The 45,945-nt window shown below is 64.8% G+C and carries 39 protein-coding genes (1 of these 39 cut by a window edge); 23 read left to right on the plus strand and 16 right to left on the minus strand.

What is annotated here, in order from left to right:
• The 5 genes from CXY73_RS11295 to CXY73_RS11315 form a co-directional block, all read left to right on the plus strand.
• Positions 1 to 605: the 3' portion of an ATP-binding cassette domain-containing protein gene (locus CXY73_RS11295; RefSeq protein WP_104135795.1), read on the plus strand. 166 nt of this gene lie to the left of the window's left edge; the window shows 605 of its 771 coding nt (coding positions 167-771); the start codon falls outside the window, past its left edge; it ends in the stop codon at positions 603 to 605.
• A gap of 106 nt (positions 606 to 711) precedes the next feature.
• Positions 712 to 1,731: a sugar phosphate isomerase/epimerase gene (locus tag CXY73_RS11300; protein ID WP_104177787.1), complete on the plus strand. Its 1,020-nt coding sequence runs from the start codon at positions 712 to 714 to the stop codon at positions 1,729 to 1,731.
• Between the two features lie 141 nt (positions 1,732 to 1,872).
• Positions 1,873 to 2,832 (plus strand): sugar ABC transporter substrate-binding protein, encoded by a 960-nt coding sequence (locus CXY73_RS11305; protein ID WP_104135793.1) that lies wholly within the window; start codon positions 1,873 to 1,875, stop codon positions 2,830 to 2,832.
• Complete coding sequence (locus CXY73_RS11310; protein ID WP_104177760.1) at positions 2,829 to 3,869, plus strand: ABC transporter permease; 1,041 nt, start codon at positions 2,829 to 2,831, stop codon at positions 3,867 to 3,869. Before CXY73_RS11305 ends, CXY73_RS11310 begins: the two co-directional genes overlap by 4 nt.
• Positions 3,866 to 4,663, plus strand: coding sequence for an ATP-binding cassette domain-containing protein (locus CXY73_RS11315; RefSeq protein WP_104177761.1), 798 nt, complete (start codon positions 3,866 to 3,868; stop codon positions 4,661 to 4,663). The genes CXY73_RS11310 and CXY73_RS11315 overlap by 4 nt, the downstream gene beginning before the upstream one ends.
• 5 nt (positions 4,664 to 4,668) lie before the next feature.
• Here the strand turns inward: CXY73_RS11315 and CXY73_RS11320 are convergent, their stop codons facing one another.
• The 9 genes from CXY73_RS11320 to CXY73_RS11360 all read right to left on the minus strand — a co-directional run bounded on the left by CXY73_RS11320 (position 4,669) and on the right by CXY73_RS11360 (position 15,946).
• The gene (locus CXY73_RS11320) at positions 4,669 to 5,403 is read right to left on the minus strand and encodes a GntR family transcriptional regulator (RefSeq protein ID WP_104135790.1); all 735 of its coding nucleotides are present in this window, start codon (positions 5,401 to 5,403) and stop codon (positions 4,669 to 4,671) included.
• A gap of 147 nt (positions 5,404 to 5,550) precedes the next feature.
• Positions 5,551 to 7,329, minus strand: coding sequence for an HNH endonuclease signature motif containing protein (locus CXY73_RS11325; RefSeq protein WP_104177762.1), 1,779 nt, complete (start codon positions 7,327 to 7,329; stop codon positions 5,551 to 5,553).
• A 159-nt stretch (positions 7,330 to 7,488) separates the two neighbouring features.
• Complete coding sequence (locus CXY73_RS11330) at positions 7,489 to 8,631, minus strand: cysteine desulfurase family protein (protein ID WP_104177763.1); 1,143 nt, start codon at positions 8,629 to 8,631, stop codon at positions 7,489 to 7,491.
• A 4-nt stretch (positions 8,632 to 8,635) separates the two neighbouring features.
• On the minus strand, positions 8,636 to 9,514 hold the full coding sequence (gene nadC, locus CXY73_RS11335; protein ID WP_104177764.1) for a carboxylating nicotinate-nucleotide diphosphorylase: 879 nt from the start codon (positions 9,512 to 9,514) through the stop codon (positions 8,636 to 8,638).
• Positions 9,508 to 11,223, minus strand: a complete 1,716-nt coding sequence (gene nadB / locus CXY73_RS11340; RefSeq protein ID WP_104177765.1) for an L-aspartate oxidase — start codon at positions 11,221 to 11,223, stop codon at positions 9,508 to 9,510. The genes nadC and nadB overlap by 7 nt, the downstream gene beginning before the upstream one ends.
• A gap of 1 nt (position 11,224) precedes the next feature.
• Positions 11,225 to 12,571, minus strand: a complete 1,347-nt coding sequence (gene nadA, locus CXY73_RS11345) for a quinolinate synthase NadA (protein WP_104177766.1) — start codon at positions 12,569 to 12,571, stop codon at positions 11,225 to 11,227.
• 48 nt (positions 12,572 to 12,619) lie between these two features.
• Complete coding sequence (locus CXY73_RS11350; RefSeq protein WP_233198280.1) at positions 12,620 to 13,279, minus strand: NUDIX domain-containing protein; 660 nt, start codon at positions 13,277 to 13,279, stop codon at positions 12,620 to 12,622.
• A 326-nt stretch (positions 13,280 to 13,605) separates the two neighbouring features.
• Complete coding sequence (locus CXY73_RS11355) at positions 13,606 to 14,373, minus strand: polyprenol monophosphomannose synthase (protein WP_104177767.1); 768 nt, start codon at positions 14,371 to 14,373, stop codon at positions 13,606 to 13,608.
• 4 nt (positions 14,374 to 14,377) lie between these two features.
• On the minus strand, positions 14,378 to 15,946 hold the full coding sequence (locus tag CXY73_RS11360) for a glycosyltransferase family 39 protein (RefSeq protein ID WP_146071734.1): 1,569 nt from the start codon (positions 15,944 to 15,946) through the stop codon (positions 14,378 to 14,380).
• Between the two features lie 116 nt (positions 15,947 to 16,062).
• On the opposite strand from CXY73_RS11360, the gene CXY73_RS11365 reads away from it, so the two are divergent.
• Positions 16,063 to 16,974 (plus strand): carbon-nitrogen hydrolase family protein, encoded by a 912-nt coding sequence (locus tag CXY73_RS11365; protein ID WP_104177769.1) that lies wholly within the window; start codon positions 16,063 to 16,065, stop codon positions 16,972 to 16,974.
• Here CXY73_RS11365 and CXY73_RS11370 read toward each other — a convergent pair.
• Complete coding sequence (locus CXY73_RS11370) at positions 16,961 to 17,353, minus strand: ATP-dependent DNA ligase (RefSeq protein WP_233198276.1); 393 nt, start codon at positions 17,351 to 17,353, stop codon at positions 16,961 to 16,963. The genes CXY73_RS11365 and CXY73_RS11370 overlap by 14 nt on opposite strands.
• A 154-nt stretch (positions 17,354 to 17,507) precedes the next feature.
• A complete protein-coding gene (locus CXY73_RS11375) occupies positions 17,508 to 18,554 on the minus strand; it encodes an alpha/beta fold hydrolase (RefSeq protein ID WP_158254109.1) in 1,047 nt (348 codons plus the stop codon).
• Between the two features lie 308 nt (positions 18,555 to 18,862).
• On the opposite strand from CXY73_RS11375, the gene CXY73_RS11380 reads away from it, so the two are divergent.
• Positions 18,863 to 19,966, plus strand: a complete 1,104-nt coding sequence (locus CXY73_RS11380; protein WP_369831239.1) for an alkene reductase — start codon at positions 18,863 to 18,865, stop codon at positions 19,964 to 19,966.
• Positions 19,967 to 20,149: 183 nt separating this feature from the next.
• On the opposite strand, the gene CXY73_RS11385 is transcribed toward CXY73_RS11380, so the two are convergent.
• Positions 20,150 to 21,379, minus strand: coding sequence for an aminotransferase class I/II-fold pyridoxal phosphate-dependent enzyme (locus CXY73_RS11385; RefSeq protein WP_104177771.1), 1,230 nt, complete (start codon positions 21,377 to 21,379; stop codon positions 20,150 to 20,152).
• A 117-nt stretch (positions 21,380 to 21,496) separates the two neighbouring features.
• Between CXY73_RS11385 and CXY73_RS11390 the strand changes: the two genes are divergently transcribed.
• The 5 genes from CXY73_RS11390 to CXY73_RS11410 all read left to right on the plus strand — a co-directional run bounded on the left by CXY73_RS11390 (position 21,497) and on the right by CXY73_RS11410 (position 27,327).
• A complete protein-coding gene (locus CXY73_RS11390; RefSeq protein WP_104177772.1) occupies positions 21,497 to 23,122 on the plus strand; it encodes a S1C family serine protease in 1,626 nt (541 codons plus the stop codon).
• Positions 23,123 to 23,292: 170 nt separating this feature from the next.
• Positions 23,293 to 24,321, plus strand: a complete 1,029-nt coding sequence (locus CXY73_RS11395) for a glycosyltransferase family 2 protein (RefSeq protein WP_104177773.1) — start codon at positions 23,293 to 23,295, stop codon at positions 24,319 to 24,321.
• Positions 24,322 to 24,325: 4 nt separating this feature from the next.
• Complete coding sequence (locus CXY73_RS11400; RefSeq protein ID WP_104177774.1) at positions 24,326 to 25,150, plus strand: CDP-alcohol phosphatidyltransferase family protein; 825 nt, start codon at positions 24,326 to 24,328, stop codon at positions 25,148 to 25,150.
• Positions 25,137 to 26,030 (plus strand): glycosyltransferase family 2 protein, encoded by an 894-nt coding sequence (locus CXY73_RS11405; RefSeq protein WP_104135776.1) that lies wholly within the window; start codon positions 25,137 to 25,139, stop codon positions 26,028 to 26,030. Before CXY73_RS11400 ends, CXY73_RS11405 begins: the two co-directional genes overlap by 14 nt.
• 19 nt (positions 26,031 to 26,049) lie before the next feature.
• Entirely contained in the window at positions 26,050 to 27,327 is a 1,278-nt protein-coding gene (locus CXY73_RS11410; protein WP_104177775.1) for a CDP-glycerol glycerophosphotransferase family protein, read from the plus strand.
• Between the two features lie 160 nt (positions 27,328 to 27,487).
• Here the strand turns inward: CXY73_RS11410 and CXY73_RS11415 are convergent, their stop codons facing one another.
• A complete protein-coding gene (locus CXY73_RS11415; RefSeq protein ID WP_369831238.1) occupies positions 27,488 to 28,363 on the minus strand; it encodes a hypothetical protein in 876 nt (291 codons plus the stop codon).
• Between the two features lie 153 nt (positions 28,364 to 28,516).
• On the opposite strand from CXY73_RS11415, the gene CXY73_RS11420 reads away from it, so the two are divergent.
• The gene (locus CXY73_RS11420) at positions 28,517 to 28,795 is read left to right on the plus strand and encodes a helix-turn-helix domain-containing protein (RefSeq protein WP_104135774.1); all 279 of its coding nucleotides are present in this window, start codon (positions 28,517 to 28,519) and stop codon (positions 28,793 to 28,795) included.
• A gap of 12 nt (positions 28,796 to 28,807) precedes the next feature.
• Here the strand turns inward: CXY73_RS11420 and CXY73_RS11425 are convergent, their stop codons facing one another.
• Positions 28,808 to 29,566: an ABC transporter ATP-binding protein gene (locus tag CXY73_RS11425; RefSeq protein ID WP_199185350.1), complete on the minus strand. Its 759-nt coding sequence runs from the start codon at positions 29,564 to 29,566 to the stop codon at positions 28,808 to 28,810.
• 14 nt (positions 29,567 to 29,580) lie between these two features.
• Positions 29,581 to 30,381: an ABC transporter permease gene (locus CXY73_RS11430; RefSeq protein ID WP_233198277.1), complete on the minus strand. Its 801-nt coding sequence runs from the start codon at positions 30,379 to 30,381 to the stop codon at positions 29,581 to 29,583.
• Between the two features lie 175 nt (positions 30,382 to 30,556).
• Here CXY73_RS11430 and CXY73_RS11435 point away from each other — a divergent pair, with 175 nt between their 5' ends.
• Positions 30,557 to 32,545: an aconitate hydratase gene (locus CXY73_RS11435; protein WP_104177776.1), complete on the plus strand. Its 1,989-nt coding sequence runs from the start codon at positions 30,557 to 30,559 to the stop codon at positions 32,543 to 32,545.
• Positions 32,546 to 32,587: 42 nt separating this feature from the next.
• Here CXY73_RS11435 and CXY73_RS11440 read toward each other — a convergent pair whose 3' ends face one another.
• The gene (locus CXY73_RS11440) at positions 32,588 to 34,060 is read right to left on the minus strand and encodes a hydroxymethylglutaryl-CoA synthase (protein ID WP_104135772.1); all 1,473 of its coding nucleotides are present in this window, start codon (positions 34,058 to 34,060) and stop codon (positions 32,588 to 32,590) included.
• Between the two features lie 150 nt (positions 34,061 to 34,210).
• Here CXY73_RS11440 and mvaD point away from each other — a divergent pair, with 150 nt between their 5' ends.
• From mvaD to CXY73_RS11485, 9 genes are all read left to right on the plus strand, one after another.
• Positions 34,211 to 35,203 carry a diphosphomevalonate decarboxylase gene (gene mvaD, locus CXY73_RS11445; RefSeq protein WP_104177777.1) on the plus strand — a complete coding sequence of 331 codons (993 nt, stop codon included), beginning with the start codon at positions 34,211 to 34,213 and terminating at the stop codon, positions 35,201 to 35,203.
• A 1-nt stretch (position 35,204) separates the two neighbouring features.
• Positions 35,205 to 36,203, plus strand: coding sequence for a mevalonate kinase (locus tag CXY73_RS11450; protein WP_146071735.1), 999 nt, complete (start codon positions 35,205 to 35,207; stop codon positions 36,201 to 36,203).
• Positions 36,200 to 38,497 carry a hydroxymethylglutaryl-CoA reductase, degradative gene (locus CXY73_RS11455; RefSeq protein WP_104135769.1) on the plus strand — a complete coding sequence of 766 codons (2,298 nt, stop codon included), beginning with the start codon at positions 36,200 to 36,202 and terminating at the stop codon, positions 38,495 to 38,497. The genes CXY73_RS11450 and CXY73_RS11455 overlap by 4 nt, the downstream gene beginning before the upstream one ends.
• Positions 38,498 to 38,616: 119 nt before the next feature.
• A complete protein-coding gene (locus CXY73_RS11460) occupies positions 38,617 to 40,269 on the plus strand; it encodes an ABC transporter substrate-binding protein (protein WP_104177778.1) in 1,653 nt (550 codons plus the stop codon).
• A complete protein-coding gene (locus CXY73_RS11465; protein ID WP_233198278.1) occupies positions 40,266 to 41,231 on the plus strand; it encodes an ABC transporter permease in 966 nt (321 codons plus the stop codon). Before CXY73_RS11460 ends, CXY73_RS11465 begins: the two co-directional genes overlap by 4 nt.
• Entirely contained in the window at positions 41,228 to 42,073 is an 846-nt protein-coding gene (locus tag CXY73_RS11470) for an ABC transporter permease (RefSeq protein ID WP_104135767.1), read from the plus strand. The genes CXY73_RS11465 and CXY73_RS11470 overlap by 4 nt, the downstream gene beginning before the upstream one ends.
• Complete coding sequence (locus CXY73_RS11475; RefSeq protein ID WP_104177779.1) at positions 42,070 to 43,635, plus strand: ABC transporter ATP-binding protein; 1,566 nt, start codon at positions 42,070 to 42,072, stop codon at positions 43,633 to 43,635. The genes CXY73_RS11470 and CXY73_RS11475 overlap by 4 nt, the downstream gene beginning before the upstream one ends.
• Positions 43,636 to 43,696: 61 nt before the next feature.
• Positions 43,697 to 44,455 carry a metalloregulator ArsR/SmtB family transcription factor gene (locus CXY73_RS11480; RefSeq protein ID WP_104135765.1) on the plus strand — a complete coding sequence of 253 codons (759 nt, stop codon included), beginning with the start codon at positions 43,697 to 43,699 and terminating at the stop codon, positions 44,453 to 44,455.
• A complete protein-coding gene (locus tag CXY73_RS11485) occupies positions 44,452 to 45,867 on the plus strand; it encodes a SufS family cysteine desulfurase (RefSeq protein WP_104177780.1) in 1,416 nt (471 codons plus the stop codon). The genes CXY73_RS11480 and CXY73_RS11485 overlap by 4 nt, the downstream gene beginning before the upstream one ends.
• Positions 45,868 to 45,945 lie beyond the last annotated feature (78 nt).

The following is a 45,945-nucleotide window of genomic DNA, read 5'->3' on the forward strand; positions in this document are numbered from 1 at the left end:
ATTCGACCGTCGGCGATTTCTTCTGGGACGGCCAGAAGATCGAAAAAATGAACCGAAACGTCACCGAGAAGTTGGGCGTGGAAACCATCTTTCAGGATTCCGCCCTCGTTCCCCAGATGACGATTACCCGCAATATCTTCATGGGCCGTGAAGTCACCAACCGGTTCGGCTTCATGAAGATGAAAGAAATGGATGCCGTTGCTGCCGAAGTTCTCGACAGCGTCGTCACCATCGAGGGAATCAAGAGCCCCAAGCAGCTGGTGAGTTCACTCTCGGGAGGTCAGGCGCAGGCCGTCGCCATTGCCCGTGCGGTGCACTTCAAGCGCAGTCTGCTCATTCTCGATGAGCCCACCTCGGCTCTGGCCGTTCGTGCCACCGAGGCGCTGCTGGGCTACCTGACCCAGCTGAAGGGCGAAGGGGTGAGCTCCGTGCTCGTCACCCACAACCTGCACCACGCATTCCAGGTGTGTGACCGTCACATCGTGATGAACCACGGCAAGAAGATCTTGGACGCCCGTCGCGAAGACACGAGCGTCGAGGAACTGACCGCCGCCGTTGTCGAGGGCGCAGTGGGTCTGGCGCGATTCCGTGAAGGATCGTTCTAGGAAAAGAATTTGCTGACAGCGGCCCCTGCGGAAACGTCGGGGCCTTTGTCAGTTGTGCGGCAACAGATTTCAGACCTACTTCGAACTATCACTCCTGGAGATGAACATGAAACTCGGCGTATACACAGCAATCCTGCACGACCGCGAACTGCCGGAGGCGCTCGATGCCCTGGTTGAACTCGGCTTGAACGGTGCTGAGATCAACTCCGGCGGATTTCTCCCGTCGCGGCATCTACCAATCGATGCTGTCATGTCCAGTGACAGCGCCCGAGACAACTATCTCGGCTTGTTCGCCGAACGAAACATCAAGCTCACCGCTCTGAACTGCAACGGAAACCCCCTCCATCCCGATCCTGAGGTCGGCCTGGTTCAGGGGCAGGATGTCTTCACCTCCATCTCGGTGGCGCACCGACTCGGAGTGAAACGCGTGATCACGATGTCGGGGCTGCCAGCGGCGCACGACGGGGGACTGCGCCCAGCCTGGGCGGTCAACCCGTGGAACAGCGTTGATATGGACACCCTCGACTATCAGTGGCACGACGTGGTGATTCCCTATTGGCGCCGCGTCAACGAGTTCGCCGCAGCGCACGACGTGAAGGTAGCCATCGAAATGCACCCACAGAACGTCGTGTTCAACCCCTCGACACTCATGCGCTTGGTCGATGCCATCGATGCGACCCACGTGGGGGCCGAAATGGACCCCTCACACTTGTTCTGGCAACAGATCGATCCGATCAAGGCCATGGAATACCTCGGTGAGCTGGTCTACTGTGCTGCCGCCAAAGACATTCGAATCAATGAGGCGGTCAGTATTCACGGTGTGCTCGACGACCGGTTTCGTCGGGTACCCGCAGCGGAGCATCCGCTGTCTCTCGGCGGCAAATACACGCTGTGTGAATGGCCAAAAGACTCAGCGTGGGATTTCGTGGCCGTTGGCCTCGGACACGACCAGGATTTTTGGAATCGTTTCGTCGCGACGCTCGCCCGGGTTGCACCCGAGACCGACCTCGCCATCGAGCACGAGGACGCGTCCCTGGGCCGGCTCGAAGGGCTTCGCGTCGCGGTCGGTACGTTGAGCGTCGCCCTCGCCGGGGTGCCGGTTGCAGAGGAGCGCGGGACACGGTAGTGGTCGCCAAAATACGAGTCGCGTGCCGAGGAACAGGCGTCGGCTCTGTCGAGAAAGTATCGGACCGGAGGTTGTGATTTGGATTGAGTGCGTCGATTTCATGATCGACAGGCGAGAATAAATGCAACGAAGGTTGCAGATATGAAGAAGAACAGAAATTGGCTCGCCGCATTCATCGTCGTTCCCCTGGCTCTGGCTGGATGCACGGCCACCTCAGGAGACACGATGACCGCCGCATCCGCTGAGATTGTCATCGCCCTGGTCACCCACGGCTCCCCGGGGGATACCTTTTGGGACGTGGTCAAAAGCGGCGCCGAGCAGGCCGGCACCGACCTCGGGGTGACTGTCACGTACCAGGGCGATGGCGACCCGGTGAAGCAGAGCCAGCTGATCGACGCAGCCATCGCCACGAATCCGGACGGCCTTATCGTTTCGATGGCCAACCCTGACGGTGTCCAGAATGCGGTTGAAAAGGCGGTCGCCGCCGGAATTCCGGTAATCACCATCAACTCCGGCCTCGACCAGTCCAAGGAATTCGGTGCTCAGACTCACATCGGTCAGAGTGAGTTCATCGCCGGCCAGGGCGCAGGCGAGCAGCTCGCCGTAGCCGGCGTCAGCAACGTCATCTGCATCATCCATGAAGCCGGCAACACCGGACTGGAAGAACGCTGCGACGGAGCAGCTGACACCCTCGGCGGCACGGTCAGCAACGTTCAGGTCGACGTCGCGAACATCGCGGACGCCCAGAACACGATTAAGAGCAGCCTTCTGGCCGACTCGTCCATTGATGGCGTGCTCACCCTGAACCCGGGCATCGCCGTCGCGGCCAGCCAGGCCATCGAAGAAGCTGCCAGCACGGCCCAATTGGCGACCTTCGATGTATCCTCCGACGTTACCCAGCTCATCCTCGACGGCAAGATCTTATTTGCCGTTGATCAGCAGCCATACTCCCAGGGCTATCTCCCCGTGGCCTTCCTCACCCTGCAGGCGCGCAACGGCGACGTTGTCGGCGGCGGTCTGCCGGTCTATTCCGGCCCGGGCTTCGTCACGAAGGACAACGCAGATCAGGTCGCGAAGTTCGCGAAGAATGGAACGCGATGACACTCACCGCACCCGCGGTGACCCATGAACGGATCAAGCCCGCCGGTCTGATCCAAACGCTGCTGCGCCGACCCGAGGTCGGCGCAGCGGTTGCCGCCCTTGCCATTTTCATGTTCTTTTCGGTCTCGACGCAGGCGTTTCTGACGCCGGCGGGCGTAGCCACCTGGCTCTACTCCGCATCCCTGTTCGGCATCATGGCCGTCGCGGTGGCCCTGCTCATGATCGGCGGAGAGTTCGACCTCTCCGCCGGTGCCATGGTCGGTACGACGGGACTGATCGTTGGAATCGTCACGACCGAGTGGGGCGTCAATATCTGGCTCGCCCTCGTAATTGCCTTGGCGATTGCCCTGGCCATCGGTGCGGCAAACGCTTTCGTGGTGATGAAGACGGGTCTGCCGAGCTTCATCGTGACGCTCGCCACGTTCTTCATTCTGCAGGGGGTGAACCTCGCCGTCACGAAGATCATCACCGGCACCGTGTCGATTCAGGGTATGGGCGCAGTGCCCGGCTTCGACGCCGTCACAGTGTTCTTTGGCTCCTCGTTTAGCCTGTTCGGCATGGACGTGAAGATCTCCATCGTCTGGTGGCTCGCTATTACCGCTCTCGCCACCTGGATTCTGCTGCGTACCCGGTCGGGAAACTGGATCTTCGCGGTCGGTGGACAGATCACCAGCTCCCGCCAGGTCGGCGTGCCGGTGATGAAGGTCAAAATGGGCCTGTTCATGACCACGGCCGGTGCCGGCTGGCTGGTCGGAATGCTGCAGCTCTTCGATGTATCGACCGTTCAGGCCACCACCGGCATCGGCCAGGAGTTCATCTATATCATCTGCGCGGTGGTCGGCGGATGCCTGCTGACCGGCGGCTACGGTTCGGCCATCGGTGCGGCGCTCGGCGCCCTCATCTACGGCATGACCCTGCAGGGCATCGTGTTCGCCCAGTGGGATAACAACTGGCTCAAGGCCTTCCTCGGTGGGATGCTGCTGCTCGCCGTGCTGGTCAACCTTTATGTTCGCCGCCAGGCAGGAGTTCGCTCATGACGCACGCAGAGGTATCCGCTGCCCTGCCCATTCTTGAAGTTCGAGACATCGGAAAAACCTACGGCTCCATTTTGGCGCTGCAGGGTGTGTCGGCCTCGGTCGGGGTCGGTGAAGTCCTCTGCGTGCTGGGGGATAACGGTGCCGGCAAGTCGACGCTCATCAAAATTCTGTCCGGAGCACACGCGCACACCCAGGGGAAGCTTCTCGCCTACGGGGTCGAGCGCACCTTCGGCAGCCCGCGTGAGGCCCTGGATTTGGGGATCGCGACGGTCTACCAGGATCTCGCCGTGGTTCCGCTGATGCCGGTCTGGCGCAACTTCTTTCTGGGGTCGGAGGTGACTCGTGGGATTGGTCCTTTCAGCCATTTGGACGTCAAGGGCATGCGCCGGATCACCAGGGAAGAGCTTGCCAAGATGGGCATCGACCTGCGGGATGTCGACCAGCCGATTGGAACTTTGTCGGGTGGTGAACGCCAGTCGGTGGCCATCGCGCGAGCCGTGTACTTCGGCGCCAAGGTCGTCATTCTCGACGAGCCGACCTCAGCCCTGGGCGTCAAGCAGGCCGGTATGGTGCTCAAGTACATCGCGCAGGCTCGGGATCGCGGTCTGGGCGTGGTGTTCATCACGCATAACCCGCACCACGCGTATCCCGTCGGCGACCGATTTCTGCTGCTCAAGCGCGGAACCAGCCTTGGCGATTTCAAGAAGAGCGAGATCACTATCGAGGAGATGACCAAGCTCATGGCTGGCGGAGCAGAACTCGACGCGCTAGCGCACGAGCTCGCTCGCCCCTAGCCGTGCTATTTCTCGACCAGCGTCACTTCGAAGGAGTACAGGTCGGGGCGGTAGCAATGCTGGCCGAACTCGACCGCGCGACCCGAGTTGTCAAACGCCGTACGGTCCATCGTGAGGAGCGCAGCGTTCTTCTCAATCTCCAGCAGCATGGACTCTTCGTTGGTGGACTTGCGGGCTCCGATGTGCTGGCGGGCGACGCGCATCGTCACTCCGCGCGAGCGCAGCACCTGATAGAGGCCGTGCGCGACGAGATCATTGGGCTCGATGCCTATGAACTCCTCGGGAAGCCAGTTCTCCATCACGGCGACGGGTACGGCATCGGCCAGGCGAACGCGCCGAATGTACAGGGTAGGACTGCCCTCGGCCACGCCGAGACGCTCGGCCGTTTTCGCATCTGCTGTCCGGGTTTCGAGCGCGAGAAGATGCGTCGAGGGCACCTTATGCGTGTTGGTGAGGTCGTCGTAGAGGCTGGTCAGTTCGACCTTGCGCGTCACCTGGCCGTGCACGACCTGGGTGCCGATGCCGCGGCGGCGTACCAGTAGACCCTTGTCGACGATTTCCTGGATGGCGCGGCGCACGGTTGGACGGCTGAGGCCCAGCCGTTGGCCGAGGGCGACCTCGTTCTCCAGGCGTGATCCGGCCGGCAGCTCGCCGCTGAGAATGGCCTTCTCGATGCGCTGGGAGACTTGAAAATACAGCGGAATCGGGCCCGACCGGTTCAGATCCATGAACATTCCCATCGGGAGGGTATTTTCTTCCTTCGCGCTCAACTGATACCTCACTGACAAGCCAATCGGTTTGGCCAATTGTCATGACAATATCAGGTCATGCTGTCGATCGTCAGGTATCAGACAACCACTTAACGATCGAAGGAAGGGCGCACGACGCTAGAACGGCCGCGGGTTGGGATCGTCGGTATTCCAGACGTAGTTCCATGGATCGCTTAGTGGTTCGGCGGGCGTGGTTGGTGCGGGTGAGCTGGTTTGTTCAAGGTGGGGGCTGATGCGGGCGGCGGGGTCGGTGGCGTAGTGCTTGCCAGCGGGGCTGGTCCAGTGGAGGGTGCCGTCGGGGTCAGCGATGGGCTTCCAGTCGGAGAAGTGCTTCAGGTTGTGGTGGGCGGGAGAGAGGAAGTGCAGGTTGGTGGCGGTGGTGGGGCCGCCGAATTGTTTATCCACGGTGTGGTCGAGGTCGCTGTGGCCGGCAGAGCGGTTGCAGCCGGGGAACCGGCAGGTTCCATCGCGTAATCGTAGGTATTTTTTCAGCGCGATGGGCACCCGGAACGGTTCTGTGCTGACGTCGAGGACGATGCCGGTGTGCGGGTGGGTGAGGATGCGCAGGAAACTCGTGGCGGTCCCGGCGAGGCGGCGGGCGGTCTCCGGGTCGATGGGGCCGTAGCCTTCGAGTTCGGCGGGTTCGTCGCTCGTGCCCATGAGGGTGAGGACGGGGACGGTGACGTTGACATTGGCGGTGAGTCCGGCGCCGAGGCCGGTGCTGGTGACGCCGCACTCCAGTAGGTCGATGGCGACATCTGTTCGCAGCTGGCTGAGGGTGCGAGGTTCGCCCGTGCCCTGCAAGCTGATGGCAGCATCGGTAACCCGGGTATAGATACCTTCAAGGTCTTCTCCAGCCGCACGCAACCAGAGCGTGGCCATGCCGTCCTTATCCGGGTAGAACGCGACGTTGCGGTCGGCCAGACACTTGGCACGGCGAACGGTGATGCTGTCGGGGTGGAACCGTTCGCGCAGTTTGCGGGCCCTGCCGTCGAACTGGGACGCGGTGAGTTTATGGGCGTGCGGCAGCAGCAGTGCCTCCATTTCGGCCCGGGCAGCCCGGGGCACGGAGTCGAGCTGTTCGAGGACCCGCCGCACGTGGCGCAGGGAGATTTTCCCGCTGCGAAGCGCATCCAGGGTCTGCGGGCGAGACTCCACCAGCACGCGGCTCTCGTGGAGGAGGCCGGAGGCGGTACCGGCGGGGATACGCAGCGCGCACGCCATTTCTGCGACGAGTCCTTGCTGGGCGGCAAAGGTGGCGTCCCAGTCGTGCTCGTGTTGCGGCCCGGCCTGGGGCCGGCCGGTCTCGGCGGTGTTGGTGGTGTAATCCCACGCCTCAGTGAGAACCTCCGCCTTACTGGCTTGCGCCCACGAGATGACTTTCTCGAGGTAGAGGACACGGTCCACGAACTGCGCCTGCCGACGCTGAAACGGACTCAACTGCTCCGCCGGGCTACCGTCGGCGGTGTCACTGTCACCAGGGTCACCAGGGTCACCAGGGTCAATCGGGTCGGCCTCGGGCTCGCCGGTGGTGCCCTCGGTGCGGAGGTACTCGGCGTAAAGGAACTCCTCGCGCACGTCCTCGTCGAACACATGCGTCGGCAACACCGCCCGAAACACCTCGTTCAGGTCAAGACCGGCTGGAATCGTCGGGCAGTCGGCGAACTCGGAAACACCGGCATCGGGAGCGACGACCTCCGTAATGAAGCATTCAGGCGCAATGAGCTCGCCGTATTGTCCGGCTCCAGCCGCCACTTCGGCCCGCCAGTCGGCGTCGTACTGGGCCTGAAACGCCGCGAAATCGAGGCTGTCCCTGGCTGTTACCGGCCACGCGCCGTAAGCTGCGAAGAAAGGATCGACGAGGCCCTGCTGGGGAATATCGCCATGCTGGCTCATGCCTCCATAGTATCAAAACCACCACTCAAAGTCGAGAGATTCTCAGATACATTTAGATTTTCGTACGAAGTCACGTTCGGCTCAGAAAAGCGTTTTCGAGACCGCTTTGCGCTGAGCAATGGCTGTTTCGCGTGGCCCGTCAGGACACTAGTGGGCGGCCTAGACGCCGAGGCTTGCCACCGCGGCGACTGCTTCACCAACGGATGCCGCCGCCTCGGCCGCCTCCGCCGCCGATGTGCCAGCACCCAGCGTGAACCGCACCGCGGTCAACGCCAGGTCATTCGACAGGCCCATGGCGGTGAGCACGTGCGACGGCTCGCTGCTTCCGGCCGCGCAGGCGGACCCACTCGAACAGACGATGCCGCGCGCTTCGAGCTCCAGCAACACCGCCTCACCGCTCGTGCCGGGAAAGACGAAGGACGCAGTGCCCGGCAGTCGTTCGGTTGGGTGCCCGGTGAGCCGGGCCGACGGCGTCACGCGCAGCACCGTGGCGATGAACTCGTCGCGGAGGGCGCTGGTGCGCTGGGCGGCGAGAGCGCGTTCGTCGCTGGCCAGGCGCAGCGCCACCGCCAGGGCTAGCGCTCCGGCGACGTTCTCGGTGCCACTGCGTTTGCCGCGCTCCTGGCCGCCACCGTGCAGCAGCGGTTCGATCACGAGGCGGCCGCGCAGAAAAACCGCTCCGATGCCGGGGGGAGCGCCGAGTTTATGGCCGGACAGGCTCAGCGCGTCCACGCCGAGTGTCGTCACGTTCAGGTCGAGCCAGCCACCGGCCTGTACCGCGTCGGTGTGAAATGGTACGCCAGCGTCACGGGCAACGTGAGCGAGGTCCGCAATGGGCTGCACGGTGCCGACCTCGTTGTTGGCGTAGTGCACCGAGACCAGGGTGGTGTCGGCGCGGAGCGCGCGGGCGAGGCCAGCGGGGTCGACGCGGCCGGCAGCATCCACTGGCAGCAGGGTGATCTCGAAACCGTGCAGTCGGCGCAAATAGTCGCAGGAGTCGAGCACGGCCTCGTGCTCGATCGGAGTGGTGACGATGTGGCGGCCGCGCGGGGCGCCGAGGGAGACTCCCTTGATGGCGAGGTTGTCGCTTTCGGTACCGCCGCTGGTGAACGTCACTTCGCCGGGGCGGCAGCCAAGGAACCGGGCGACGCTGCGGCGCGCCTCCAGCAGCGCGGCAGCGGCCGCTTCGCCGACCTGGTGATGGCTCGACGGGTTGCCGAAGTCGCTCGTGAGGTGCGGCCACATGGCCATAAGCGCTTCACTGCGCACCGGGGTCGTCGCAGCATTGTCCAGGTAAATCATGGGCTCAGAGCGCGAATCCGGCCGGCGCGCTGACTCGAATGGCAATGTCGAGTCCGAGGTCTAGCGAGTTCACGCTGTGGGTGAGAGCACCGACCGAGATGACGTCGACGCCGCATGCCGCGATGTCGCGTACCGTGTCGAGCGAGACTCCGCCGCTGGCCTCGACGATGGCCCGGCCGGCGATCTGCTGCACGCCTGTAAGCAAGTCCTCCGGGCTGAAATTGTCGAGCATAATCGTGTCGATGCCGGCCGCGAGCACGTCGTCGATCTGGTCGAGGCGGTCGACCTCCACCTCGAAGTGGGTGGTGTGCGAGAGCTTCGCGCGCGCCGCGCGCAGCGCCTCGGTCAGTCCGAGCGGGCCGGCCGCGAGGATGGCGAGGTGGTTGTCCTTGGCCATCACCGTGTCGGAGAGGCTGAACCGGTGGTTGTGGCCGCCGCCGTCGCGCACGGCCTGGCGCTCGAGGGCGCGCAGCCCTGGCGTGGTCTTACGGGTGTCGACGATGCGGGCCTTGGTGCCGGCCGTCTCGGTGACGTACCGGGCGGTCAGGGTGGCGATTCCGCTCATCCGCTGCACGAAGTTCAGACCGATGCGCTCCGCCTGCAGGATGCCGCGGGCCGGGCCGGCCACCTCGGCGAGCGTGGCGCCGGGTTCGAACCGATCGCCGTCTTTGACGAACTGGCGAACCTCGATGCGGGGGTCGGTCAGGCGAAAGGCGGCGGTGAAGACGGCGCCGCCGCTGAACACGCCGGGTTCGCGGGCCTCGAGCCTGGCCGTCGCGACGGCGTCCTCGGGGATGAGCACGGTCGAGGTGAGGTCACCCCAGGGCGCATCCTCGTCGAGGGCGGCCTGCACGACAACGTCGATGGAGTGAGTGGTCAGCATGCGATGGCCTCCTTGGCCGGAATGAGAGTGCGGGATTGCGAGCGTCGTACGTGTGACACTGAGCGGGCCAGTTCGGGCCGGGTGTCGGTGAAGTCCGAGCGGTAGTGTGCGCCGCGCGACTCTTCGCGGGCCAGGGCGGCGGTCACGAGCAGGCGCGCCAGGTCGAGCAGGTTGCGGTCTTCGAGGGCGGCGACGGAGCTGCTGGTAGCGTCGGAGGCCGTCCATTCGGCGAGGGCTGCTGCTGCTGCAGTGAGGCCGACGCCGGAGCGGTGCACTCCGGCGGAGTCCCAGAGGAGTTGCTGCAGGGTTTGGCGGTTGACCAGCGTGCCGAGATCGGTTGACGGTGATGTTCTGGCGGTCTCGACCAGCTCGACTCGTGGATGGTTTGTTTTCGCAGGTCGGGTTGCGTCACCGACGGCGTCAACGCCCTGGACTCGCAAATGGAGTAAATATGCTGGTTGGGTAGCGTTGGCAGGGTCGACCTGGGTAGCCCCGGCGGGGGAGTGTACGGCCAGCGGCGTCACGGTCGTGCTCATCCGCCAAGGCTCGCCGAGGGCGCGCACGGCTCGGTCGGCGAACACTGCCGCCTCGAGCAGGGAGTTTGAGGCGAGCCGGTTGGCGCCGTGCGCTCCGGTGCGGGCAACCTCGCCGACGGCGAAGAGCCCGGGCAGGCTGGTTCGACCCCAGGCATCCGTTTCGACGCCGCCCATCCAATAATGCGCGGCCGGGGCCACCGGAAGCGGATCGACGGCCCAGTCCAGACCCGCTCCCCGGCAGGCCGTTGTGATGGTGGGAAATCGGGTTTCGAGCAATGTGCGTCCGAGCGCGGTGGCGTCGAGCAGCACCGGAGTGCCGCCCTGCCGCTCCATTTGGCGCGCGATGGCCCGGGCGACGACGTCGCGCGGCGCGAGTTCGGCGTCGGGGTGCTCGCCGTGCATAAAACGACCGCCGAGCTGATCGCGCAGCACGGCGCCTTCGCCGCGCACCGCCTCCGACACCAGCGGCGTTCCGGGCACGGCGAGGGCGGTCGGGTGAAATTGATAAAATTCCAGATCGGTAACGGATGCCCCCGCTCGCCACGCCGCCGCCACCCCGTCCCCGGTTGCGACCGAGGGATTGGTGGTGTGCGTGTACAGCGCGCCGGCGCCGCCGGTGGCCAGGATCAGGGCGTCAGCGGTCAGCGAAAGCTGCACGCCGTCTGGGCCGAGCACCCGAGCGCCGACCACGTCGCCCCGGTCAAGTATCAGGTCGACGAGCATGGTGTGCTCCCGCACCTCGATCGCAGCGCGGCGCCGCACGGTCGCCACGAGCGCTGCTTCGACCGCGGCACCGGTGGCGTCGCCGCCGGCGTGCACGACCCGGGAACGGGAGTGGGCGGCTTCGAGGCCGCGGGCCACGCCGGATTCATCCCGGTCGAAGTCCACGCCGAAGCGAATGAGGTCGCGCACCCGTGCCGGACCCTCCTCACAGAGCACGCGCACGGCCGCCGGGTCGCACAGGCCGGCGCCGGCGCGCAGGGTGTCGAGTACGTGGGCGTCGACCGAGTCGTCGCGAAACAGGGCGGCGGCAATGCCGCCCTGCGCATAACGGGTGTTGCTCTCCGGCAGCACCGACTTCGTGACGAGCACGACGCGGTGGCCGGCATCCGCTGCCCGCACGGCCGCGAGTAAGCCGCCGAGGCCGCTGCCGATGACGAGAATCGACGCCATGTCAGACGCCGGCCAGGAGGGCCGTCGGCACGGTGGATTCTGGAGCAAAGGATGCCGGCGGCCGGGCCGCCAGCATCCGCTCAAGGGCGACGCGAGCGTGTTCGGCGATATCGGCCGACACTGTGATCTGGTTGAGCATCTGGCCCGGTTGTTCGCCGCCACCGATGAGCGCTTCGAGCACCCAAGCCAGGTAGCCGGCGTGGATGCGGTACATGGTGGAGCAGGGGCAGATCACCGGGTCGAGGCAGAAGATCTCATGCTCTGGGTGCTGGGCGGCTAGCCGGTTTACGAGGTTGATCTCGGTGCCGATGGCGAAGGTCGTACCGGCCGGGGCAGCGGCGATGGTTTTAGTGATGAAGTCGGTGGATCCGGCCGAGTCAGCGGCGTCGACGACCGCCATCGGGCATTCCGGGTGCACGATGATCTGCACACCGGGGTGCTCGGCGCGGGCGGCGTCGATCTGCGGCACGGTGAAGCGGCGGTGCACGCTGCAGAAACCGTGCCAGAGCACGACGCGGGCGGTGTCGAGTTGCTCGGCCGTGTTGCCGCCGAGCGGCCTGGTCGGGTTCCACATCGGCATCGCATCGAGTGGCACCCCCATCGCCTTGGCAGTGTTGCGGCCGAGGTGCTGGTCGGGGAAGAACAAGACGCGCTGGCCGCGTTCGAAGGCCCACTCGAGCACGGTCTGCGCGTTCGACGAGGTGCAGACAATGCCGCCGTGCTCGCCGCAGAAGCCCTTGAGCGCGGCGGAGGAATTCATGTAGGTGACCGGAATCACCGGAACCCGGCCGGAGGCATCCGCTTCGGTGCCGTAGAGGACCTCGAGCTGCTCCCAACACTCAGTGACCGAGTCGATGTCGGCCATGTCGGCCATCGAGCAGCCGGCGGCCAGGTTCGGCAGGATCACGGCCTGATCGGGCCCGGAGAGCAGGTCGGCGGTTTCTGCCATGAAGTGCACGCCACAGAACACGATCGCGGCGGCGTCGGGGCGGCTCTGGGTAGCCTGGGCGAGCTGAAAGCTGTCGCCGACGAAATCGGCGTGCCGCAGCACCTCATCGCGCTGGTAGAAGTGACCGAGAATGACCACCGAGTCGCCGAGCACGTTCTTGGCCTCGACGATGCGCGCGCTGAGTTCCTCCGGTGAGGCGGTGCGGTACCGCTCGGGCAGTGCACCCTGGCGGGGAGAGCCGGCCGGAATGACGTCACCCATCGACGATCCGGGGCCATAACCGGGGGTGCCGGTGTCGAACTCCCACGGATCTGTCGCCAGATCAGGGCTGCACGTGCTGCCGGCGGCTTTGCCGGTGCCGATGAGACGAATGGTGGTCTCGACCGAGGGAATAGTCATGGTCGTGCTCCTTGCAAGATAATGAGAGTGAGAAGTGAGAAACCTGGGTCAGAGCAGCGGCAGCGGTGGGTCGTGCTCGTTGGCACGATCGTCATAGCGGTAGAGCCGCGCCGGTCGATGCCGGGCCCCGGCCACGTGCTGATCGGTGCTGATCAGAGTGCCGCTCGCCTCGATCGACCGCCGAAAATTGGCCGGGTCGAGCGCCTTGTGCAGCACGGCCTCGTGTACCTCCCGCAGCTGGGCGAGGGTGAACGTGTCACCGAGAAAGGCGTGTGCGATTCGCGCGTATTCGACCTTGGTGCGCAGTCGCCAGAGCGCGTATTCGACCACGCTGTTGTGGTCGAAGGCGAGCGGGGGCAGCGAATCGGCAGCGAACCACCGCACGTTTTCACCAACGGATGCCCGTTCCGCCACCTCCGAGCGCACCAGCGCCCAGTACACGACGGAGACCACGCGCAGCCCGGGGGAGCGGTTGAGACGTCCGAAGGTATAGAGCTGCTCGAGGTAGCGCGGGGACAGCTCCGTGGTCTCGCGCAGGGTGCGGGCGGCGGCGGCGGCGAGTTCTTCGTCTGCGGGCAGCCACCCACCGGGCAGCGCCCAAAGATCGCGGTGTGGGTCGCGGGTGCGCCGAACGAGGGGTAGCCACAGGGTCTTGAGTCCGGACTCGTCGTCGGGGCGCAGGGCGAAGATCACGGTCGACACGGCCAGACTTGAACCCGCAGCGCTCGCTCCCGCAGTGCTCGCCGGGACGCCTTCGACGACGAGCGGGCTCTGTAGGGCGCTCAGGGGGGTCTGTACGGAATGCTCCAGCACGGGATCCAGTCGTAAAGGTCGATTTGACTCTAACTGCTGCACCCATCATATAGTCAAACTGACTCAAACACCCGAAGGTGACGAAACCCCGTCGTTCTTCGGTTGGCGCAATTCATCCATAGGCGGTCGCCCGTAAGTCGAACTTCGTGCGGGAAACGCTGATCTCGGATCAATCGGGTTGTAGAATCGCAACCCAAGCCAGAGGAGTCAGGCCAGAGGAGTCAGGCTCCGCGGGTTGCGGCAGCTGCGCGCGCGCCGGCCCGGCTGATGCCCATGCCCGTCACGCTCCAGAGAGTCACCCGGGCCATCGCCTCGATCGCGATGCGCGGGCTCATCTTCGACGACCCGCGCACCCGCTCGACGAAGGTGATCGGCACTTCGACGACGCGCAGGTCGGCGCGCACGGCGTGCAGCAGCATCTCGATCTGAAAGCAGTAGCCGAGGCTGTCGACGCTGGAGAGGTCCATGCGTGACAGGGCGCGGGCCGAATACACCCGGTAGCCGCCGGTGGCGTCGCGCTGAGGCAGCCGCAGCAGCATCCGGGAGTAGAAGGACCCGCCGCGGAAGAGCGCCCGTCGATGCCAGGGCCAATTCTCGATGGCCCCACCCGGCACCCAGCGTGATCCCAGCACGACGTCGGCCGTTTCGGCCGCGGTCAGCAGGCTGGCGAGTTGCTCCGGCTGGTGGGATCCGTCGGCGTCGAGCTGCACAAGCTGGGTATAGCCGTGGCCGAGAGCCCAGCCGAAGCCCTCGAGGTAGGCGGCGCCAAGGCCGGTCTTGGCGGTGCGATGTAGAACGTGTACGGCCGAATCCGCCGCGGCAATCTGATCGGCGAGGCTGCCTGTACCGTCGGGGGAGGCATCATCGACGACCAAAATGTGCGCCTCGGGAACGCTAGAGCGTACGCGTTCAACAATGCTGGCCACGTTCTCGGCCTCGTTGTAGGTAGGAATGATGACCAGCGTGATAACTGCGAAGTTCTGGGGCACTGGCTTACCTCGTCATTTCAATAATGATGGTGCGGTTGACCAGCGTCGTCTCGTCGACGCGGAATCCTTGCAATTGCAGCGTGCGGACATCCGTTTCATTTCGCCATTCCGCACTCCCCGAGTATTGCAGCAGCCAGACCGTGTTGAGGTTCGCCAGGGCCGGAAGCGCGTCGGTCAGCGGAGCTACTTCGTCCCAGAGCCAAGCCGTGTCGCTGTAGGCACGAGTCAGCGTCACGTCGTGCAGGCCGGCGAACGCCTCGGGGTAGAGGTGCATCGCCAGGCGCGGAACGCGCGACGGGCGAACGCTCTGGTCGAAGATGATGCCGTCGCCGGGCAGGGCCTCGGTTGCCAGCACGGCTGCCGCCTGACGCCAGTCGCTGCCCTCGTTCTTGCCGAAGTCACCGCGTTGCACGGCGTAGGCGGGCACGATGGTGGCCACGAGCAGGGCAACGCTTGCGGCGCGCAGCCAATTATTGGCCAGGGCAGCAACCCCCACGGCGATCACGACGCCCACCGCCGGAGCGCAGATCGACAGGTAGCGCGTCGAGTACATCGGGGTGACTAACTCGTTGCCGAGCAAGAGGATACCGCTCGGCAGCAGCATCCAGGCCAGGAAAATACTCAGCGCACCGCGGCTGGGCAGACCGGCCTGATAATGCGTGCCGCGGCGCCGAAAAAATACTGCCATGACGGCCACGACAATGAGCGCCCAGGCCATGATCGCGACCGGAACGGTGTCGAACCACTGCATGACCGCAGCTTCGGAGACGGTGACCCGCGGTCGGCGGCCGATGAACGCGATCTGCTCCCGCTGGGCTGAGCCCGCGAGCAGAATGGGCAGGGCCAGCAATAGCCCGAGGAGGCTCGCCCCCAGCCAGACGGCCAGGCTCCACCACAGTCGGGCAGTGGGTCGGCGAAGCGGATGCCGGTGAGCCAGCGCCACGACTGCGACGGCATGTACCGGAAGCAGCAGGGCCAGGTACAGAAAGACGTACAATCCGACCGCGAGCAGCACGGCGTAGCCACCCCACAGGGCGGTTTGTCGGCGGCGACTCGCGCTGCGGCTGCGCACCGCGTGCACGAGCAGCACGGTCAGCCACACGCCGATGGCCGTCGCGATCGCCGTCGATCGCGCCTCTGACCCCATATAGGTCACCCGGGGCAGCACGGCGAAGATCAGGCCGGCGCCGATCGCCGCCGGGCGCGATGTGAATTTTTCGGCCAGAACGACCGTGCCAGCAGCGGCAGACCCGATCGCGATCGCGCTCGGCAGCCGGGTGGAGAACTCGGAGGCACCAAACAGGTCGATCCAGCCGTGCAGAAACAAGTAGTAAGCGCCGTGCACCGCATCGATGTTGCCGAGCATGGCGAACAGTGAGGGCAGCGACCGCTCGCCCGACATCACACTGGCCGCTTCATCGCCCCAATACGACGGATGCCAGGACCAAGCGACCGACACGATAAAGCCGACGAGTCCCACGAGCAGAGCCGACCATCCGGTTGATCTGACGGTGTAATCGGGTCGGTGCATCGGTCGAGGAGCAACGGAATGAATCGCTGTAACGAAGGTCACTCGGTCAATTTACCCAATAATTGTTACCGGTAACTACCGAACCCCCCCGAACTTGTCGCAAAGCCCAATCCCTTTGCCGCACGACGTCGTCATCGGCTGCCAGCTAGGCTTTTGCCATGAGCCCAGAAGCGCAGCGAGACCAACCAGCCGCGGTGGGCGTTGCCATCGCCCAGTTCGCGCCGGGGCCCGATAAAGCGCAGAACCGGGCCGTGATTTGCCAGCTGGCCACGACAGCCGCCCGACGCGGTGCCCACCTGGTGGTGTTCCCGGAGTACTCGGCCTTCTTCGAGCCCAAACTCGGCCCGGCGTTCGTCGCCGCCGCGGAGCCGCTCGATGGCCTGTTCGTGACGGCGCTCGCCGCGCTCGCAGCCGAATTGGGCATCCACATTGTGGGCGGCATGCTCGAGACGACGGAGGACCCGGCCCGGTTTTCGAACACCCTGGTCGCCGTCGATCCGACCGGCCGCCTCGTCGCGAGCTATCGCAAGCTGCACCTCTACGACGCCTTCGGCGACCGCGAATCCGACTGGGTGCTGCCGGGTGACATGGACGTTCCCGAAACGTTCGAAGTCGGCAGCCTGCGGGTGGGCCTGCAGACCTGTTATGACATCCGTTTTCCCGAAGTAACCCGTCGCCTCGTCGATGCCGGCGCAACCCTGGTGCTGGTGCCGGCCGAGTGGGTGCGCGGCCCCCTCAAGGAACACCACTGGCGCACATTACTGACTGCTCGGGCGCTCGAGAACACAGTGTTTGTGGCCGCGGCCGATCACACGCCGCCGATCGGCGTTGGCATGAGCATGATCATCGATCCGATGGGCGTCGCGTTGATCAGTCTCGGTGAGGCAGCGGATGTCGCCATCGCCTTCCTGGAACCGGCGCGCGTTGAAGCGGTGCGCGCGATCAACCCGGCCCTGGCGCTGCGCCGGTTCGCCGTCGTGCCGCGCCCTGATTCTTACGGCCCTGATTCTTACGGCCCTGATTCTGACGGCGCTGATTCTGACGGCGCTGACCCGGCTACCGTTCGCTGACGGTCGCCTTGGTCGTATGGGTCTGGGCGGCCGCCCGAATGCCGATGGCCGGTTCGACCCTAGGTGCCTGGTTGGCGTTGACGACCGCACTCTCTTCGGCGGTTACGACAAGCCCCTGGCAGCTGTTCGCCGCACGCGTGAGCTGCGCCACCCAGTTCGGATTGATGGTCGGAGCGTGGCCGCCGGCGAACTTGAAATAGAGCGGAATTGCCGGGTGCAGCCACGCCGCACTGCGCCCGTCGCCGACCACGGTGGCATCGCGCCAAGACAGCAGAAAGCTCTCATCGTGGCGCAGTTTCTGAACGATCACGAGTTGCAGATGCGCCAACATTCGGTCTTCGAATTCCACGACGACACGGTCATACGTGAGCGAACCCATGAGTGCTACCTTCGGTCGGTCGTGCTGCCCCCAGCGAGAAGCAGAGGGTGTTGAAACACTGGAGCCGGAACGATTGAAAGCAAAGCCTGCACTTTAGCGTGGAACCGGGTACTCCCGACCACTGTCCTCCGTTCAGGGGACAAACACAAGCAATTCAGCAAGTGCCCAACGCCTTGTCACATTGATCTGCACCGAGCGCCTGCTCCATCGGCGGCGGAGCGGTGAATTCGAGCCGGAGCAGTACTTCGAGTGGGCGTTCGATCTGACCGAAGTGCCCGGACCTCGCAATCGTACTGATCACGCACTGGGGCACGACCTCGCACAATTTCGCGTCATCGGCGGCCGTGACGAACACGTCGTCGTCACCGTGCACGGCGCGCACCGGGCACACGATCTGAGCCCAGCGCCGTGTTGCGTCGTAGGCTCCGGCGCGGTCAGTGGCGAGCACGAACCCGGCCGGACGCACCTCGGCTCCGAGCGCGGCGACCACGGTCGAGTCAATGATTCCTGGGTGTCGAAATAGCGGTGCAACGAGGCCGCGCAGCAGGTTCAGGCGAGCCAGGGCCTTGATCAGGCCACGACTAACCCCGCCGCCGAGCCGCAGCATCCGCATCGTCAGCAGCAGCGCGGTGAACGCTGGCAACACGAAGAAGTGGCGAATTGGGTGACGCACGCTGTCAATGATAGAAAACGACGTGGCGGAGACCAGACCGACGGATGCTGTCGCCCGCGTCTCGCTCGCCGCCAGCTGCAACGCGATGATTCCTCCCATGGAATGACCCACGACGTTCCAGCGCTCGTAGCCGAGGGCGCGCGCGATTTCGGCGACTGTCTCGGCCATCGACTCGACGGTCAGGTTCACTTCATCCGCGGGAAGCGGCGAGTCGCCCCACCCGGGCAGGTCGGGAAGGATCAGGTCGGGCAGATCACGCTCGGTCGCGTGGGCCGCCTGCAGCAGGGGCGTCCAGGTCGTCCAGGATCCGGCAGCGCCGTGCAGCAGAATGGTCGCGGTCTGGCTTGCGGTGCGGCGACCATGGCGCACCACGACTGTGCCGCCGCGCAGGCGCATTGAACTGGTCGTCAGCCCGAAATGGTGGGCAGCCGGGTCGAGCGCGAAGGGGTTATAACCGAGCACGGTTGCCGGGGGTGCCGGGGGTGCCGGTCGGGGCTGGGAGTCGGGCTCACAGGATGGTTCCTGCACGGGTTGCGCCGGGCGCGGGCCTGGCTTCGGCCGCGGCGCCGGAGTATCAAGGCCGGTCGCGACGGAGAGGCTTCTGCTCGTTGGTCGGGTCATCAAGATGCTCATATGGATAGTTCGGTGCCGGAACCGCGCCGGATTGCTCCCAGCCGTGACAAATACGGGGCACGAAACACAACGCGCAGGAAGCGAACGCGTTGAGCCAATTGACAGGCCGGAATATCGAGTACGCCGCGTCCGTTACCGCCTACGGACGAAAAGCGACGACCGCTCGCCCCGTCCTCCCAGAACCCGTCGATCTGACTGACCGGCTGACTCGTTATTTTCAGAAAGAAGTACCCGTGAACCTCTTTTCCCCGCTGGCCCTCGGCGACCTTCAGCTGCCCAACCGCCTCGTGATGGCACCGCTGACTCGCATCCGTTCTGGACAGTCTGGGGTCCCCGGTGAGCTGGTGGCCCTGCACTATACGCAGCGAGCCACTCTCGGCTTGATCGTGAGCGAGGGCACCTACCCGAGCCACGCCGGTCAGGGTTTTCCGGGCCAGCCCGGCCTGGTCGAGCCGGAGCAACTCGCCGGTTGGCAGGCCGTGACCGACTCCGTGCACGCCGCCGGCGGACGCATCGTCGCCCAGGTCATGCACGCCGGTCGGGTCACACACGAAGCCACGAACGGCGGATACCCGGTCGTGGCTCCGAGCGCGATCGCCATCACCGGTAGTACCCGCACCTATGACGGCAAGCAGGACTTTCCGGTGCCGCACGCGCTGACCATAGACGAACTTCCCGGCATCATCGCCGAGTTTGTGCGCGGGGCGAAGAATGCCATCGCGGCCGGATTCGACGGCGTCGAGGTGCACGGCGCGAACGGCTACCTGCTGCACGAATTCCTCTCGCCGACCTCCAACGTGCGCGACGACGCCTTCGGCGGGTCACCCGAGAATCGCGCCCGTTTCGTCATCGACGTCGTCACGGCGGTTGCCGCGGTGATCGGCGCCGGCAAGGTGGGCCTGCGCATCTCGCCCGAGCACAACATTCAAGATGCCCTCGAAACGGATGCCGATGACGTCGCGGCCACCTACGGTGCCCTCCTCGGCGGGATCGCCCCGCTGGGCCTGGCGTACCTGAGCGTGCTGCACGCCGACCCGGCCGGGGAGTTCGTGCAACACCTGCGGGCGCGTTTCGGTGGCAACCTTCTGGTGAACAGCGGATTCGGCGTGATCACCTCGCGCGACGAAGCCCTCGCCCTGGTTCGTGACGACGTCGCGGATGCCGTCGTGGTGGGTCGCGCGGCCATCGCCAACCCCGACCTGCTGCGGCGCTGGCAGGAGGACCTGCCCGTGAACGAGCCCAACCCGCTCACCTACTACGCCGACGGCGCCCGCGGCTACACCGACTACCCCGCTTTAGCTTCCTAACTACCCGGCCCTGGCTTCTAAACTCCACTCTTGCTCGGGTCGGGTGCGTAACTCCTGCAATTCTTAGGCTGTCGGCGAAAGTTCCGCGTCATTTCGCGGGCGAGAACGCGCTGCCGCAGAAATTGCAGGAGTTATGCACCGGAATTGGTTGCGAAGCCCCTTGGTCCCCTTGACAGCGGGGTTTTACCGCCGAGACAGCGCCGCGAGTTGCGCGGATGCTCGCTCGAGCAGGCCGACCTTCTTGCAGTAAGCGAACCGCACGAGCGGCGCATATTCGGCCCGGTGCGCGGGGGAGCAAAACGCCGCAATCGGCACCGCGACAACCCCGGCCAGCTCGGGGAGTCGGCGGCAGAAGTCGGCACCGTCGGTGAAACCGAGCGGTGTCGCGTCCGCCACGATGAAATACGAGCCCTGCGGCACGCTGATGGCGAATCCGGCCGCACGAAGCCCCGTGGCCAGAACATCGCGCTTGCCCTTCATCTCGGCGGCGCTACCCGAAAAATACGAGTCCGGCAGGTCGAGCCCTACCGCGATGGCCGGCTGAAACGGCGCCGCGTTCACGAAGGTGAGAAACTGTTTGACCGCGAGAATGGCGGTCACGATCGCGGCGGGCGCACTCAGCCACCCTACCTTCCAGCCGGTCAGGCTGAACGTCTTGCCCCCGGATGAAATGGTGACCGTGCGCTCCCACGCCCCCGGCAGCGTCGCGATCGGAATGTGCGGCACCCCGAAAGTGAGGTGTTCGTAGACCTCATCTGTGACGATCAACGCGTCGTGCTGGTGTGCAAGCTGCACGATGAGCTCGAGCGTCTCCCGGGGAAAAACCGCCCCGGTCGGGTTGTGCGGATCGTTCACGATGATCAATCGGGTGCGGTCGGTCACAGCGGTGCGCAGAGCGTCGAGGTCGGGCTGAAAGTCGGGAGCGCGTAGCGGCACCGTTCGGTGGATGCCTCCACCCAGGCCGATCAGTCCACCGTAGGCATCGTAGAACGGCTCGAAGGTGACGACCTCGTCGCCCGGTTCGATCAGGGCCAGAATGGTCGCCGCGAGCGCTTCGGTCGCGCCGGCCGTGACCAGAATTTCACTGCCAGGGTCGAGGGTTAGTCCGTAGAAACGCTGTTGGTGTCTGGCAATCGCGTCGAGGAGGGTCGGCTGGCCGCGTCCAGGCGGATACTGGTTCATCCCGTCGCTGATCGCCTGGCGGGCGGCCTCGAGAACCTCGGCCGGTCCGTCTTCATCCGGAAAGCCCTGCCCGAGGTTGATGGCACCGGTACGCGCGGCGAGCGCGCTCATCTCGGCGAAAATACTCGCAGCGACGCTGCCGTCCTCGGTGAGGAGCCCGGCCCCGCGGGCTGTGCGTCGCCAGGCACCCGAGACGATCGGGGTATGTTCTGTGTGGAAAGAGTCCTGCATACGCTCCAAACTATCGCCTCGGCAAGGTCTCGGCTCGATCATTGAATGCTCTCAGGCCGTACAGACCGAACGTTCAGGTTCGGGCGCAAAGCTGGCAACGCTTGGAAGGAGCACCCGATGACCGACAACAATAAAGATTCTGGCACCAACCCCGACCCGGCTGATGATGCAGCAGCCTTTGCCGTGAATGAGTCCGGAGAGGCCACTGCGCCCACTGCACCGCCGGTGCTACCCACCGAAGCGCCGGCCGCCCCCTCGGCCCCGACCACCACACCGGCGAATTCCGAGCCCGCAGTGCCGGTCGTTTACGCACCGACCCAGCCGGCAGCGTCCGTTTCAGCTGAGCCCGTCACGAATCAGACCTCCGCTCACCCGACGGATGCCTTCGGTCGCCCTGCGCCGACCGCCGCCGCGTCTCCCGCGGCCCACGCTCCAAGCGCCGCTTCGCAGGACTACGCCACTGCGAATTCCTATCCCACGGATTCCTACCCCGGGCAGCCGTTCCCAGCCGGCAAGACCAAGGAATCCGGTCGCCGCAAGGGCAGCGTCGCACTGATCGCCGCCCTCGCTATTGGCGCCCTGGTCGGCGGATCGTCGGGCGCCGGCATCACCGCTCTCATGATGAGCAACCAGAACAACGGCGTCCGGGTCAGCGAAGCCTCCGGCCCGAACAATGTCGTCGTCAATGACTCCACGAGCGTCAATCAGATCACCGCCGTCGCCGCGAAGGCCTCGCCGAGCGTCGTAACCATTGATGTCGCCAACGGCTCCTCGGGAGGTACCGGTTCAGGGGTCATCCTCACCGAAGACGGGTACGTTCTCACCAACACCCACGTCGTCACCCTCGACGGGGCAGCCTCGGACGTCACGATCGAGGTCAAGAGCAATGATGGCAAGCTGTACACCGCCACGCTCGTTGGCACCGACCCCATCTCCGACCTCGCCGTCATCAAACTGACCGATGCCAGCGGACTGACCCCAATCACCTGGGGCGACTCCTCCGAGCTCAACGTCGGCGACAGCGCCATCGCCATCGGTGCCCCACTGGGGCTCTCCGGCACGGTTACCGACGGCATCGTCAGCGCGCTCAACCGCAGCATCACGGTCGCAAGCTCGGCCGCACCGACCTCGCCCGACCAGACGGTGCCCGATGAGGGAGACAGCCAGAACCCGTTCTTCTTCGATTTCCCCGACCAGAACGGCGAACAGTCGCCGGGTTCCCAGAGCGCCACCGCGAGTATCTCCCTTCCCGTGATCCAAACGGATGCCGCCATCAACCCCGGCAACTCCGGTGGCGCCCTGCTGAATGACGCCGGTGAGCTGATCGGCATCAACGTGGCCATTGCCAGCGCTGGCAGCACGACCGCGTCGTCAGCGACCGGAAGCATCGGCGTGGGATTCTCGATCCCGTCGAACTTCGCCCAGCGCATCTCCGATGAGATCATCGCCAATGGAACGGCCACGCACGGCCTGCTCGGTGCGAGCGTCAGAGACGCGTCGAGCTCGACCAGCAACACGGTGGGTGCCGTCATCGTCGAAGCCAGCCCCGGTGGTGCCGCCGAGAAGGCCGGCCTGACCGAGGGCGACGTGGTTACCAACTTCAACGGTGTACCGATCACCGACGCGATCGACCTCACCGCTCAGGTGCGGGTGCTCCCTGCTGGTGGAACCGCTGACCTGACCTATGTGCGGGATGGAAAGTCGTTCACCATCTCCGTCACGGTCGGCGAGCTCACCAGCTGAGCCCCGCTCCTTCCTACCGCTTCTCACACCTTCCCGTAAATTGCGCCGCCGGTAAGCCGGCGGCGCAATTTACGCGTTCGGCACCGGCGCGTGGCGAATTGCCGGGCTGGTAGGCTCGATCGTCCTACCCCATTAGCGGAAAGCCGGCCAGCCAGGTGCACCAAGGTAGTATGAGATTTCTGCCCGGGGTCTCGTACGTGATGCCCGTGCTGAACGAGGCGACACACGTGCGAGCCGCAGTCGAGAGCCTGCTGGGCCAGGACTACCAGGGACCGTTCGAGGTCACCCTGGCGCTCGGACCGAGCATCGACGGAACGACCGAACTGGTCGAAGAAATGGCCTCCGTTGACTCACGCATTCGTGTCGTGGCCAACGAGGTGGGGTCGACTCCGGCCGGCCTGAACACTGCCATTGGCTCCTCCCAATATGCGGTCGTCATTCGCGTGGACGCGCACTCGGTGTTGCCCCCCGAGTACGCCCGTGTCGCGGTTGAGACGCTCGAACGCACCGGCGCCGACAATGTCGGCGGCATCATGGATGCTCGCGGGATCAGCGCCTTTGAACGGGCCGTGGCCCGCGCCTACGGCACCCGGATCGGCCTGGGCGGGACACCGCACCACGTGGGTGGAGCGGAAGGGGCCGCCGAAACGGTCTATCTGGGCTGTTTTCGCACCCAGAGCATCCTCAACGTCGGCCTCTTCGACGAGGGTGTGAAGCGCGGCCAGGACTGGGACCTTAATCGGCGGCTGCGCGAGGCCGGTGGCCTGGTCTGGTTCACGCCAAAGCTCCGAGTGCTCTACCGGCCCCGGCCGACCCTCGCCCAATTGGCGCGGCAGATGTTGTCGACCGGGCTGTGGCGCGGAGAACTCGCTCGGCGCTACCCAGCGGCCAACGGCATCCGTTATTTTGTGCCGCCAATCATGGTGCTCGGAGTGACTCTCGGGATGCTCCTCGGGCTCGGGGGGCTCCTGCAGCTGGCTCTCGGCTCAGCGCCGTGGCTGCTCCTCGGCCTGATCGTTCCGGCTGGGTATCTGCTCATCGTCGTCGCCGCGACTCTCGCGGTGGCACGACCAGACGGATTTCGTGCGAGCCTGCACTTTCTCATAGTCTTGCCATGCATTCACTTTTGCTGGGGAATCGGCTTCGTCCTCGGGTACCTCAAGCTCACCAGCAACATCACGGCACACACGGGAAGGTGAGCGCATGACCAGTTCGCCCAATATCGCGCGTTCAGGCAAAGCCCGGCCGGAGTCGATCGCCCAGTTGCGCGCGGTGGCGCAGCCGCCCGAGGTGCGCCTACGCGCCAACGCCGAGCATTGGACCGCGAGCCTGTACCTGCGCGATCTGTCGCCGTACTTGACCTGGATGCTCCTGAAGACTCGCATCTCGGCCAACGGTGTGACCGCACTGATGATTCTGGCCGGCTGGTCGACCGCGGCGGCCCTTTTGGTTCCGGGAATCTGGGGCGCCCTGCTCGCGCTCGTGCTCAGCCAGGTGCAAATGCTGATCGACTGCTGCGACGGGGAAGTCGCCCGCTGGCGCGGCACGTCCTCGCCCGCAGGGGTGTTTCTCGACAAAGTCGGACACTACTCGACCGAGTCACTCATTCCCATTGCCCTCGGCTTTCGGGCAGCCGCCCACCCGTTTGAGTCGCCCGAGGATTTTCTCTGGACCAGCCTCGCGCTGCTGCTCGCCCTGATCATCGTGCTGAACAAAGCGCTCAATGACATGGTGCACGTCGCCCGTGCCAACGCCGGCCTGACCAAGCTCGCCGACACCCACGGCGAGAAGACCCCGACGTCGAGCCTGATCGCCCGCGTACGCCGTCTCGCCCGTTTCGTGCCTTTCCACCGGCTATACCACTCGGTCGAACTGACCATGGTGATCTTCGCCGCGGCCGTCGTGGGCCTCGTCATCGGGCAGCCCATCGTGGACCGGGCCGTGCTGAGTATCTTGGTTCCACTCGCGTTGCTCTCGCTCATCGGCCATTTCGTGGCCATCATGGCGTCCAAGCGTGTCCGTTCCTAGGTTCGGCTCCGGTACCCCGACGGTTGGTGTCGTGGTGCTGACCCAGGGCACCCGGCCGGATGACCTCGACCGCGGCATCCGTTCAGTGCTGGCTCAGCAAGGGGTCACGCTCGACGTGATCTGTGTCGGCAACGGCTGGCAGCCGACCGGCCTGCCGACCGACGTGCAATCGCTCGGGTTGCCGACGAACCTCGGCATTCCGGCTGGACGCAACCGCGGGGTGTCGCTTGTCACTGGGGAATACCTGTTCTTTCTCGACGACGATGCGAGCATTCCCGACCCGAAATTTCTGATCACCGCGATCGGCAAGCTGCGCGGCGACCCTCGGATCGGCCTGCTGCAGCCACGGATCGAGGACCCGACCGGCGTCGAATCGCCTCGTCGGTGGATTCCGCGCATCCGCAAGGGTGAGGCCGCCACACCCGGACCGGTGTTCTCGGTCTGGGAGGGTGCCGTACTGCTGCCGCGGGCCGTCTTCGACGCGACCGGCGGCTGGGCCGAGCCGTTCTTCTACGCCCACGAGGGCATCGAACTCGCCTGGCGGGTCTGGGACCAGGGCTTCGTTACCTGGTACGCCGGCGATCTCGTGGCCAACCATCCGGTGATCCTGCAGACCCGGCACGCCGACTACTATCGTCTGAACGCCCGCAATCGGGTTTGGCTCGCCCGTCGCAACCTGCCAGCCCCGTTGGTGCCGCTCTACGTCGGCGCCTGGACCGCGATTCAGGTGCTGCGCTGGGCCCCGCGCAACAGGCCGGCCCTACGCGCCTGGTTCGGTGGCTGGCGCGAGGGCTGGCGCAGCGATCCGGGGCCGCGGCATCCGCTTCGAGCACGCACGATCTGGCGCATGACCGTCGCCGGTCGACCGCCGATTATCTGAGGGACGGTAGGCTGGTTTGGTGGTAATTCGGAAAGACCTCAGGCGCGCCGTCAAGCTGGTCAAGGATGTTGTGGCATCCCGCAAGGTGCAACACGCGCTGCGCGGCCCGCTGAAATCGCGGGAATTACGCGAGGATAACCACTTCAAGATCGCCGTCTACTTTGCTGACGGGCCGGTCAACATGTACCAAATGCGGCAATGGTATCGGCCGCTCGCTACCCTCGCCAAGACCTGGCCGGTGCTGGTGCTCAGCCGCACCGGCGGAGGCACCCTCAAACTCATGGACGAGTCGCCGGTTCCGGTCGCCTACGCGCGCACGGTGTCGCAGCTCGAGCAGATTGTCGCCGAGCAGGACATTCGCATCGTGTTCTACGTCAACCAGAACCCGCGCAACTTTCAAATGATGCGCTACGGGCGCTGCTGGCACGTTTTCATCAACCACGGTGAGAGCGACAAGATGTACATGATCACCAACCAGTTCAAGGCTTACGATTACTCGTTCGTCGCCGGCGATGCTGCGCTGGCCCGACTGGACCGGGTTCTCTGGGACTACGACTTCGACAAGCGTGCCGTCAAAATCGGGCGCCCGCAGGCGGACTACTTTAGCGGCGAGCTGCCTTACACGCCCGACGAACGTCAGGTCGTGCTCTACGCCCCAACCTGGGAGGGCGATCGGGCCGCCGCCGCCTATGGCTCCGCCGCGACCCACGGCGTCGCGCTGGTCAGCGCCCTGCTGGACACCGGAACGCATCGGGTCATCTACCGTCCGCACCCACGCAGCGGCGTCGCCGACCACCACTATGGTGCCGCAAATAAGACCATCATCAGCGCTATCGCCGCCGCGAATGCCCGCGATCCCAGCGCTCAGCACGTCTACGACTCCGGTCCAAACCTCGGCTGGCAGCTGGCCGCCGCAGATCTCGCGATCGTCGACATTTCGGCGATGGTGTATGACCGCCTCGCCACTGGAAAGCCGCTCATCATTACCCGCCCGGTGAACCCGATGGCCGTGATCGACACGAGTGGCTACCTCTCCGACTGCGAATGGCTTTCCGACGAGCAAGCCGGGGACATCGCGGCCGTCGTCGACCGGCTCACCCACGATGACGCAGCGGTCGAACGACTGCAGGGCTGGGTGCACCGGTACTTTGGTGACACCGCCCCCGGCGTTGCGACGGTCCGCCTGCACGCGGCCGTGCAGCACCTTATGGACGAATGGGATCGGTTCGCCGCCGTGCACGACTACGATGTGCCCATCGTGCGCGATCCCGCCACGATTCCCGAAGATGAGCTATAGCGTCGGGTTCTGACCGGGCGTTGCGCGTTCGGGCGAGCTTGCGCCGCTGTGCTGCCTTGGTACTGTGCTGCACGGGCACCCGATTGTGGCTCGCGCGCCGGGCAGGCCACGCGCGCGAGCAGCTTGGGGTTGCGCGAGCAGCGTTAGTACGCCCGACGCGTTAGTCCCGTGCGGGGTTGGACCGCGATTCGAGCGACTGCGGCGGGGCAGTCGGCCTCGAATTGGATGCCCAAGGCTCGGTCTGTCCCGCCGCCACCGACTTGCCCCGGCGCGCTTCTCGCACTCGGATCTCGCGTACTCGTGGCTCCAGATCCGGCTGAAACCCGGTGGGCGGCGGGCCGAAAGCGAACTGTGACGCGTGCATGACCTTATTGCCCAGAATGTGATTACCAACACCGCCGATGACCGCTCCGATGCCAAACGGGAGGACTTTGCCGAGCACGCTGGCGCTGCCACGGGTGGCGAACTGACGCAGAAAAGCGCTCTTGAGCCGGTCGGTCAGGGGGCCCAGAACTGCCCGGGGGAGGTTGTTCGTGATGAGTTCGCCCCAGTAGGTGGTGCGCGCCGTGCCCGAACCGGTGATCTGCCCGGCGAGCTGGCGTACCAGATCACTGCCCTCCCGGCCCAGCATCATGGTCATGACGAGGGCGCGAGCCCGCTCTGGATCCTCCACGGCAATACCGTGTACCTCGCTGACCGACTGGGTGAACAGCGCCGTCGCCTCGAGAAAGCCGGCGGTCTCCACGCCAGACAGGGCGAGGGTGACGCCAGTGCCGACCCCGGGAATGACGGCGGTCGCGCCCACTGCTGCACCTCCGGCCGTGACTGCTGCCAGATAGCGCTTCTCCAGGATGCGCACGATCTGCTCCGGCGAGGCGTATGGATTACGGCGACGGATGCTGCGGATATGGGCCAGGACGACCGGCCGGTGAATGGCCAGAACCCGATCGAAACCCTTTACAAACCCGGTCGGTAGAGCGCCGCCCTGCGGATTTCCGCCGGTCGATGACAGCATCGGTGTGCTTTTCCTGGCCATTGATCACCCTCTCCTCGCCCATCTTGTCGAGTGTACGTGGTGCCCCCGGGCACACGCTGTACCGCGCGTCGACTCCGGCACGACATCAAATACCACGTCTGGGCAATTGTCCAGCCGCTAGTCAAGACCGGGGTGGGCGGCTACAACTGAGGAATGCCCAAGCCGAAATCAGAAGCGTCCAGACTGCTTGGCCGCCGTCTGCGCGAACGACGCCTGACTCTTGGATTCAATCAGGAGTCGGTCGCCCTGCTCGCCGGACTCAACGTGTCGAATTATGCGCGGATTGATCGGGGTTACGGAAACCCGACGATGTACACGCTCATTCGACTCGCCGCCGTTCTACAACTTGAACTCAGTGAGCTGGTGATTGGCCTGGAGGTCGAACAGCTTCCGCCAACCCGTGACGCTTACCTGGCCATTAACTTTCGCTGAGGATGGTTATGGTCAGGCCTTGGGCTTGACGACGTAGTCCGCGTTGTAGCGCTCAAGCACGTCGGTGATCGGGGCATCGAGCACGAGATCGCCTCGGTCGAGGTAGAGGCCGCGCGTGCAGAACCGACGCAGGTCTCGCTCATTGTGCGACACGATGAACAGCGTTCGGCCGCCGGCCAGAAGCTCTTCGATGCGCTGGTAGCACTTCTCCCGAAAGGCCTTATCGCCCACGGCTAGTACCTCGTCGACCAGCAAAATGGGTTCTTCCAACCGGGAGATCACGGCGAAAGCGATGCGCACCTTCATCCCGCTCGATAAATGCTTGTACGGCGTGTCGATGAAGTCGGCGATCTCGGCGAATTCAATGATCTCATCAAAGCGTGCGGCGATCTGCTTGCGGGTCATGCCGTGCAGGCCAGCGGTGAGGTAGACGTTGTCGCGCACGCTGAGGTCATCGACGAATCCGCCGGTGATCTCGATCAGCGGTGCGACGCCCTCGGTCACGTGCACCGTTCCGGTATCGGGAAGCACGACTCCGGTGACGAGTTTGAGCAGGGTGGACTTGCCCTGGCCGTTGCGGCCGACGACACCGATGGCTTCCCCTGGCTGCACAGTGAAGCTCACGTGCTGCAGGGCCCAGAATTCGCCCGGACGGCTGCGCCGGTTTCTGGCACCGAAGAGGTCCTTGAAATTGCGACGACCGCGACGATTCCTGCGAAAGCGGATGCCGACATCCACTAGCGAAATCACCGGCAGCACCCCGAGCGACATTGGGTCCACGGCCACTAGATCTCCTTCAAAACGGCGCGTTCGGTGCGGCGGAAGACCAGCAGCCCCAGGGCGAGGAAGACCAAGGACATGGCAACGCTGATCGCAACGGCGAACCAGTCGAGTTGCTCCGGAAAAAAAGCTGAACGGTAGAGGCTGAAGATGCCGGTCAGTGGATTGAAAGCAGCCCAGAAATGCAGTACGGGCGGGAGGTCGGTGGTGCTGTAGATGATGGGGGAGGCGTAGAACAGAAATCGCAGGATGAGCTTGACGGCCCGTTCCAGGTCGCGAAAGAACACGACGAGCGGTGCGACGAGCAAGCCGACGCCCGCGGTCAGCGCGGCCTGAATCACGATGGCGAGGGGAAAGAACAGCGCGTCGATGTGCAGTTGCGCGCCGTAGACAATGGCGAACAGAACGAGTACCGGTACCGAGGCGAGAAATTCGATGCCCTTGGAGAGCACGAGGCGGTTCACCCAGATCGTGCGGGGGATGCGGGTGGAGCGGATGAGCTTAGCCTCGCGCAGAAATGCCCTCGTGCAATCGGAGACAGCTCCGTTGAACCACATCCAGGGCAGCAGGGCGGCCAGGAGGAACACGATATAGGGCTCGTTGCCGACGTTTTTGTCAAATACCTGGGTGAAGACGAACCAGTAGATGCCCGCCATGACGAGCGGATCGAGAATAGACCAGAAGTAGCCGAGAACCGTGGTGGAGTAGCGAACGCGCAGGTCGCGCTGCGTCAGCAGCCAGAGGGAATGCCGATACCGGGCGGTCGGCGTGCGCTGTTCGGGGCGCACCAGCGCGTAACTACTCACGCCGTCTATCGTATGGGAGCCTGGCTTCGCCCCGTGCCAGCCGGGGCTACTTGTCTCCGGCCCAATCACGCCCAAATAGTGGCCGTCAGTCTCGTGATCGCTTAGATTGAAGATCCGCGCACTGCGTCGATAGACGTTCGTCTACGCGGTGATCACACACGGAAAAGGAGCCCACATGGCGTACAACGTCGCTCAGAAACTGATCGCCTCGCACCTGGTAGTCGGGGAGATGGTGCCGGGTACTGAAATCGGCATCCGGATCGACCAGACCCTCACCCAGGACGCAACGGGCACCCTGGTCATGCTCGAGCTTGAGGCGCTCGGCCTGGATTACGCCCGCACGGAGGTGTCCGTACAATATGTCGACCACAACCTGCTTCAGGCGGATAGTAAGAATGCCGAAGACCATGACTTTCTGCGCTCAGCCTGCCAGCGCTTCGGTATCTGGTTTTCCAAAGCCGGTAACGGGGTCTCGCACCCCACCCACATGCAGCGCTTCGGTATTCCGGGTAAGACAATGGTCGGCTCCGACAGCCACACCCCGGCGGCCGGTTCGCTCGGCATGCTCGCCATCGGCGTCGGCGGCACCGAGGTGGCGCTTGCGATCGCCGGTGAACCGCTTTATATTCGTATGCCTCAGATTTGGGGTGTGCGCCTGACCGGCCAGCTTCCGCCGTGGACGAGCGCCAAGGACGTCATCCTCGAAATGCTCCGTCGGCACGGTGTTAAGGGCGGCGTCAATCGCATCGTCGAGTACTACGGACCGGGCCTGGCCGGTCTAACAGCCATGGACCGCCACGTGATCGCGAATATGGGTGCCGAGCTCGGTGCCACCTCGACCGTGTTCCCGGCCGACGATCAGGTACGCACTTTTCTGCGCGCGGAAGCGCGCGAGGCCGACTTCGTTGAACTGCTCGCCGACGCGGACGCTACCTACGATGTGACCGAGGAGATCGACCTCGCCACGATCGTTCCGTTGATCGCCCTGCCCAGTTCTCCGGGCAATGTCGTTCCGGCGAGCGAGGTTGCCGGCCGGCCGGTCGAGCAGGTGGTGATCGGGTCATCCGCTAACCCGGGTCTGCGCGACTTTGCGATCGTTGCGGCGATAACCAAGGGACGACAGTCTTTCCCCGGACTGAGCCTGGACGTCAACCCGAGCTCGCGTCAGATTCTCCAGGACCTGACCAAGATGGGATCCACCCTGGCCCTGATCGGGGCCGGAGCACGGCTGCACCAGTCGGGTTGTATGGGCTGCATCGGCATGGGGCAGGCACCTGCCAATGGCAGCATCAGCCTGCGCACCATGCCGCGCAACTTTCCGGGCCGCTCCGGCACCCAGGAGGACTCGGTTTACCTCTGCTCGCCGGAAACCGGGGCTGCGGCCGCGTTGACCGGAAAAATAACCGATCCGCGAGACCTCGCCGACCTGTTCGGCATGGACTACCCCGAGATCGTCCTGCCCGAATTCTCCAGTGTGAATCTGACCATGCTCGAGGCGCCGCTGCCGGCGGAGGAATCGCTCACCATCAAGCTGGTCAAGGGCGAGAATATTTCGTCCCTGCCGGTCTTCGGCCCGCTCGCCGAGCGCATCGAGGCACCCGTTGCCCTGATCGTCGGCGACGATATCTCAACGGATGAGATTCTTCCGGCCGGTGCGCGTGTCTTGCCGTTTCGCAGCAACGTGCCCAAGCTCGCCGAATTCACCTTTGACCAGGTCGACCCGACCTACCCGACGCGCGCGGCCCTCAGCCGGGACACGACCGGCCACATGATTGTCGCTGGCGCCAACTACGGGCAGGGATCATCCCGCGAGCACGCCGCGATCACGCCCCGGTTCCTCGGTCTGCGGGTGGTACTGGCGGTCTCGTTTGCGCGCATTCATTGGCAGAACCTCGCGAACTTCGGTGCACTCGCGCTGCAATTCACGGATGCCGCCGATCACGATCGCATTGCGCGTGACGACGTTCTGGTTCTGGATGGCATTCGGGAGGCGCTCACCAACGGCACGGAGATTCTCGTTCGCAATACCACCCGCAATGAGACCTATGCGGTGCGGCATGAACTCTCCACCCGCCAGATTGAGATGCTCCTGGTCGGCGGTCTGATCCCCTGGCTGCGCGCCCGGCACGCGCAGGGCGAGCCGCTGATCGGCGCAGCCGAATAACGGTATGAGGAACGGGGCTGGCTCTAATCGGCCCCGTTCTGTTTACTCGCTGCGGCTACCGACGTAGCGGTAATACTCGACACCATCGTCGAAGAAGTCAGGGCCGTTCGACGTTCCGACATGATCGACCACGAACTCGTCGTGGGCGGGCGGGGCGATGTCGATCAGGCGTCCCGCGTGCACGTCGATGTATTGTGTTTCGTTCAGATCGACCGCTCCGAGTAGCGCACGGTCGAAATTGATCCGCGCCGCCGCGTCGTGCCAGCCGGTTACGACGCGTAGCGGTAGGGCCTCCGCCGCATCGCCACTGCCATAGCCGAGGGCCAGCCAGTCCTGATCGGCGAGGTCGAGGTCGCTGGTCAGGGCCTGGTGCAGGCCGGCGGCGAGCCAAGCCGGCAGGGCCGCGGTGTAGAGATTGCCGAGGTCGCGCATGGCTTCGGAGCCAAGTCCGAGCTTTTCTTGAACGAGGGTGTTCCAGAGCGGAGTTTTGCGCAGTTGGTTGCGCGCCCGGCGCGCCAGGGGAAAGACGTCGCCGGTGTTTTCGGCCAGTTGTGCACCGATGACGCCGAATGGTGTTGGCTCCAGCAGCTCGGCGATCAGGAGTTCGGCGTCGACACCGGCATCGGCGGCGAGTGCGCGCAGCTCGTCATGACCGTCGGTGTCATGCGCGAGGGTGAAGAGATAGGCCATGACCCACCCGGTGGTGGGCATCTGGTGATACGGGCGGTGCATGAACACCGCGTCGATGTCGTGAAAATAGTCAAGGTTTCGGCCGGGGCGTTTGTCGAGCATCGCCGTCATAGCGTGGTGGGTGGCATCGATATAGCAGCTGGTGGAGTAATGCCCGTTGAATATGGGCAGGTCCTGCAGCTGGCCGTCGTCGCGCGCGGGCTGATTGCGAAAACGGGCAAACGGTTTGCGAAAGTCGGCCACCCGATAGTCGGAATCGCTGCCGGCCCCGGTAAGGTCCACCTCCAGCAGCCGGGCATCGCTCTCCAGCAGCATGGCGACGGCGCCCGCACCCTGGGTGGGCTCGCCGCTGCCACCGCGCGCATACTCGGCGATGTCGGCGCAGACGACGATGGCCTGGCGACCACGACCATCCGTTGCCAAGTAGCGCAGCGCAGCTTTTATGCCGTACACGCCGCCGAGGCAGGCCTGCTTGAATTCCGGCACTTCGCAGTCTCTGGCCAACAGGGGCAAGCCGGCCGCAGCGAGGGCCTCATTGACCATGCCCTTCACGATGACAGCACCGGCCGAATTATCGGTGCTTGATTCGGTTCCGAGGGCGAGCAGCCCGACCTGGGTCGGGTCGATGTCGTAGTCCCGAATCAGCCGCCAGACCGCGGTGGCCGCGAAGGTATAGACACTCTGTCGGGGTGCGCGCATGCGAAAACTGCGTCCGACCACCGAACGGAATTTCTCCCACGGTTGGTCATTCCACTCGCACCACGATTCGAGCTGAACGCGATACGGCGGGAGGTACAGGGAGAAACCACTAATTCCAGGAGCCAACTGTGTCTACTTCACTTTTCAGGTGTTTGCGGGTCCGCGACGGTCACATTACTTTAGTCGGCCAGGCTGCGAGTCAGGGCGCGGCCCGATTCGGCCAGATGGCGTCGGGGGCTCGGCTAAAATAGAGGCAGAACCGATCGGAGCAGTCCTGTGTCACAGACCCTTGAGGCCGGCGCTACGGCCCGCGCCCGCGCACATAGCAATATTGCGCTGGTCAAATATTGGGGCAAGAACGATGCCGTTCTCAACACCCCGGCGGTCGGGTCGATCTCGATCACCCTCGACGCCCTCCACACCGACACCCGAGTGACCTTTCAGCCGCAGCTGGCGACCGATGAGTTATGGCTGAACGGACGCCAGCACGACGCTACCGGGGTCAGCCGTGTTCTCGACCTGGTGCGTCACTACCGAGGTGCGACCTTGTGTGCGATCGTGGAGTCCGCGAATAATTTCCCGACCGGAGCCGGGCTGGCCTCGTCGGCGTCCGGTTTCGCCGCCCTTACCGTCGCCGCGACCGGCGCGGCAGGTCTCATGCCGACCGCGCGGGAGCTGTCCATCCTGGCCAGGCACGGTTCCGGTTCGGCCGCCCGTTCCATCTTCGGCGGTTTCGCCGAGATGCACGCAGGCAGTGCCGCCGACGGCTCAGATTCCTACGCCGAGCAGTTGCTGCCTGTCGCGGATTGGCCGCTCGCCATTATGGTCGCTATCACCGAGCACGGTGCGAAGCCGATCAATTCGACCGTCGGCATGGGCGCTACCGCGGTCAGTTCGCCTTTCTACCCGGCATGGCTGGCGACGGCCCCTGGGGATCTCACCGATATGCGGGCCGCGATCGCCGCTCGCGACTTCGTGCGTCTCGGCGAACTCGCCGAGTATAACTGCCTCAAGCTGCACGCGCTGATGCTCACCACCCGGCCAGCTTTGATCTATTGGAATGCCGCGACGGTCGCGACGATGCACGCCGTTCGCGAACTGCGCGCGAACGGCGTGCCGGCCTACTTCACCATTGACGCTGGACCGCAGGTGAAGGTGCTCTGCCTGCCGACCGACGCGTCCAGGGTGCACGCCGCACTGTTGAGTGTGACTGGCGTGCTCGAGGTACGCCAGAGCGCGCTCGGCCCCGACGCCTACCGGCTGGGTTGACGTGACATTCACAGCGACGTCGGCACCCGGAAAACTGTTTCTGCTCGGTGAATACGCGGTTCTGCAGGGCGCACCGGCGCTGCTGTCGGCCGTCGATCGCCGAGTCACCGTCACGGTCGCACCGGCCGGGTCCTGGCGGCTGCACGCCCCGAGCATTGGTATCCAGCACCTCGACCTCGACGATGAAGGGCAACTGCCGGCCGCCCTCAACGCCCAGACCCGGTCGACCCTGCGCCTGTTCGACACGGTGCGAGTGGCAGTGCGCGCTCGAGCCAGCGGCGGCGGTCCGTTCGAGATCAGCATCGACAGCGCTGAGTTCACGCGCGACGGCCACAAATTGGGACTCGGGTCGAGCGCGGCGGTGGCCAGCGCGCTCACGGCTGCCCTGGCCGAGGCTTCGAGGCTTCACCTCGATCGCGCGGCGCTCTTTGCGCTAGCCCAGTCAGCCCATCGGGCCACTCAAAACGGCACGGGCAGCGGCGGAGATGTCGCCGCGAGTGTCTATGGCGGTCTGCTTTCCTTTACCGTCGGGGCATCACCCGTGGCGCTGCGCTGGCCGAACGATCTCACCATGCTGGCCGTGGTCACCGGTGAAGGGTCGGCGACAACCGACCTGGTCGGCCGGGTGAACGACTTTGGTGCTGAGCATCCACTGCAACACGATGAGGACCTGGCCAGGCTGACCCGGCTCGCGCACATGGCGCAATCAGCACTCGCCGACCGCGCTAGCTTTCTGCGCCTGATCGACGACTACTTCACCGCGCTGGCTTTGCTCGACGCCCATGCCGAGGCCGGTATCGTTACCGAACGACACCGGGAGCTGCGCGCGGTAGCTCAACGAGGGGGCGGCGTGTTCAAGACCTCCGGTGCCGGCGGCGGCGACGTCGGACTCGCCTTCAGCGCGAGCGGCGAGTCCGCCGAGCGACTCGAATCGGCTCTGACTAACGCCGGGGCATCCGTTGTGGCGCTGGAATTCGGCGCAGCCGGAGTCGAATCATGAGCGGCTCGCGCATCGCGAAGTTCTATCAGAAGTCGGTGCAGGAACGACTGGAGCTGCTACACGAACGCGGAACATTGAACGATGCCGACTATGCAATGCTGCAGCCCGGTATCGGTCTGCTCGACGCCGAGACCGCTGATCGACTCACCGAAAACGTGATCGGCGTCTTCTCGATGCCGCTGGGGCTCGGACTGAACTTTCAGATCAACGGTCGGGACTATCTGATTCCCATGGTGGTGGAGGAGCCGTCCGTCGTGGCTGCGGTCAGTTCCATGGCGATTCTGGTGCGGCAAGCTGGGGGTTTTAGCAGCACCTCCGACGAGCCGCTGCTAATCGGTCAGGTGCAGGTCGTTGACCTTTCCGACCCGGCAGAGGCGCGCCGCGCGCTGCTCGCCCAGACTGAGAAAATTCTGCAGCTGGCCAACAGCGGCCACGCGAACATGGTCGCCCGCGGCGGCGGCGCGCGCGGTGTTGCGGTGTACCTGCGCGGAGCGACGGCGCAGAACGGCGAGCTGCTGGTCGTGCATCTGCTCGTGGACACCCGTGATGCGATGGGCGCGAACCTGGTCAACTCCATGTGCGAACGCATCGCACCCCTGATCGAGCAGATCAGCTCCGGTCGGGTATTCCTGCGCATCCTCTCAAATTTGACTGACCACGCCCTTGTACGTGCCCACGCGGTCATCCCACGGGCCCTGCTGGCAACCGAGGACTATCCCGGCGAGCGGGTGCGCGACGGGATTATCTTGGCCAGCGAATTCGCCACCATGGATCCCTTTCGTGCCACCACCCATAACAAGGGCATCATGAACGGCATCGACGCCGTCGCGATCGCGACCGGCAACGACTGGCGCGCCATCGAGGCCGCCGCCCACGCCTACGCCGCCCGCGGAGAACGCTACGCACCGTTGTCGACCTGGAGCGCCAACGCGGCCGGCGATCTGGTCGGCGAACTCACGATGCCGTTGAAGGTCGGCACGGTCGGCGGTCAGGTGGAATCAAACCCAGCCGTGCGCATCGCCCACACTATTTTGGGTGTCGGATCGGCGCGAGAACTAGCCGAGGTGATGGTGGCCGTTGGTCTGGCCCAAAACCTGGCCGCGCTCAAAGCGCTCTCGACCACGGGGATCCAACACGGCCACATGCGCCTGCACGCCCGAGCGGTCGCGGTGGCCGCCGGCACCAGCCCTGCGCGATTCGACGAGGTCGTCGAGCGACTCATCGTCGACGGCGAGATCAAAGTGTGGAAGGCACGGCAAATTCTGGCCGAGCTCGAGGTTCCGCCAACGTGCGTCTTGGTGCCCCCGGCCGTAGCGATGCCGGCCGCAACGACGACCGTGCTCCCGGCGCGTGCGCCGCTCGGTGCCCACGCGCAGGTCGGCTACGGAAAGATCATCCTGCTCGGTGAGCACTCCGTGGTCTACGGCCGCCGCGCCATCGCCGCGCCCATCGGCCTCACCGTGCGCGCTGAAGTCGTTCGCGGCGAGCCGGGTCAGGTGCCGGTCATCACCGACTGGAACGTGGATGGTTCGGCGCAGGAACCGATCAGCCCCGATGTCTCCCATCGGGTTGCCACGTTGATCGCCGCGCGTCTCGGGCTGCCCCAATCCGGCGTACGAGTCGGCGTGTTTTCCGAACTGCCGCGAGCGAGCGGCTTGGGAGCCTCGGCCGCGTTCGCCGTCGCGCTGATCCGAGCGACCGCCGACTGCTTCGAAATTCGGCTCAGTGATGAGCAGGTGTCGAGCCTGGCCTTTGAGTGCGAAAAGATCGTGCACGGCACACCATCGGGCATCGACAATACCGTCGCCACGTTCGGTCGGCCCATCCTGTTTCGAAAAACGGATGCCGCGAGCGGTCATGAAATCCGCGACATCGTCACCCCCAACCCGATCCCGATCGTGATCGGTCTTAGCGCCGTGCACGCGCTGACCGCACACACCGTGGCCTCAGTGCGCGCGGCCTGGCAGAAGAATCCCGGGCGCTACAACGCGATCTTCGACCAGATTGACTCCCTAGTTGTGGATGGAGCCGACGCCCTGCGCCGCGGCGACCTGGCCGAACTAGGCGAGCTGATGAACATCAACCAGGGTTTGCTCAATGCCCTGCAGGTGTCGGGCCCCGAGCTCGAACAGATGGTCGCCATCGCTCGCGGGGCCGGTGCGCTCGGCGCGAAGCTGACCGGGGGAGGAGGAGGCGGCGCGATGATCGCTCTGGCTGGACCCGCCGGTACCGATCCGATCCGAACAGCCTTGCACCAAGCCGGTTACACCACCTACCTGACCGAGATCCGGTAGTGGATCGCCGTGAGGCGGTCGGGGCCGGCGCTCTACTGCGTTATGTACCGCACGGTACGTTAGATGGGCAGTGTACTGAGTTGTCAGTTTGATCCGCGCCGGAGAAAGAGACCCCAGTTATGCGCTCTCGCGCCCATTCAACATCCTGGCTGCGCGCAGCAGCAGCCATCATTGCCACCGTCGCTGTGGTCACGGGGTGCAGTGCCACCGCGCAAAACACCACGACCGATTCCAGTACCCTGACCTACGCCATCAACGGTGGCACGCTCAGCGGCGGCAAGATGGACATCCACTCGTCGGCCTTTCAAGCCACCGCCCTTGTGATGCGCAACTCCTTCGATTCGCTCGTTTACCAGAAGACTGACGGCTCGTTCGTGCCGTGGCTCGCCACATCGTGGCAGATCTCCGACGACGGCCTGCAGTACACCTTCACCCTGCGCAATGACGTCACCTTCCATGACGGCGAGCCCTTCAACGCCGAGGCCGTCAAAGTCAACTTCGAGCACGTCGTCGCTCCCGAAACGGCGTCAGCGGATGCCGCCAGCCTCATCGGTTACGCCGAAACCGGCGGCTTCTATGCGGGCACCACGGTCGTTGACGAGTACACCGTTCGGGTCGATTTCAGTCAGCCATACGCCCCGTTCTTGCAAGCCGTGAGCACCGCTAAGCTGGGCTTCTACTCGCCCGCGACGCTTCGTGAGAATGCCGCCCAGCTCCCCGCCGGGGGACCGGGCATCTCGGTCGGCACCGGCCCGTACGTGCTGAGCGACTACACGCCAGATCAGAGCATCGTCTTCACCGCGAACCAAAACTATAACTGGGCACCCGAAGGCAGCACCCACCAGGGCGCGCCGGCCATCGACACGCTTGAGTTTCGTATTCTGCCTGAATCGTCGGTACGCACCGGCGCACTCACGAGTGGGGAAGCGCAGATCGCCAGCGACATTGCTCCGAACACCGTTGGCCAGATCGGTGACGAGTTCACCATCGAAAACGTGACGATGCCTGGTCTGCCATACACGCTGTTTCTCAACGAGGCGCACGGCGTGTTCGCCGACCAAAACGTTCGCCAGGCCTTTGCGCTCGGCATCGACATCGGCCCGGCCGTTGAGAGCATCTACCAGGGGCAGGCCGCGCGCGCGTGGAGCATCCTCTCTCCGGCAACGCCGAACTCCTACGACCCGAGCCTCGAAGACAGCTGGCAGTACGACCCAGACCAGGCCAATGCCCTGCTCGATGCGTCAGGCTGGACCGAGCGCGACGCTGACGGCTACCGAACCAAAGATGGTGCCAGGCTGAGCGCCCGTTGGCTCGCCTACAACCCGGTTTCCGACGCGAACGCAAGCCTGGGCGACGTCGTGCAGTCCGACCTGCGCGAACTCGGCTTCGAAATCGTGCGGGATAACCTCGAAGTTGCCCAATACTACGAAGATTTTAACGCGCGCGACTATGACCTATCAGACTGGAGCTTTCCTAGCGTTGACGCCGACGTGCTGCGCGCCCATCTGCACAGCGGCGGCTACAAGAACGGCTCATCGACCGCAGACCCGATTGTCGACTCGTTGCTCGACGACGCTATCGCCACGAGCGACCCAGCCGAACGCGAGGTCCTCTACCAGCAGCTACAGCAGTGGAATGCGACCCACGTGGCCATGATTCCGATCACCGTACCCTCGGCGATCACCGCCTATAGCTCGGCCATCAAAAACCTCAGCTTCGACCTGTACGGACAACCCCTCTTCTACGGGGCGTCGCTCACGACCGCTCCGTGACCCTGCACTACGGGCAGGTACGCGGCGCCGACCGACCCGGTGCTCGCCTGTTCGGCCGGCTCGGCGGCATGGTACTCGTAGTCTGGGGCGCTGCCACGGTAGGGTTCTTCGCGCTGCGGCTGATCCCTGGTGACCCGGTAGACGCACTGATTGGGCTCGGGAGCGTCTCGGCACAGGTGCGCGACCAGATCCGCGAAGACTGGGGGCTCGCCGATCCGTTGCTCGTGCAATACCTCGGATACCTCGGCCGTCTCGTGCAGGGCGACCTCGGCACCTCGTACCGCCGGCAGCAACCCGTCGCTGACGTGATCGGCCAACAATTCCCGCCCACCGTGCAGCTGATGTCCCTGGCCCTGGTGTTCGCCCTCTTGCTCGCGCTCGGGTCGGCGTTGCTTGGCCGCGGTCGGCGCACAGCGCCCCTGGCTGGCCTACTCGAGCTGGTCGCTGTCTCGTCGCCTAATTTCTGGATCGGTCTCGTGCTGATCAGTGTCTTCGGTTTCGGCCTAGGCTGGTTTCCGGTCGTCGCCACGGCCGGGTTCGGCGCTCTCATCCTGCCCGCAGTGACCCTCGCCATTCCGGTGGCCGGCATCATCAGCCAGGTGCTGCGGCAGGGCCTCGACGACGCGGAGGCGCTGCCCTTCGTTGACACAGTGCGTGCTCGTGGTGCCAGCCACACCCGCCTCGTGCTGCGCCACACCCTGCGCCACGCTGCCGCCAGCAGCATCACGCTCACCGGATATATGGTCGGATCCCTGCTCGGCGGCTCGGTGCTGGTCGAGACTGTCTTTGCCCGCCCCGGACTCGGCCGCGTTGCTCTGAACGCCATCGTCGACCGCGACGTACCCGTGGTGCTCGGCATTATCGTGCTCGCCGCGGCGGCTTTCTCCATGGTCAACCTGTTCGTCGACCTGGTCTTCGAGCGCATCGATCCGCGCCTGGCGACCGAGCAGGCCTACGCATGAGCCTGCTCGCAGCCGCCCCATCACGTCGAATCAAGCGGATGCCCACCCCGGCCGTCTGGGCCGCCGTCGGGTTCCTCCTGCTTCTCGTGCTGTCGGCCCTTCTGCCGGGCGTGTTCACCGCCGCTGACCCACTCCGTACGAACATTGGCGAGGCGCTGCTGGCGCCCGGCCCGGGGCATCCGTTTGGAACAGATCAGGCCGGCCGCGACGTGTTCGCACGGGTGATCTATGGTTCGCGGTACTCGCTCGCTATTGGCTTCGGCGCCACGCTTATCGCTCTCGTTGCTGGTCTCGCGATCGGCTCGTGCGCTGGGCTCGTGCGCCGGGTGGGCGACGGTGTGCTGAGCCGGGCGATCGAGATAGTGATGGCCTTTCCGGAGTTTCTGCTGGCCCTGATAGTGATCGCGATCATCGGCCCGGGCGAGGCGAGCCTGCTGATGGCCGTTGCTCTCGCGGTGATCCCGTCCTACGCGCGCGTCGCCCGGGTGCAGACGCTCGTGATCAAGCGTGCTGGCTACGTAGAGGCGGCGCGCACGCTGGGTGTGTCGCCAGCGCTGGCCGTGCTGCGTCATGTCGTGCCCAACACCCTCGGCCCGCTGCTGGTCATGGCCACCATGGGAGTTGGCACCGCCATCACTGCCGCGGCCGGCCTGAGCTTTCTCGGCCTCGGGCCGAAGCCGCCAACGCCGGAGTGGGGACTCATTCTCTCGGAGGGGCGTAATTTTCTTGCAAGCGCCTGGTGGATCGCCGTATTCCCCGGGCTCGTGATCACCTCCACCGTGGTGTCGACGAGCATCCTCGGTCGACACCTGCAGGCCCGAAGCGCAGGGCGGCAGCGATGAGCGCCATCACGGTGCGCAACCTGCGCGTGGTTCTGCCGGGCTCGAAGGCCGCCGTGGTCGACGGCGTCTCGTTCAGCATTGCCGCCGGGAAGTGCCTGGGCATAGTGGGGGAGTCCGGTGCCGGTAAGACGATAACCGGCCGCAGCCTGATTGGACTCACCCCGGCCGGTGCACGCGTCACCGCCGAGGAACTGACCGTGGCAGGAGTGGACGCTCGGGACTTGACTGAACCAGCTTGGCGACGTCTGCGCGGCGCCCGCGTCGCCCTCGTGAGCCAGGACGCTCTAGTCTCCCTTGACCCGCTGCGCCGAGTGGGCGCCGAGGTGGCCGAGCCCCTCGCGGTGCACGAACCCGGGCTCGGTCGCGCCGATCGTTCGCGCCGCGTGTTGCAATTGCTCGGGCAGGTTGCTGTGCCGGAGCCCGCTTTTCGCGCCCGACAATACCCGCACGAACTGTCCGGTGGCCTGCGTCAGCGCGCACTCATCGCCTCGGCCCTCGCGGCTTCGCCGGCCGCATTGATCGCTGACGAACCGACCACGGCCCTCGACGTCACCGTTCAGGCGCAGATTGTGCTGCTGCTGCGCCAGCTGAAGGAGTCGGGCATCGCGCTGCTGCTGATCAGCCACGACCTCGCAATTATCCGCAAGCTCGCCGACGACATTGCCGTGATGAAAGACGGACGGTTCGTGGAGTTGCAGCCTACGGCCGCTCTGTTCGCCGCACCGCAGCATCCGTATACTCGCGAGCTTCTAGCCTCGATATCTCAGAGCCTGGTACCAGCTCCGCCGAAAGCCGCCCCAGTGGTGCTCGCCGCGCGAGATCTCACCAAGACCTACGGCCCCGCAAGCGCACCGTTGCGCGCTGTAAACGGAGTTTCATTCGAGCTGCGTGCCGGCCACACCGTTGGCATCGTTGGCGAGTCGGGGTCGGGCAAGAGTACCGTGGCACGGATGCTGTTGGGCACCGAAACCCCGGACTCTGGCGATGTTCTATTGAACGGCGAACCCTGGAGCCGGGTACCGGAATCGCGGCGGCGAGCGAGGCGCGGTGGCATTCAGATCATTCACCAGGATTCCCTGAGCGCCTTCGACCCGCGGGCTAGCGTGCTGCAGATTCTCTCTGAGGCGATTGCTCTCGACGGTTCGCGGAGCGTGCGGCGCGAACGCCGGGAGCAGGCGACTCGGCTTCTGGAGCTGGTGGCGCTGAACGATTCCCTATTGGGGCGGCGTGCGCATCAGCTCTCCGGCGGGCAGCGGCAGCGCGTGGCGATCGCCAGGGCGTTGGCCCGGCAGCCGAGGCTCCTGGTCTGCGACGAGCCAGTGTCGGCGCTGGATGCGCCTATACAGACCCAGGTGCTGGGACTGCTGGTCTCCCTGCAGCAAACGACGGGGCTGGCGATGGTGTTCATCTCACACGACCTCGCGGCGGTGCGCGCACTCAGCCACGACATCCTCGTGATGAAAAATGGCATTGTCGTGGAACAGGGGCCGGCGGTGGAGCTATTTCTGGCGCCGCAGCATCCGTTCACCCGCGAGCTGCTCGCCGCGCAGGCCACGGCGTAGCCGGAACACCCAGAGTTACGCGCAAGTTGCCAGTCGCGCTGAATTAGGACATGCTTATGTCATGTTAATCACTCATCGCCGTGGAACTGCGAATCTAGACGGGTCAACTCCCGGACGCAATGATGAGGCCCGCACCTGGGACCGGGTGCAGCAGCTGCTCGCTGCGGATGGACCACTGACCGCTGCCGACCTCGCCTCACGTCTGGGACTAACGCCCGCTGCGGTACGCCGCCACCTCGACCAGCTCGCCGCAGAAGGTTCCATCGAGGAACGTGAACCGGTGGTGGCAGGTGGTCGTGGGCGGCCGGCTCGGGCGTACGTTCTCTCTCAAGCCGGTCATGCCGGGATGAGTAGCGATTACGCCGATGTGGCTACCGCAGCCTTGCGTTTTCTCGCAGAACACACCGGTGTGGATGCCGTGGCTGAGTTCGCCCGTGAGCGCAGCGCAGCGCTTGAGCGACGGTATGCTACACAGCTACCCTCGACGGGCAATAATGTGCGCGACCGGGCAGAGGCACTGGCGTCGGCACTGAGCGCTGACGGTTTTGCAGCGTCAATTCGCCCGGGCGAAACTGGCCTGCCCGTGGCCGGCGTGCAGCTCTGTCAGGGGCATTGCCCAGTTCTGCATGTTGCAGCGGAGTTCCCAGTGTTCTGCGATGCCGAGACCGAAGTATTCTCCCGACTGCTTGGAGTGCCGGTTGAACGACGAACAACATTGGGCGCCGGTCAGCACGTCTGTACGACGTTTATTCCCATCGACGCACTGGCCCGGCCGACGACGTCCACAACAAACAATGCGAGTGAAGGGTCTATTGCATGAGCAGCAATGCTGAGTTAATTTCCGAAGTGCAGGCAATCGCCAGCTCGGATATCACTAGCGTAGAAAACACCCAGCGTGACATTGGCGCGAGTGGGGCATTCACCGCCGCGGAATCGGCCGCCATTCGTGCCGATTTTCCCATTCTCACGCGCCTGGTGCGTGGCGGTAAACCCTTGGTGTATTTAGATTCAGGGGCGACGTCGCAAAAGCCGCGCCAGGTACTCAATGCCGAACGTGCGTTTTATGAACAGCACAATGCTGCGGTTCACCGTGGCGCCCATCAACTGGCCGAGGAAGCTACCGACGCCTTCGAGTCCGCGCGAGCGAGCGTTGCACATTTCATCGGTGCACAAACTCGGGAGGTGGTGTTCACCAAGAATGCTACAGAGGCACTGAACCTCGTGGCGTATTCCTTCAGCAATGCGGCCGCTATGGGGGCTATGAACGGCGTTGAAACGGATATTGCGGCGCGGTTCGCCCTCGGTGCCGGCGACGAAATAGTGATCACAGAGATGGAACACCATGCCAATCTCATTCCATGGCAGGAACTTGCCCGCCGCACCGGTGCCACCCTGCGCTGGATTGGTGTCACCGACGGCGGTCGACTCGAACTGGACGATCTGGAGACGGTCATCACCGGGCAGACCAAGGTGGTGGCATTCACTCACGTGTCGAACGTTTTGGGAACGATTAATCCCGTCGCCGCCATCGTGGCTCGGGCTCGGGCTGTCGGTGCTCTGACCGTCTTGGACGCCAGCCAATCGGTGCCGCACCTGGCCATTGATGTGATCGATCTCGACGTCGATTTCGTAGCTTTCAGCGGACACAAAATGTTTGGTCCGCTGGGAGTCGGCGTTCTCTGGGGCCGCTACGGCCTGTTGGAAGCCATGCCCCCCTTTCTCACCGGGGGTTCAATGATTGAGCACGTGCGAATGGAAAGCTCGACCTACGCCGCTCCGCCGCAACGTTTCGAGGCTGGTGTACCGGTTGTTGCGCAGGCCATTGGCCTGGCCGCTGCGTGCGACTACCTGGGACGACTGGGAATGCAGCGGGTGAGCTCGCATGAGCACGCCCTCACCGAGGTGCTCCTGGCCGGCCTGGCGAAACGCCCGTGGGTCACTGTCATCGGGCCGGTCGATGTCCGGGAGCGTTCCGGTGTCGTGTCCTTCGTAGTAGATGGTGTGCACGCGCACGATGTCGGCCAAATTCTTGATGATGCCGGGGTCGCCGTTCGGGTTGGGCACCATTGCGCCTGGCCTCTGCATCAGCGCATGGATGTTGCGGCCACGACACGAGCAAGCTTCGCGGCTTACAACACGGTGGCTGAGGTGGAGGCGCTGCTGAGTGCTCTCGATCAGGTTCCCGAAATTTTTAGGGTGGCGCCCGCACACCTCGCAACCTGTACCAATTGACAAGGAGAAGTAAATGAGTGCACCCACAATCGCGCCGGGGATCTCTGACGAGGTCCGAGAATTAGCAAACCAAGAATA

Origin of the sequence: Cryobacterium sp. Y50, from assembly GCF_002929805.1 — a bacterium.
In the GTDB taxonomy this organism is placed as follows: domain Bacteria; phylum Actinomycetota; class Actinomycetes; order Actinomycetales; family Microbacteriaceae; genus Cryobacterium.

Excerpts from the sequence above, each read along its gene's own strand:
- CXY73_RS11300 (WP_104177787.1), top strand. The coding sequence starts at position 712 with ATGAAACTCGGCGTATACACAGCAATCCTGCACGACCGCGAACTGCCG.
- CXY73_RS11305 (WP_104135793.1), top strand. The coding sequence starts at position 1,873 with ATGAAGAAGAACAGAAATTGGCTCGCCGCATTCATCGTCGTTCCCCTG.
- CXY73_RS11310 (WP_104177760.1), top strand. The coding sequence starts at position 2,829 with ATGACACTCACCGCACCCGCGGTGACCCATGAACGGATCAAGCCCGCC.
- CXY73_RS11315 (WP_104177761.1), top strand. The coding sequence starts at position 3,866 with ATGACGCACGCAGAGGTATCCGCTGCCCTGCCCATTCTTGAAGTTCGA.
- CXY73_RS11320 (WP_104135790.1), bottom strand. The coding sequence starts at position 5,403 with ATGGGAATGTTCATGGATCTGAACCGGTCGGGCCCGATTCCGCTGTAT.
- CXY73_RS11325 (WP_104177762.1), bottom strand. The coding sequence starts at position 7,329 with ATGAGCCAGCATGGCGATATTCCCCAGCAGGGCCTCGTCGATCCTTTC.
- CXY73_RS11330 (WP_104177763.1), bottom strand. The coding sequence starts at position 8,631 with ATGATTTACCTGGACAATGCTGCGACGACCCCGGTGCGCAGTGAAGCG.
- nadC (WP_104177764.1), bottom strand. The coding sequence starts at position 9,514 with ATGCTGACCACTCACTCCATCGACGTTGTCGTGCAGGCCGCCCTCGAC.
- nadB (WP_104177765.1), bottom strand. The coding sequence starts at position 11,223 with ATGGCGTCGATTCTCGTCATCGGCAGCGGCCTCGGCGGCTTACTCGCG.
- nadA (WP_104177766.1), bottom strand. The coding sequence starts at position 12,571 with ATGACTATTCCCTCGGTCGAGACCACCATTCGTCTCATCGGCACCGGC.
- CXY73_RS11365 (WP_104177769.1), top strand. The coding sequence starts at position 16,063 with ATGAGCCCAGAAGCGCAGCGAGACCAACCAGCCGCGGTGGGCGTTGCC.
- CXY73_RS11370 (WP_233198276.1), bottom strand. The coding sequence starts at position 17,353 with ATGGGTTCGCTCACGTATGACCGTGTCGTCGTGGAATTCGAAGACCGA.
- CXY73_RS11385 (WP_104177771.1), bottom strand. The coding sequence starts at position 21,379 with ATGCAGGACTCTTTCCACACAGAACATACCCCGATCGTCTCGGGTGCC.
- CXY73_RS11390 (WP_104177772.1), top strand. The coding sequence starts at position 21,497 with ATGACCGACAACAATAAAGATTCTGGCACCAACCCCGACCCGGCTGAT.
- CXY73_RS11395 (WP_104177773.1), top strand. The coding sequence starts at position 23,293 with ATGAGATTTCTGCCCGGGGTCTCGTACGTGATGCCCGTGCTGAACGAG.
- CXY73_RS11400 (WP_104177774.1), top strand. The coding sequence starts at position 24,326 with ATGACCAGTTCGCCCAATATCGCGCGTTCAGGCAAAGCCCGGCCGGAG.
- CXY73_RS11415 (WP_369831238.1), bottom strand. The coding sequence starts at position 28,363 with ATGGCCAGGAAAAGCACACCGATGCTGTCATCGACCGGCGGAAATCCG.
- CXY73_RS11420 (WP_104135774.1), top strand. The coding sequence starts at position 28,517 with ATGCCCAAGCCGAAATCAGAAGCGTCCAGACTGCTTGGCCGCCGTCTG.
- CXY73_RS11425 (WP_199185350.1), bottom strand. The coding sequence starts at position 29,566 with ATGTCGCTCGGGGTGCTGCCGGTGATTTCGCTAGTGGATGTCGGCATC.
- CXY73_RS11435 (WP_104177776.1), top strand. The coding sequence starts at position 30,557 with ATGGCGTACAACGTCGCTCAGAAACTGATCGCCTCGCACCTGGTAGTC.
- CXY73_RS11455 (WP_104135769.1), top strand. The coding sequence starts at position 36,200 with ATGAGCGGCTCGCGCATCGCGAAGTTCTATCAGAAGTCGGTGCAGGAA.
- CXY73_RS11460 (WP_104177778.1), top strand. The coding sequence starts at position 38,617 with ATGCGCTCTCGCGCCCATTCAACATCCTGGCTGCGCGCAGCAGCAGCC.
- CXY73_RS11470 (WP_104135767.1), top strand. The coding sequence starts at position 41,228 with ATGAGCCTGCTCGCAGCCGCCCCATCACGTCGAATCAAGCGGATGCCC.
- CXY73_RS11475 (WP_104177779.1), top strand. The coding sequence starts at position 42,070 with ATGAGCGCCATCACGGTGCGCAACCTGCGCGTGGTTCTGCCGGGCTCG.
- CXY73_RS11480 (WP_104135765.1), top strand. The coding sequence starts at position 43,697 with ATGTTAATCACTCATCGCCGTGGAACTGCGAATCTAGACGGGTCAACT.
- CXY73_RS11485 (WP_104177780.1), top strand. The coding sequence starts at position 44,452 with ATGAGCAGCAATGCTGAGTTAATTTCCGAAGTGCAGGCAATCGCCAGC.